The organism is Marinomonas sp. MED121, from assembly GCF_000153025.1.
Lineage (GTDB): Bacteria > Pseudomonadota > Gammaproteobacteria > Pseudomonadales > Marinomonadaceae > Marinomonas.
In genome coordinates this window covers 493789-551459 of sequence record NZ_CH672431.1, presented here as the reverse complement: position 1 = coordinate 551459, position 57671 = coordinate 493789, and the positions used below count along the sequence as shown (strand labels likewise).

The following is a 57671-nucleotide window of genomic DNA, read 5'->3' as shown; positions in this document are numbered from 1 at the left end:
ATAAAAGTTTACCGCCAGGCTTTAAGGCTAACCAAATATTGTTAACTAGTTGTTTTTGTATCTCAACTAACTCAACAATGTCGGCTGGCTTACGGTTAATTTTTATATCGGGATTACGACGGATAACACCTGTCGCAGAGCAAGGCACATCTAATAAAATTTTATCGAATGGTGTCTTATCCCACCAGGCATCGAGATCACCAGAATCAGCGCAAATGAGTTCTGCATTAAACTCAAGCCTTTCTAAGTTCTCTTCTATTTTAGCCAGACGCCATGATTCTAATTCAACCGCAGTAAGATGAATGTCTGCGCTTTCTAATAAATGGCCTGTTTTGCCTCCTGGAGCAGCACAGGCATCGAGGACTTTATCCCCTTCTTTTGGCGCTAAGATTGAGGCACTTAACTGAGCTGCTTCATCCTGCACACTCATGTCACCATCAAAAAATCCGGGTAGTGACTGTACTGATACGGCGTTTTTCAAATAGATAGCTGACTCAGAAAATTCACCCTTCTCATTTTCTATACCCAGTTGAGATAATTTTTCCATTTGTGTTTCACGTGAAACACGAGATAAATTAACTCTTAGGCACATGGGTGGACGTGCATTATTTGCTTCAACAATATGTTCAAACTCATTTGCCCAATGTTTATTAAAACGTTTTAAAAGCCACTTAGGATGGGCATGAGCAACAGAAGGCATCGCTTTCAGGATGGCTTTAATATCATCCGCTTCTCTTAAATAGCGCCTTAAAATGGCGTTAACTAATTTACCTGCCCATGGCTTGCCAATCAGTTTAGCGCTTTCTACTGCTTCATTAACGGCTGCGTGTTCAGGAGTATCCATATAATCTATCTGGTACAAGGCAACTAATATGGCAGCATACACATCGTAATCCTTTTCTTGGAAAGGCTTGTCTAGCATGTGTAAAGCAAAGCTATTTAATTTTGGATAATGTCGACTTACACCAAAACAAATCTCTTTCAATTGAGGTATATGCTCAGGTTTAACATCGGCTTGTTTGCGTGATAATTGAGTACTCAATGATCCCTTGTTGAGAAGGATGCTTTCGAGTATTCGAATGGCAACGAGTCTCACGTTACTAAATTTTTGATTCATGATTTTCACTTACAGATTATTCACTTAGCTTAAAAGTCGCTCTAGATAAGTTAGCAAATTACTCAGGCTAGCTTTATCCAGAGCAGACAAAAATTTAAGCGCTTATTTGATTACCGACTGTGAAAGCTGTCTTGAACTTTCCGTTAAGTGCATCTCGAATCGCAAGTTGTTTGCCCCCTGGGAACTGCACCTTATGTAATGCAATTGAGCCCTCTTTGGCGGCAACAATCACAGTATCTTTATTGATTTCTATCACTGTACCTGGCTCAAAAGAGCTTGCCTCTAAACTATGAAGGCTTGCTTGATGTATCTTGATATTGCCCTTTTCTGTTTCAAGGTAACTACCAGGCCAAGGTGATAAACCTCTAATTTTACGTGCTAGATCCGCGGCTGGTGTATGCCAGTCAATCAAGCCTTCTTGCTTAGTTAACTTGCTTGCATAATTCGCTAAAGCGTCATCTTGCTTCTCAGCTTGATGTTTCCCTTCTTTAATTTGCTCAAGGGTTTTTACTAAAAGCGCGCCCCCTAAAGGCGCTAACCTATCGTGTAGATTTGCTGATGTGTCTTCATCAAGAATGTCGCAGCTTACTTTGCTAAGCATATCACCTGTATCTAAACCCACATCCATCTGCATTATTGTGATGCCTGTTTCTTTATCCCCTTCAATAAGGGATCTATGAATCGGTGCAGCTCCACGCCATCTCGGTAACAAAGAGGCATGCACATTGATACAACCCAGTTTAGGTATATCCAATACAGACTTAGGAAGGATCAAACCATAGGCCGCTACAACCATGATATCCGCATCAAGGTTAGCGAGTACTTGCCTATCTTCTTCGAGTTTAAAATTAAGCGGTTGGTAAACAGGGATCTCATGTTCTAAAGCCAGTTGTTTAACGGGACTAGCCACTAATTTTTGCCCTCTTCCTGCTGGTCTATCAGGTTGACTATAAACGGCAATGACCTCATGGTTTTCATCATTGGATGACTCTATCAAGGCTTTTAAGCTAGCTGCTGCAAACTCAGGAGTGCCCGCGAATACTATTTTTAATGGTGATTTAGTTTGAGGCATATTTTCACTCTTTCAATAAAAATCAGGCCGGAGCCTGATTTAGAAATGGGTTACTACACAAGTGTGTTATTGAGACACATTAAGCTCGCATACGTTTTTGATTCTTCACTAGCTTAGTTTTAATGCGGTTACGCTTAAGTGGAGACAGATAGTCCACCATAAGTTTTCCGTCTAGGTGATCAATTTCGTGTTGGACACAAACCGCTAATAAGCCTGCAACCTTTTTCTCAAACTCGTTACCGTTTCTATCAAGTGCAATTACTTTGACTCGAGCAGCACGATAAATGTGTTCGTAGAAACCGGGTACTGATAAGCAACCTTCTTGTTCTTCATTAGCCGCGTCATCCAAAACTTCAAATCTTGGATTGATGAAGACCATAGGGTCATTTTTTTCTTCAGAGAAATCCATCACCACAAGACGTTGGTGAAAATCAACTTGTGTAGCAGCTAGGCCTAAACCGTTTTGATCGTACATTGTCTCAAGCATGTCATCTATTTTGACTTGCAAGGCGTCGTTAAAATCAGTCACAGGCTTGGCTACAGTTCGTAGACGTGGATCAGGATATTCAAGAACAGGTAGAACAGCCATTTTTAATTACCGTATTAAATTAATGTATTAAATTAGTTTCAATTTCTATGGATCGAATCTCAGGGTCTAGTATTTAGTTAGTGAGATTTGATCTATAGAAGTTAGATCAAAATATATTCTTATTATTGTACCGCAAGTGAATTAATAGAGTAGTGTTTTAACCTCGATATATAATAATTATTGATCAATATACCCATGATTTCTTCTGTTTTTTAGCAGGGAATAGACGCAAGGAATGCGCTAAATGGAAAACTTGGAAGAGCAAAGTCTGCCAACAATCTCCTGTCTTTCAAAACAGGACTGGCTGACATTAAGTTTTATTAAGGGAGTTGGGCCTGCTAGGCTCGACAGATTATTTACCTATATTCACTCCTTGGAAACAAGCCAACCTAAAATTGAGGCATCTAAGCTAAAAGAGACAATTAACTTAGAGCTACTTCTCAGACTAAAGTGGCCATTGGCAACAGCGCAAGAAGCCATAAGTTACCTACAAGATGGCCGAGTCTGTGACAGACTCTCTGAGCAACTATCAAGCACGCAAACTTGGCTTGATGTAAGTCCGCAGCATCATTTATTAATGCGAACTGAGCGTCAGTATCCAGATGAGCTTAGGCAGATTGATGTCGCCCCTATTTTTCTCTATGTAACAGGCAATCTAAAAGCATTAGAGACGAAAAAGCTGGCTATGGTAGGTGCAAGAAAGGCCTCACAATATGGGTTAGAGACAGCCTATAAACTAGCTCAACAAATAGGTTCTTTGGGTATAGGTTTGGTTAGTGGTGGTGCAATTGGTATTGATAGCGCTGCTCATCAAGGTGCTTTAGCTGCAGCCGGTAGCACTATTGTGGTCATGGGCAGTGGATTATTGCACCCCTACCCTAAAAGCAATCAGGCTTTATTTAATCGCATCTTAGAAACAAATAGTGGCTGCTTGATGAGTGAGTACCCATTACATACAAAAGTACAGGCGAGGTTATTTCCTGCCAGAAATCGTATTATCAGTGGACTTAGTTTGGGGGTCATAGTTGTTGAAGCTGGGTTTAAGAGCGGGTCTTTAATCAGTGCCAATTATGCCTTGCAGCATAACCGTGATGTTTTTGCTGTGCCTGGACGAATAACGGATAAATCGAGTGACGCCTGTTTGGATCTGATTAAACAAGGTGCCAAGCTAATTACTCAGGTTGAGGATGTTATTAATGAGTTCTCGCAATTGGAGATTATGTCTAAACTGAGTCCCCTCATCCCACATGATCTCAAAATGAAGAAGAAAATTAATGTGTACCCAAGGCTTCAAGAAGCTCAAAACAATGATGTTTCACGTGAAACACAAGTTGAAATACAAAAAATTCCAATGCTATACGATCCAAATAATATGTCTGAAAGCGCAATAATGGTATTGAACAGAATAGATGAAATGTTATTAGAACCTGATGGAAAAAATGAATTTGAACTAAATCAACTAGTAAGCATGACTGGGCTAGCGATTGATGAGGTAATGCAAACTTGTATGCAGTTAGAGCTAGAGGAATTAATTGACCCGCTTATGACAGGCTATGCAAGGCGACTGGAAAACAAGTCTAAATAAGCTTTTGAAAGTAGAGCATATTAGTTAGTGGAAGCTCGAACCAGTAAAAGGAATGTTCGTTCTAGCCGCTAGCCCCAACATTCCTTTTTTCTTTATGGCTTAAATCTTCATGCCTAGCTCGTTCCCCAATGCCTGTCTATAAAGTTGAGAATGAAACGGTATGTTTAATGGTTGCCAAAAATATCATTTTTAAGCTGCTTAATATCGCGGCGTTCTTTTTTGTTGGGTTTATGATCTGCCATAATTCGCCCTCCTAAAGACTTATGTTCTAGTGCTCGGCGCTCACGCTTTTCAATTGATTCTTCGGTTTCTTCGTATAAGAGTCTTGCTTCAGGTGCGCCACGACGTTGTTCACTGATTGCTTTGATGATGAGTGTTTTTTCATCCCAACCTAAACGTAATGTAACCTTTGCTCCGACTTCGACATTACGACTCGCTTTACCTTTTGCCCCATTGTAAGAAACCTTGCCGCCATCAATTGCATCCTTACAAATAGAGCGTGTTTTATAGAAACGTGCGGCCCAAAGCCATTTATCTAATCGAACTGCTTGTGATTTTGGTTGTTTTTCTGGTTTACTCATACAAAGATTATTCACTTTAAATTGGTTGATAACAGCTGAATTAAAATGGCTGTTTGATGTCTAGCTAAGACTAGATAATCTATTTTATGCCCAGCGTATAGGATTAGTACTTTATTTAATCCTAACGCTTTTAATGTGAGAGATACTTGAGGCCATTATGCAGGATGTGATTAATCACCCTTTTTATCAAGCGTTACAAGAAATTATACATGATGCAGCGGATGCTATTATGGAAATCTATCAGCGCTCTGATTTTAGTATCGAACAAAAATCGGATGATAGTCCTGTGACGGCGGCCGACTTAGCTGCGCATCATATTATTCTTGCAGGATTAAATAAACTGACCCCTAACATTCCTGTCTTATCTGAAGAGAATGTCATTCCTTATGAAGAACGTAAAGACTGGCCTTTATTATGGGTAGTGGACCCACTTGATGGCACCAAAGAGTTTATTAAGCGTAATGGTGAGTTCAGTATCAATATTGCCTTGGTAGAAAACCATAAAAGTATTTTAGGTATGGTGTATTTACCTGTGACCAAAGAAGGTTATTTTGGGGTGACAGGCGACTGGCAAAATATGAAAAAAGCGGCGGTAAAATGGACCCAAGATGGCACTGAGTTACTGCAAATACGAGAGCCTAAAACACCGCTTATTGCGATGACAAGCCGCAGCCATGGACCAAATCTCCCTGAATCATTAAGAAAGATATTATTAGAAGACTTTGACCATATTGAAGAAATTGCTAAAGGCAGCTCCATCAAGGCATGTCGCATTGCTGAAGGAGAAGCTGATCTGCACCTACGTAGAGGGCCGACTTGTGAATGGGATACTGCGGCATCCCAAGCAGTAGTAGAAGCTGCTGGCGGGGTTCTGATGAGCTTTAACGGGGAACCTTTTAGATACAACGCAAGAGAGTCTTTGTTAAATGGCCACTTTTTAGTTACTGGCTCACAGCTCATGCCTATCATCTTAAACTGGTATCTTGAACAAGATTTATCTGAAGACTAATTGCCTTAAGTAATAGATTAAAGGCCGTTACAATCACGGCCTTTAATCTTTGTATTTAAATTTTTGATAGTTAGTCTTGATAGCTAGGCTCTCACTTAGAAAAAGACAAACACTTGATTCTCAAACTGATAAAAGTAAGTGACTATTCACTTATAGGGCTTTTTATTTAGGCTAAAAAGCCATTTAATATAACCGCCTCATATCAGAGCTTAGGCATAATGAAGATTATTATGCCTAAGCGCGTAATCTATTTTCCTCTCCTTTTTATCCAAACGTATTCGAGTATTTAGCGTGCGAACAGCGCCGCAGCAGGGTTCGGAAAGTCCGTAATACTGCCTGTGCCAAGTTCTGCTGCTAACCCCACAGATTCATGTAAGCTTGGGTGTGCGTGAATGGTTAAAGCGATATCTTCAAGCTCAGCTCCATACTCAATCGCCAGAGTTAGCTCTCCTAATAGTTCCCCCGCGTGCTCTCCGACAATGCCAGCACCCAAAATCTTTTGAGTGTCAGCATCATAGATTAACTTGGTTTTACCATGTTTAATCTCTGCTGCGATCGCTCTCGCACTCGCCTTCCAAGGAAAGCTCGCCACTTTAAAATCTAAGCCTTCTGCTTTGGCTTCATGTTCTGTCATACCTACCCAAGCCACTTCTGGATAAGTGTAAGCTATGCCAGGAATCGCTTTAGCTTGGAAGTAACTTGCCTTACCAGCAATAACCTCAGCAGCTATATGGGCTTGATGGCTCGCTTTATGTGCCAGCATTGGGCCATAAGTAACATCGCCAATTGCAAAGATATTAGGCAGGTTGGTACGGCATTGATCATCAATTAAGATAAAACCTCTAGCATCAATTTCGACACCGATTTCTGGAATACCAGCCAATTTACCATTTGGACTACGCCCTACCGCAACTAAAACAGCATCAAAATGCTGAGTTTCAAGTTCGCCTTTGGCATTTTTATAATCAACAACCAAGTGCTCAGGCAGGCTTTCAATCTTGGTCACTTGAGTATTGGTTAGAATATCAAAGCGCCCTTTATTCGCTTGTTCAAACACCTTCACTAGATCTTTATCTGCACCTGCCATAATCTGGCTAGACATCTCCGCCACGCTCACTTGGCTACCTAATGCTTGGTAAACCGTAGCCATTTCCATACCGATAATACCGCCACCTAAGATAAGCAAGCGCTCTGGTATTTCGACAAGGTTCAATGCCGTCGTTGAGTTTAAAATGCGTTTATCTTCATAAGGGATAAAAGGTAAACGAATATTTTTTGAACCCGTTGCTAAAATAGCCTGTTGGAATGCCACCGTTAATGGACCATCAGTGCCATCTAATACCAAGGTATTAGCACTGGTTAGTTGCCCTTCACCTTGCAGTACTGTGATCTTACGTTGCTTAGCCATAAGCCCAAGGTTAGAAGTAAACTTGTTCACCGTATTGGTTTTAAATTCTCTCACCTGATCTAGATTTACCTTGGCTTCCCCTAGCTCGACACCGGATACACTGGGTTCTTGTGTACTGCGTATTTGACCTGCCACATGCAACAAAGCTTTTGAAGGGACACAGCCTACGTTCAAGCACACTCCACCAAGCGCGGCATACTTCTCGACTAATACAACATTAAGCCCTAAATCAGCTGCCCGAAAAGCGGCGTTATAACCACCTGGGCCTCCCCCTAAAACCAAAACATCATAGTTAGTATCTAGGTTAAAACTTGTCATAACACCGCCTTTAAATTGCTAAAATTATGTTTTTTGATAGGCTTACCTATCAGTAGATAGATGAAATATAACTTGTATCCTCAGATGGAGTCAATAAAATATCTATCAGTAGGTAGATAAAAATTCAAAGCGAATATTTAGCGCACTCCTCTAACAAAATAATAAGCGCACTCCTCTAACAAAATAATAAGCACACGAGTATGAAACTTTTATGAGCAAAACAGAGAAAAAAGACACCAAAAGCCTCATCATGGATTTGGCCGAAAAAGCCATGATTGAAGGCGGCTTTAATGCTTTTAGTTTTCGTGAGCTAGCCGCTCAAATTGGGATTAAGAGTGCAAGTGTTCACTATCACTTCCCCACTAAGGGAGACCTGACCGTAAGCGTGTTGAGACGTTATAAAGATAACTTTGCAAGTGAGCTTCCTTGTGTGAAAACAAGTGAGGCAAGTCCCAGTCAATTGCTTAATGGCTTTATCGATGGCTTCAAAACAAAGGTGGTTGATAACCATAATATGAGTATCTGCACCATGCTCACCACTGATGTGCGCCAATTACCGGATGAGGTTCGTGAAGAACTCGCTGACTTCTATCGAATTAAGCTAAGTTGGTTAACTTCGGTCTTCGCCCTAGAAGCAGATGAAAAGCAGGCATATATCAAAGCATGTCAAATGTTAGCTAGCCTTCATGGGGCCTCTATCTTAGTTCAAGCCACCGGAGATGTTGAAAAATACGAAGATGCAGTGAGCTACTTAAGGTAATCAATTTTTGTGAAATAAAGGCTGTTTTTTGCACAGCTTACAAAGGGAAGTAGGATATAATTATGGGGTCATTAAATAAGAAAAATAATTATGTCCTTTACTCTACGTCAATTGAGATATTTCGTTGCAGTAGCAGAAACCAACAAGCTTGCTGATGCTGCTGCCAGTGTGAATATATCCCCCTCTTCCATTACCGAAGCCATTAAAGAATTAGAGCATATCCTTGGAGCTGATTTAATTGAACGCAATAAATCTGGCGTACGACTGACCTGTGAAGGTTATCGATTCTTACAGTCTGCGCAAAAAATTCTGGCGGCAGTGGCGGAAGCTAAAAATAACTTCAGGCAAGACTCGCCAGAAACACAGGGGTATTTAACGCTAGCATCTTCAGTGACGGTTTCTGGGTATTTTCTATCTAATATTTTTGAGGCCTTTAGACGAGCTTATCCCAATATCAAGGTTGAGTTTCATGAACATAGTCGTGTGGTTATCGAGCGTAAAGTAGAAAAAGAACAGATAGATATCGGGATAGTGCTGACTTCGAATATCAAGGATACAGGTCCATTTGAAAGTACGACCTTACTTAAATCTCAACGGCATCTTTGGTTGTCTGCTAGCCATCCTTTAATCCAACAAGACTCAGTGTCCTTAGTCGACATAGCCAATGAAAACTATATCCAATTACTGATTGATGAGGCGGAAAAGACAACTAGCAACTATTGGCAAGACTATAAGTTAAAACCCGAGATTATTTTTAGAACTGAATCCGTAGAAGCCGTGAGGAATATGGTGGCTATCGGTGCAGGTGTGACCATCCTTTCAGATATGGTTTACCGTCCTTGGTCGTTAGAAGGGGATCGTATTGAAGTAAGACCCGTCGTTGAAGATATTCCTACTATGGATACGGGTTTGATTTGGCTTAAGAATAAAAGTGTTTCACGTGAAGCTAGGCTGTTTATTGATTTTTGCCGAATGAAGTACACTTCTGGCTTAAAGTCTTAATTTTCTTTCTTTGAATTTCTTGAATAGACTCTGCTGCACAAGGGCTGTCACAGGTTTGCGCTCACTTGAACGTTAAGGCGTAATATCATGTAAAAGGCCATCACGAACATTATAAATCCAACCAGCAACACCTACTCCCCTTTCCTCTTTCGCTTTTTTCACCAAGGGAATTCTGTTGATATTCTCTACCTGTTTAATAACATTCTGCTCGCAAATATAATCATGCCATTCCTCGTCATTCATGTTTGCTTGGGAATGAGTTTGTTTGTCAGAAACCAACTTAACAATATCCTGTACCCAAAAATTTACGATTTCATTTTTGTTTCCATTGATCGCTGCGGAAACACCTCCACAGGCATAGTGACCGACAACCAGAATATGTTTTACCTTAAGTTGAGTAATGGCGTATTCCAATACAGCACTAAAGCTCATATCGGTGCCATTGGCTTGATTGGCAATGTTACGGTGTACAAAGATTTCACCGGGTAATATGCCTAACATTTCATTAATTGGTACGCGGCTGTCGGAGCAACCAAGCCATAAATAATCTGGGTTGTGTTGTTTGGATGCGAGTTGGAAAAAATCTGGGTTGTCTTGCTTAACACTTTCAACCCAAGCCTTATTTTTACTGAAAAAATCTGAGTAGCTAATACACATATTAAAGCCTTAATAAATGCTAGGTTTACAAAGGCTAATATCAATTTATGGGCGATATTAGCCTCCTTAGGTTATTCGATCACAATGGCGATCATGCCAGCGTCTAAACCCTCTTCTCCCTCTTTTACATTTACTTCAACCACAGTACCGCTAATCCCTGCTTGGTGTGGAACCTCCATTTTCATGACTTCCATAATAAAAAGGTCTTGCCCCTGGGTAACGGTATCGCCCACTTTGACTAAGACTTTCCACATATTACCTGAGGTTTGTAGTTCAATTTGTTCACTCATTATCATCTCCTAAAGAATGCTGTCTTCGCTGCACAGTGTATTAATGTGTTTACGTAAGGATTGGGCTTCTTGTACGCTGACCTGTTTAAAATGCAACGTATCTCCTGGCTTAGCTTGACCTAGCTTCCAAAAACCGACTGTCGGTACTGTGTAGGGGTTGATGAAGCCTCCCATGCTGGGACCGTCATTCATCAAGATAATGGGCGTTTGGCCAGCCAGGTTAATGGCGCCTAGAGGGTAACCCTGATCTATGATGTTAGAGGGCTCTGTACCATGCTCTAAGGCCTTATCGAAGGCTTTAGGGGTAAAAGTCCAGTCTGGCCCATCTAAGCGAAAACCGGTTCTATCGCTCTTCGCTGAAAGCTTCCAACTGGCAGCTAAAAACCTTTCATGCCCAGCATCATCTATCCAATCATCATTGGGTCCACGTACGACTTCAATTTCCCATTCTTTGTTACTTGAAAACACAGGTCGAGCGTCACGTTTTACACTACGTTGCTTTTGACCTAATTGAGTTTGCTTATCACTGGGAGCATTGACGGGTAACATTTGTTTGTCTTGGATTGCATGACCTTCCATCCCGCCTACCCCGGCTTTATTAAAGGTAGAGCGAGACCCTAGCCAAGGCTCAGTCGCAAAGCCGCCGGCAATAGCAAGATAGGTTCGCGCTCCGACCCCTTTAGCAAAATTAAGGCTGAGTGTTTGTCCCTGCTTAACTTGAATATTGCACCACATAGGTATGGCTTCATCATCTAATTTAGCCTGCATATCTGCCCCCGTAATGGCGATCACAGTGTCATAATGAAACTTAAGCGTGGGGCCAAGGTACTGACATTCTAGTCCCGCATCAGACGCCTGATTGCCAACCAGAATATTGGCTAAACGAAATGACCAATTGTCCATTGGGCCAGAGCAAGGAAAGCCTTGATCACAAAAACCTAAGCGACCTGGATAATCTTGGATTGAGCTTTCTAAGCCTTTTTTAATTACTTCAATCATGATGCTCTCCTAAAACCTGATATTTTTATCAATCGATTGGGTCCACGCCTTGTAGCTTTTGACTGAAAACTTTTGATATTCAACCAAGTTGTAGACATAGGTGCCGTCTTTTACTTGTCGCTCAATGTGTTCAAACTCTTCAATGGTGCAAGGAACAAACTTCACCCTATCACCGGGCTTGAAAAGACAAATGCTGTCTTCAAATTGAGGGAAACGTTTTTGAGTGTCCCAAATCGGCACTGGAATTCTTCCAAAAATTTGGTAACCCCCAGCTAGGTGGTCTGGGTAAATAGCCGTTGAACCGCCGCCCATACCAACGGTTCCCTTTGGTGTCCAAGTCCGAGGTGGATTGTACTTTGGCGCTGTCATGGCGCATCTAGGATCAAGTGGCATCATGAAGGGCAAACCGGGCCAAAAACCCAACGAGGCAACCCAATACTCAGTGGCCGAATGTACTCGAGCAAAGTGCTCAGGACTTTCTAAGCCGTTAAGTTCGGTTACTAGCTCTGGGTCCTTTTGTTTGTCGGGGTTAATTTTTTCGATGTAATCTTCAACGCATTCATTGCTCCAAGGGTCTAAATAAACGGTTGGAAAGTAAAAAATACGACTATCTAGTACCAAATCTTCGCTAGGGCCAAGGTCTTTAATCAGTTGACTCAGTAGCGGCACTAGTTCATCGAAACCTATTACATCTGGATCATAGTGAATTAGGGTTGAAGCAAAGCAAGGCGCGCTTTCTATCAAGCCGTCGATGGCCTCTTCTTTAATTGCGGCGGCGAGGCCTTGACCCATAAAATTAAGTTCAAGGTTCATCTCATTACCAAATTCAATAAGAATGTACCTATCGCCACCTGGTAGAAATTTAGGTTCTGGGTAAATCATAGTGTCACCTCTTTTAAATCAGATAAGTTCGCTTTTATAAGCATCAATAAAGCCAGTGAATGACCTGCCTTCATTAAACTCACTGTGATTTAGGGTATTGATAAGAAAGGAAATGTTGTTTTTGATTCCCTCTAGGCTTGCCTCTTTTAGGCTCTTATCAAGGGTTTTGATTGCCACCTCTCGCTCAGCACCAAAACAAATCAATTTGGCGATCATTGGATCGTAATAGGCGGTGATCTTGTCGCCACTTCGAATCCCAGTATCCAATCGAATATCTGGGTTGTCCGTTGTGAGCTGAAATTGATTAATCACCCCAGGGCAAGGGAGAAACATCCTGCTTGGGTCTTCTGCATAAATTCTTGCTTCAATGGCATGTCCTTGCTGTGCAATGCTGTCTTGGGTGATATGAGAAAGGTCTTCACCAAAGGCCAGTTGAATTTGCATGGATACAAGATCTGTATTCGTAGTCATTTCGGTTACAGGATGCTCAACTTGGATGCGTGTGTTCATTTCTAGAAAGAAATACTCAAAGGTATCTGCATCTAAAATAAACTCGACGGTCCCCGCTCCTAAGTAATTTTGCTCTTGTGTTAACCTAACAGCTGCGGCTGCCATATCATCTCGAATTGCGGTGGGAATACCTGGCGCAGGTGCCTCTTCAATAATTTTTTGAAAGCGTCTTTGAATCGAACATTCTCTTTCATACAGGTGAATGGCGCGGCCATTACCAAAACCAAAGACTTGAATCTCTATATGGCGTGCTTTGGCGACATAGCGCTCCATAAAAATAGTGCCATCACCAAAAGACCTTGCTGCCATTTGTTGTGTTGATTCAACGGTTTGAGCGAGGTTTTGCGCTGATTCCACTAAGCGCATACCAATGCCGCCACCGCCAGCGGATGCTTTGACTAACAAGGGGAAGCCCACTACCTCAGCCGCTTCTAATAAGCCATTATGATCATCAAGGGTGAAGCGGCGACTGCCAGGTAATACATTCACCCCCGCATAAACAGCCAAGCTACGGGCTCGCTCTTTATCGCCCATATCAAGAATGGACTTGGCACTGGGGCCTATCCAAATAATGCCGTTTTGCTCTAATAATCTAGCAAACTCGGTATTCTCAGATAAAAAGCCATAGCCTGGATGCACTGCATCAACATGGGCTAGTTGGCATACCTCTAAAATTTTATGGGCCTGTAAATAACTTTCGGAAGCTTTTGCTGGACCAATATGAAAAGCCTCGTCTGCCATTTCAACATGTAACGCATTTTCATCTGCGCTGGAATACACAGCAACGGTTTTTATGCCCAGTTTCTGACAGCTTTTTATCACCCGACAAGCAATCTCTCCACGGTTTGCGATTAATATCTTTTTCATTTTTATTCTCCTAATCAGGTTAAGCCGCTGGGCGCATTAAAGGGGCGAGTTTGGCGTTGACGGCAGAGGCAACGGCTAATGCGTTTGGGGTGTCAGAGTGAATACAGATGGTTTTGGCTGACACCGCAACCTCTTTGCCATCAACACTGGTTACCAAGCCTTGAGTGACGGCTCGAAAGCATTTCTCTGCGGCTTGCTCTGGACTAACGGCATCATGTTCACGTGTGATGATGAGGCCTCCCTGATTGTCATAGTCTAGATCAGCGAAAAATTCTGGTATGAACTCAATCCCACGGGCATTAAAAACTGACTCATGTAAGGTGTTGCTTAAACCAAAAACAGGAACATTAAATACACTGGCTGCATCAGCAATAGCATGGGCCGTTTCTTCAAATTTAGCTGCCATACCATATAAAGCACCATGGGGTTTTAGGTGGTTTAATGGCACACCTGCTGCATCTAAAAAGCCTTTTAAAGCACCAATTTGATAGATGATGAGATTACGCATTTCAACGCGATCAATCTTCATTTCTCGACGCCCAAACCCTTGTAAATCTGGAAGTGAAAAGTGAGCACCCACTTTCACCTTATGTGCTTTGGCTAGATTGATCGTGTTTTGCATATGGTTAGGATCTGAGCCATGAAAACCACAGGCTACATTGGCCTCACTGATATAAGGCATGATGGCTTCATCGTCACCAAACTTATAGAGGCCAAAGCTTTCGCCCATATCGCAATTAATATTGATTTGAATAGACATAAAATCTCCTGATAAAAAACTAAACTAGTCTTGTAGGCTGGCCATAAGTTTGAGGCGTAATTGGTCGGCAATAACGGCGAAGATAAGCAGTAAGCCAATGACGACGGTTTGCAGATAAGATTCGATTCTGGCGAGGTTCATGCCATTTGTAATAAGGCCAATGAAAAGCGCTCCGAGTACCACATTGCCGATTCGACCAACACCACCGCGTAAGCTCACACCGGCAATGACACAGGCTGCGATTGACTCTAAGGGGAAACTGGCACCAATATTGGCTTCACCTGTATCCAAACGAGCGGTTAATAGGATGCCGCATACCGCAGCGACTAAGCCGCTAATCATATAAGCCAACATCAGCATTTTTTTGGTATTGATGCCGGACAATTGAGCGGCTTTTAAATTACCACCAACAGCATAAAAGTAGCGTCCTGTGCGGGTCCAATTAACCAATAACGCCAACGCCGCAAAGCATAAGAAACAAATCCAAATAGGGGCTGGAATCCCTAGTAGCTTGCCAAAGCCAAAGGTGTCAGAAAAATCCATTGGCATGCCATAAACCGGTGATCCGCCTGTTAGGTACAGAGCTGCACCAAAGCCAACAGAGGACATACCTAAGGTCATCATAAAAGGGTTAACTTTAAAGATGGCGACACCGATGCCATTAATAAGCCCTATGCTAGTACCTACAAATAAACCGACTAACGCCCCGACACTGATAGATAACCAAATCGCATCTGGGTAAAGGCTAAATAAGGTCGACATGACAATCGCTGACACGACCGATGTGATCGCCACTATGGTGCCGACTGACAGATCAAAGCCACCGGTAAGTAGTGCAAACATTTGTCCCATGGCAATGAGCATTAAATAGCTGGATTGACGAAATACATTCATCACGTTGCGGCCTGTTAAGAAGTTTTCTGACAGCAGGCTAAAAATGATAATGGCGGCCAAGAGTAAAAAAGGCAGTACTCCTAATCTGACGAACAAATACTTGGCATAAAAAGCAAAAGATTTACGCGTGCTAGGCGTGGTTGAGGTGTTTGTAAGTGTGCTCATAGGGTGCACTCCCGTTCAAAAAAGTGATTAAGCAGCATCTGCTCATTGATATTTGTACCGCTTAACTCGGCTTTGAGTTCGCCGCGATACATGACATAAGCTCGATGGCTCAAATGAATAATTTCAGGTAGATCGGATGAAATGAGAACGACAGCAGCGCCGGATTCACATAGGTTGGCAATGAGTTGGTAGATCTCAGTGCGAGTGCCTACATCGACGCCAACAGTCGGCTCGTCAAACACATAAAGACTGACATCTCGGGTAAGGCATTTGGCTAAAAGTACCTTTTGCTGGTTTCCGCCTGAAAAGTTTTCGACTTCCCTTTCAATATTAAAAGGCTGTAGTTGCAACTTTTTAGCAAGGTCTTTGCACTCTTTGAGCTCTTTAAAGCGCTTGAGAAAAAGGCCTAATGAAAATCTTTGGGTCGTTAACGATGCCAGTGTGATGTTTTCTCGACAGCTACGATTCATCGCCAAACCTTCATTTTTACGGTCGGCACTGTTATAGAAAAAACCACGGTCGAGCATTTGTTTGGGCGAAAACCCTGTGACTTCTTCTCCGTTAAAGTGAACACTCCCTGAGGCGAGGGGTTCTAACCCGAAGCAAGCACGTAATAACTCAGATTTTCCTGAACCAATTAGCCCGGCAAGACCAACTATCTCTCCCCGTTTTACTTCAATGGAAACCTTTTTAAGGCTGTTATCTTTCGTGCTTAAGTTATTGATAGATAAGGCAGTGCTGGTTGGATGAAAGGCAACCTTTGGAAACACCTTATCAATCACCCTGCCCGTCATTAGAGTGAGTAAGGCATCTTCACTGGTATCCTTAACATTGAGGGTGGAGATATATTTGCCATCACGCATAATGGTGATGCGATCACCTATGCGGCGAATCTCACTCATTCTATGGGTGATATAGATGATGCCAACCCCCTTTGCTTTGAGCTGAGACACCAACTCAAACAGGCGGTCACTTTCTTTTTCCGTAAGCGAAGCTGTTGGCTCATCAAGAATAAGTATCTTGGGCTCAGTACGAAAAGCTTTCGCTATTTCAACCATCTGTTGTTCAGCGCGACTTAAATAAGCCACTTTTTGCTCGGCATCCAGTTCGAACCCAAGCTTAGATAACAAGGCTTTCGCTGCTGTTAGGTTGGCTGTTTGATCTAATAAGCCTGCTCTTAGTGGCTCGGCGCCTAGAAAGAGATTTTCTGCAATGCTGAGTTGAGGCACTAAAGAAAACTCTTGAAAAACCGCACTGATGCCTAATTTTCTAGCTTCTTGCACTGAGTGAAGAAGGACCTTTTCGCCTGCAAAGTACATATCTCCCGAGCTTGCTTGGTGTGCTCCTGCTATGGTCGAAATTAAAGTCGACTTCCCTGCTCCGTTTTCGCCAAATAAGATATGGACCTCACCTGGCATTATGGTGAGCTGCATTTTATCTAGCGCAACAACACCTGGATAAAGTTTGCTAATTCGATCTAACTTTAATAGAGGCTGTACCTTTTCATTATTAGTATTTATATTTTGTATCCTATTTGATTGACCATGTTTCATCTGTGAAGAATGGCTGTGTGGACCTAGTTCGGTCGGACACGCTTCCAAAGCGGAAGGTGTTGATTCTTGAATAGCCATAAGTACAGCCTCCGAATACGTATTTTGTCTAACAGGGTGAAAATTTAAGCTAGGGTGCTTAGTTCACCTGAAAAACAGGTTTAAAGTTGGTCGGTGCGAGGGCGGCACTTTGGTTAAAGTCTTGGATATTAAAGGTGTCGACTACGGTGAGAATTGGGCCTACATGTTTTTCATAGGGTTTGTTCTCTAAAATACGAACCGCTTGGTCGATTGCGATTCTTCCTTGTATTACGGTCGAGTCGGTGGGGGCTGCCATTACCTGGCCATATTGAATGGCACGATGAATCGCCGGAGTGTAGTAGTAAGACATGAGCTTGATCTGATCTGTTAACTCTCTCGATCTAAGTAAAACTACAGCTGCTTCTGCTGTTACCGCTGTGCCTACGATATAGTTAATATCTGGATGAGCTTCTAAGGTATCTTCAACCAGTTTTAATTGTGTCTCCTTACCTGTATCACCGTATTTAGTTTCAACTAAGGTGACGTTGCTATTTTTAATTGCTGCTTGAAACCCTTTATTACCCGCTTCAACCCAACCGGCTCCTGGGGGGCCTGGAAACCAAGCTACCTTGACCTTTTCACTCCCAATAGGATGAAGGTCGGCTAGGTATTCACCTGCTTTAAAGCCCATCTCACCAAAGGATACGAGGGACTTAGCGGCGATATCAGATGAAGAAACACCATTAATAATATCAATCACAGGAATGCCTTTTTGCTTAGCTTCCTTAATCACATTGTTTAGGCCATCGTAAGAAATTGCTCCAACAACAAGGGCATCTGCCCCGCTTGAAATACAGTCTTCTATTTGCGAGATTTGTTTGCTTAAGTTGGTATAACCACCGGCCTCAACCAATTGCATTTGAACGCCAAGGCGTTTTGCTTCACTGACAATGCCGTAATTGACGGCAGTCCAATAGGCATCTTTCATATGAGGGAAGGAGACACAGATATCCCATTGCTTTTGGGCCTTGTCTAATCGAACATAATCTTGTTGATGACGAGGACTAGACATATCAAATGCGGGTTCCCACACTTCAACATGAAAGCTTTCGTCAGCTTGGGCTTGGCTTATCGAAGTCAAAATCAATGCCCCTGCTAGCACTGATACGTTGGGCTGTTTTAACCATTTCGTGAGGGTTGTTTTTAGCGTGCTCATGTTTAATTACCTTTTTTGTTGTTATTTAAGTAAGACATTTCAACTAGGTATTGCTTGGTCACAACAAAATTATAGGCAGGTAAAGTGGCATAAATAAATTTCTATTTATTTGCTTTAAAATTCGGAAAAATCGAATTTTATGAGGTTTTCAATTTCTTAAAAAAAGAATCTATTTAAAATTAATTTGTTACTAAAAATCGTAAAAACTAATTAAATAAAAGTTAAATTTCGCTAAAATTCAAAAAAATGAATAGTAAAATTAAACCTTAAGTGTTTGTTTTAATCTGTTTAGGTCTACTCCTTCTTTCAGAAAAACTTTTTTAGAGGGGAATTTAATTTATCTAATAAGGGGCTTTTTGCCATAAAAAAAGCCCCCTTACTGTTTAGCAAGGAGGCATAAGCTGAAAGTCGGTTTGAGAATCTACAGATTAGGGTGGGTGGCCCTAATTTTTACTTTCAGTGTTTGGCTAAAGACATAGTAAAAAAGATATTGATAAGCTTAAATTCAAGAAAACCAATCTAAAGTTAAGGTGGCACAAAACATTCCTTATCTCGCTCATTTTTATGAGGCTATTCGCTTTTTAATGATAAGAAAAACATAAAAACATGGTACTTTAAGGACATAGAATTCTATCTTTTCAGTAATGGAAAGCATTTATGTTAGAGGCAATATGAGTACTAAAAACTATTCATTAGGTCAGATTGGCGACTATGAGATTAAACAATTAAAAGTGTTTAAAACTGTAGTGGACTGTGGTGGTTTCTCAGCCGCAGAAACCGCATTAAACATTGGTCGCTCTACCATTAGTCTTCATATCTCAAACCTTGAGTCACGGTTAAACTTAAGTCTGTGTAAGCGTGGCCGTGCTGGTTTCTCTCTAACACAAGAAGGTCAGATTATTTATCAAATGACCAATGAATTACTGGATTCGTTGGAGGGCTTTCGAACCACGGTCAATAACCTCAATGCTAGCCTGACAGGTAAACTGCGAGTCGCTTTATCGGATACAGTGAGCCTTGATGAACGTAGCCAGTTCCCTGATTTGATTCGAGGGTTTAGCGCACAAGCCAGTGAAGTTATGCTACATACCAATGTGGCGCCTATGGCAGACATTGAACGTATGGTGCTCAACGATGAGGCCGATATCGGCTTTATTCCTTACCACAGACAACTAGACGGGCTGAATTACATCCCTTTGTATCAAGACACTTGTTATCTTTACTGCCATGCTTCTCACCCTTTGGTAAGCATGTCTGAAACAGAGCAAAAACAAGGGGTGAATGAGTTTCCGACTACCCATGCTGGGGTGAAACCCCATGAAGGTATTAGTGTACAGATTAATGAAATGAACCTATCTGCCGTCTCTTATTTTTACGATACGCGCTTAGCTTTAATTTTGTCGGGCCAATATATAGGCTTTTTACCTGATTTTTATGCGCAAGCCTACATTGATAAAGGTGAGCTGGTGGCAGTATTAGCAGAACAAATTAGCTATGACTTGGGGGTCGCTGTGATTAGTCGTAAAACGGCCCAGCCAAATAAGGCCCGTGAGCTTTTCATCGATATTATCAGTAACAAGTTTGCTAAATAAAATAGGCGTACTTACTTCTCTAGTTTGAAGGACACATAAAAAAAGAGCCAAAAGGCTCTTTTTTTATGTGATGAGCGAAATGAAAGCCAAACCCTTAGGTTAGCTCGGCAAAGCAAGCCTTTAGAATTTCCATACCTTCATCAAGAATGCTGAATTCTGCTGTTAATGCAGGTAAGAAACGAATCACATTTCCTCGAATACCGCAGGATAACAGGATTAGACCTTTTTCAGAGGCTTTAGACACTAACGCCTTGGTTAGCTCTGGGTTAGGCTGATTCACATCCCCATTTTTAACGAGCTCTAAGGCTATCATGGCGCCTGAGTTACGTATGTTGCCAACGAGATCTGTATGCAATTCTTTTATGTCATGAAGATGTGTCACCATATGCTCGCCTATTTGAGTCGCACGCTCACATAACTTCTCTTCTTTGATGACATCAAAGACTGCCAAGGCCGCTGCGCAACCTACAGGTGAACCACCATAGGTGCCGCCTAGGCCACCAGGAATCGGTGCATCCATAATGTCCGTTTTACCGACAACCGCAGCAATGGGGAAACCACCAGCAATACCTTTTGCTGCTGTCATCAAGTCCGCTTCTACCCCAGATTTTTCATGGGCAAACATGCTACCAGTTCGGGCAAAGCCAGTTTGGATCTCATCCATAATCAAGAGAATGCCATGTTCATCACAAATAGCACGCAGTGCTTGTAAGAGCTCAGCTGGCGCTTGATAAAAGCCCCCTTCCCCTTGTACTGGCTCGATAATGATCGCCGCCACGCGGGAAGCTTCAATATCACAGGTAAAGCGCATTTTAAGATCATTTAACGACTGTTCAACACTGACCCCATGGTATTCATTTGGATAAGGCACATGGAAGATGTCTGATGGGAAAGGACCAAAGCCAACCTTGTAAGGGGCAACTTTTCCGGTTAATCCCATGGTCATATTGGTACGGCCGTGAAAGCCCCCATTAAAGGCGATCACACCAGGACGACCTGTATAAGCTCGAGCGATTTTGACACAGTTTTCTACCGCTTCTGCGCCTGTGGTGACTAAAATACTTTTCTTAGGTGTTGGGCCAGGTGCGGCCGCGTTTAGTTTTTCTGACAGCTCAACCGCAGATTCATATGGGCTAACCATGACACAAGTATGAGTAAAGCGTTCCACCTGAGCCATTACCGCGGCTTTTACTTTTGGGTGGTTGTGGCCAGTGTTTACCACTGCGATCCCCGCACCAAAATCAATATAGCGTTTACCTTCTACGTCCCAGACTTCAGCATTTTGTGCTCTGTCCACATAAACAGCTGCCATATTGCCTTGCCCGCGAGCCATGGCGTTTTCTTTTCTTACTTGTAAGTTAGCGTTTTTCATTGTCATCTCCGGTCTTACTCGTCTTATCAGCGAACCGTCATTAGCGGTTTGTCTTAGTTATTTTTGGGACGAGATTAAGAAAAGCTTGGCTTTAACTTAATCCGCCCATGCATAAGTATTTGGTTTCAACATATTCTTCTATGCCGTATTTAGAGCCTTCACGGCCGCTGCCTGATTCTTTAATTCCGCCAAATGGGGCAACTTCACTGGAGATAATGCCTTCATTGATACCCACCATGCCGTATTCAAGGGCTTCGGATACACGCCAGATGCGACTCAAGTTTTGGGAATAGAAATAGGAAGCAAGACCAAATGGGGTATTGTTTGCCATGGCGATGGCTTCTTCTTCGGTTTTAAAGCGGAACAGTGGCGCAACTGGGCCGAAGATCTCGTTATGGAAAATATCCATATCTTGTGTCACATCCGTTAGGACAGTGGCTTGATAAAATTGGCTACCTGCTTCGCTGGCTTTATCACCACCGGTTAGGACTTTTGCCCCTTTCACCACAGCACTGTTCACTAAGGCTTCTACCTTATTGATTGCTGCTTGGTTAATAAGCGGCCCGATAGCAACCCCCGCTTCTTGGCCATCTCCTACTTTCATTTCAGCGACTTTGGCAGCAAGTTTGGCGGCAAATTCATCATAAATGCCCTCTTGAATCAGCATGCGATTGGCACAAACACAGGTTTGGCCCGCATTACGGTATTTAGAGGCAATGGCGCCTTCAACTGCCGCATCGATATCTGCATCATCAAAAACGATAAAGGGGGCGTTACCGCCAAGTTCCATTGAGGTACGTTTTACGGTTTGAGCACACTGACTTAGCAATAATTTACCGACAGGGGTAGAGCCGGTAAAACTCAGCTTGCGTATACTTGGGTGGCTGGTCAGTACGCCGCCAATATCAGCCGCATTTTTACCCACCACCACATTGATTACCCCCGCTGGAATACCTGCTTGATGGGCAAGCTCTGCTAAAGCAAGTGCACATAGAGGCGTTTCGTCAGAGGGTTTGATGACTATGGTACAACCTGCTGCTAGAGCAGGGCCTACCTTACGAGTAATCATGGCAATCGGAAAATTCCAAGGTGTCACTGCGGCCACGACACCCACAGCTTGCCTGATAGTCATGATGCGCTTGTCTTTGGCAAAGGTCGGAATAGTATCGCCGTAAATACGACGCGCTTCATCGGCAAACCAATCAATAAATGAGGCGCCGTAAGCGACTTCACCTTTTGCTTCGGCTAACGGCTTACCTTGCTCTAAGGTCATTAAGAGGGCTAAGTCGTCTTGGTTTTCAAGAATAAGCTGATTCCAACGGCGAAGTAATGTTGCACGTTCTTTTGCGGTGTGTGCTTGCCAAGGTTTAAGTGCCGCTTCTGCTGCTGTCACTGCGTCTTGTGTATCGCTAGCACCAAGGTCAGCAACCTCTGTTAAAAAAACACCATTAGCTGGGTTAGCAACAGAAAAGGTTTTACCTGACTTCGCACTCACCCACTGTCCATTGACGTAGGAGGTTTGTCTAAAAAGGCTTTGGTTGCTTAGCTTTATTGTTGTTTGTGAAGTTTGCATCGTCTACTCCAGACTCAAATATTGATTTCAAATACCTATGTCTCAATATTCAATCATAAGGTTTTGGAACATTGATAGTGACTTGCTTCGATACTAGCTAAAACTTGTCAGAAAGAAGATGTGATTAAATCGCTTTAATGTTTGATGTCTTTCAAACAATGCCTTTTTTTGATCGAAAACATCCCCGTCTATCTCAATTAAATAAGCTGAATGAAATAAAGGCTTTTAGCTAATTGAATTCATTAGGAAAAAACTAAAACCAACTTAATTTTTCTTAATATTTGAGTCATTTATTAAGGTGATCTGTTTGAACTTGACTAGGAATTAATTTAGTATCCTCAAAAAGAAAGCGCTTTCTTTTTGGTTTTATAGAATATAAATATCCATTAAGGTATTGATATTAATGGATTTAATAATAAAAATTAAAATAATAAAAGGATATTAATCATGTTGAAAAATGGCAGGGCCATAGGCTTACTTATTGGGGCATGTCTCGTGTCCAATGTAGTGACAGCAGACTATCAAACAGGTGGAACCTTAAGAGTTCCTATTATCAATACAGGTTTTGTTGAAAACTATAATCCCTACACTACCAAGGACTTACTGCACGGCGTCATGTTTGAGCCCCTGTTTATGTACAACAATATGACAGGAGAAACGGATTACCGTTTAGCAGAGACAGTAGAGTACTCGGAAGATTTAAAGCGTTTGACGATTAAACTAAAGCCCGGTTTAAAATGGTCAGACGGGAAAGCGCTTTCTGCAAAAGATGTCGCCTTTAGTTTTAACCTGGTTAAGTCAGTGCCTGCTTTTGATGTAAAAGGGATTTGGTCAAAAGGTCAGCTCAAAAAAGTGACTCAACTGGATGACAGAAGTATTGAACTTGAGTTGCATCAAGCCGATGCAAATATGATTTGGAATCTCCCTCATTATCATATCTTGCCCCAGCATACTTGGGCTGGACAAGACAACTACCCTACCTTTACCAATGCTGACAACCCTGTCGGTAATGGCCCTATGACTGAGGTGAGTTACAACAAACCCCAGCAAATGCAATTATGTCGAAATCCAAACTATTACCTAAAAGGTCTGCCTTACCTAGACTGTATCCAATATAAATCCTTCAATGATAACTCGCAAATTCAGCCTGCTTTGATGAAAGGACAAATTGATTGGGGGTCGAATTTTATTGCTGATGTAGAAAAAACCTTTGTCGCTAAAGATAAAGAGAATCACCATATCTGGTATCCACCCAATGATGCCGTGCATTTCTATATTAATACCAAGAAAAAGCCCTTTGATAATCTAGCCGTAAGACAAGCGCTGTCTATGGCGATAGATAGAGAGGCCATTGTCGATATTGCCGCTTATGGTTACCCCACAGTTAACTTTAATATGGGTGGCTTAGGTGAGCTTTATAAGGATTCAATCAGTGAGGAGGTAAGAAAAGAGTTTGGTTACCTGTCTGAATATAATCCAGAAGCCGCCAAGGCACTATTAGATCAAGCAGGTTTAATAGACAGAGATGGAGATGGCGTACGAGAAACCCCAGAAGGCCGTCCCTTAGCGTTTGATATACAAGTGGTTAATGGTTGGACTGACTGGATTCAAGTGGTGCAAATGGCGGGTGAATACTATGCCGAGATTGGGATTCAAGCTAACTTAAAAACAGTGGATTGGGGAGTCTATGATAAAGCCTTAAAGCAAGGTGACTATGAGGTGGCAATTAACTGGTCACTGGCCGCTCCGAACCCGATTAAGGTCTATGAAGAATACTTTGCTTCGTCGCGTATTGGTAAAGCCTTTCATGCGGGCCATGGTTTTCATAACCCCATGTTAGATGCCTTAATTCAAGATTTCGGTACCTTAAGAGACAGTCAAAAACAACATGATATTCTGAATAAATTACAGCGAGTAACCGCTGAAAATCTGCCTTTTATTCCTTTGTTTTCGAACCCTACTTGGTTCCAGTTTAATACTTCAAACATCGTTGGATGGCCTTCTGAGGAAGATCCCTATGTGCACCCTGTTTGGTATGACGGTGGCAAAAGAGTCGTACTGTTAAATCGATTGCACTTGAAATGATTAATGGCCTCTAGCCAAGTGCTAGAGGCCTTAAGTGAGAAGTATTATGCATTATATTGTTCGACAGCTGGGCTTTTACCTGACAGCTTTTTTAATCGCGATTTCCTTTAATTTCATGTTGCCAAGACTGATGCCGGGAGACCCTCTCGATGCTTTATTTTCAGCAACACAAGGACGCATGGATGAGACGCAAATGGCCGCTATACGTGAGATGTACGGCTTTATGGATGGTTCTATTATTGAACAATATCTGGCCTATTTGTATAGCATTATCAGCCTAGATTTAGGGCCTTCGGTGTTGATGTTTCCTGTGTCTGTGACCCAGGTAATAGGCCAAGCCTTGCCTTGGACTATCTTTTTGGCGCTGGGCTCCTTGATTGTGGCTTTGATCATAGGGATCTCAATTGGCACCTATGCTTCCTATCACAGAAGTGGTTTTTTTGGTCAGGTCGTGCCCCCTGTATTAGCTTTTATTAGTAACTTCCCTTATGTGGTGACGGCATTAATCTTGTTTTACATCTTTGGTGTGCAGCTGGATATTTTGCCGATTTCTTATACCTATGACCCAGATTTAACGCCTGGCTTTCATTGGGATTTTATCTTGAGTGTGATTAAGCACGCCATATTGCCTATGGGCTCCATGATTTTGGTCGGGGTCGCCACTTGGGTCTTCAATATGCGTAACGCCATGATTAATGTGCTCGGTGAGGACTATATCACTATGGCTGAAGCCAAAGGTTTAAGCAGCACCCGGGTGATGACACGCTACGCTGGCAGAAATGCCATCTTGCCCGTGGCAACCGCGATTGCCATGGCCATAGGTTTCTCCTTTGCCGGTTCTATTTTAACTGAGGTGGTTTTTAACTATCAGGGGCTGGGGAATGTCTTGTTAAAGGGCATAGTGGCCCGTGATTACCCATTGATTCAAGCCATTCTATTGATCCTAGTGGTCGCAGTACTCACGGCAAATTTTATTGCCGATCTGGTTTATGTCTGGTTAGACCCTAGAATTTCAAAGTGAGAAAGAGCATGAAACAAATACCAATTCATGGGGATGCGCTTGTATCACCGGATAAACCAAAAGCAAACTTAATCTACAAAAACTTGGGCTCAAAACTAAAGGCTTTTTGGTCTTTTTTCGAAGGCAATCCTCCAGCCCTTATCGGAGGATTTTTACTTACCTTGATTATGACAATGGCGGTTTTAGCGCCTGTTTTAGCGAGCCATGATCCTGATAGACGAGTCGCTCGTTCCCATGTGGAGCCCAGTGCTAAGCATTTTTTAGGCTCGACTCGAAGCGGGAGGGATGTTTATAGCCAGTTGTTATTTGGAGCACAAAAAACCCTTTCCGTTGCCCTAGCGGCGGGTGCCATTGCGGTATTCATTGCCATCGGGGTCGGGGTGACAGCAGGCTATATGGGAGGACGAGTAGACAGCTACCTCAACTTTTTGACCAATGTGTTTCTTGTCTTTCCGCAGCTCCCCTTGCTCATCGTACTGGCTGCCTTCTTAGGTCAGGTTAGTTCGTTAGTCATTACTCTCTTGCTAGGCCTTACATCTTGGCCTTGGGTTGCCAGAGTGATTCGTTCTCAGACCCTGTCTTTACGTCATAAAGAGTTTGTCATTTCGGCAGAAGTGATGGGGGAATCTAGGTGGCGGATTATTTTGGTAGAGATACTGCCTAACCTAGTTTCTATCGTATTTGGTGGCTTCTTAGGCACCACTATTTATGCCATGGGAGCGGAGGCTGGGCTAGGAATTCTCGGTCTTGGGGACTCTACAGAAGTCAGCTGGGGCTCTATGTTGTATTGGGCGCAGACCTCTTCGTCTCTTTTCACTGGGGCTTGGTGGGAAATGTTGGCGCCTGCCATGGCGTTGGCGTTAACCGGTGGCGCACTGGCCTTAATAAATATGTCTATTGATCAAATGAGCAACCCTAAGCTTAAGACAGGGAAGCACATGAAGTTATGGAAAAAGCTTAAACGTGAAGCGGATCAACGCAGGGGGCTAGTATGAGTGAAGTATTATTAGAGATTAACAACTTATGTGTTGATTATGTCTTGCCTAACGGCATCGCCCGTGCAGTCAATAATGTCTCTTTAAGTATTAAAAAAGGAGAAACCTTAGGCCTTGCAGGTGAGTCTGGTTGTGGCAAAAGTACCCTCGCCTTTTCAATTTCTAATTTACACAAGGCGCCGGCGTTAATTTCAGAAGGAGAGATTCTTTTTCAGGGGCAAGATGTGCTTAAAATGCGCCCTAAAACCCTCAAGGCTTACCGTTGGAATAATGTCTCTGTGGTGTTTCAAAGCGCCATGAACTCTTTAAACCCGGTAATCAGTATTGCAGAGCAGCTGACAGATGTCATTCGAGCGCACACCAAAGCGTCAGCAAAGGATGCCGAACTAAGAGCAATCGAGTTATTGGAAATAGTCGGGATTCATAAAGAGCGTCTACATAGCTTTCCATATCAATTAAGTGGCGGTATGCGCCAGCGTGTGGTGATCGCCATTGCCCTCGCCCTAGAACCTGAACTGATTATTATGGATGAGCCCACCACAGCGCTGGATGTGGTAGTAGAAAGAGAGATTCTCAATCAGCTTTATGAGTTGAAGCAAACCTTTGGTTTTTCAATCTTATTTATTAGTCATGATTTAAGTCTGATGGCTGAAATAGCAGATCGTATTGGTGTCATGTACGCGGGTAATTTAATTGAACTAGGTTTAGCTAAAGAGGTATTTCATCACCCTATTCACCCTTATACCAAGGGCCTTGTTAGTTCCTTCCCAAGTATTCATGGGCCGAAAGAAACTTTATATGGCATACCGGGTAGCCCGCTTAACCTGCTAGATAAACCTCAAGGCTGTGACTTTCAAGCCCGTTGTCCTGATTGTCATCATAAGTGTCAGCAAGAGGTTCCTCGTCTTAGTAGTGATACCCCAGACCGTCTAGTTGCCTGTCATAATCTATAAGGATTGAAACCATGATGAATGAACTGAATACGCCTGTGTTAAAGGCGTCGGGTCTGATTAAAGACTTTCCTATAGGGTCAGGTAATAAGGCCAGCATGCGTGCCCTCAATGATATTTCATTTGAATTGCATAAGGGGCAAGCCTTGGCCATTGTCGGAGAATCTGGCTCTGGGAAGAGTACCAGTGCCCGTATTTTGTCTCGTATTTTTGAAGAAACAGCGGGTCTCATTGAATATAAGGGCATCAAGCTAAAAGATTTTATTAAAAAATTTGGTCGACTTGAGTATGCCAGACAAGTGCAAATGGTGTTTCAAGACCCTTTTGGCTCGTTAAACCCAGTACATACTATTTACCATCATATTGCGCGCCCTCTGTTAATCCATAAGCGGACGGATAAACAGGGAGTAGAACAGGCGGTATATGATCTATTGGAGTTAGTTGGCCTATCGCCAGCCTATGAAACTTCGCTGAAATACCCTCATCAATTAAGTGGTGGTCAACGTCAAAGGGTTGCTATTGCAAGGGCGATAGCGGTTGAGCCTGAGGTTATTTTGGCCGATGAACCCATCTCCATGTTGGATGTGTCAGTGCGCCTAGGCATTTTAAACTTAATGGCGGAGTTAAAAGATAAAAGAGGCATCTCCTTCATGTATATCACCCATGATATTGCCACTGCACGCTACTTTGCTGAGAAAACCGCCGTTATGTACCTAGGGCACATGGTTGAGTGGGGAGACAGTGATGCCGTGACCCAAACGCCACAACACCCTTATACCCAGCTGCTTTTATCCGCAGTAGCTGACTCAGCACGTAAAGACACAGTCGAATTTAAAGCCAATACGGGGGAGATTCCCTTATGGGGTAAAGAGAGTAAGGGCTGCCCTTTTGTCTCCCGCTGTCACAAGGTGATCGAACCATGTCATCAAACCATGCCAGCGATTAAAGAAATCAGCAGTGGACACTTTATTCGCTGCTACCAAGTTTAATCTTTATTTAAAAGACAGCGCTTTGATTCGCGATTAAATATGCACAGCTGCGCTAAATTAATTTTTATGAGTACAGATATATGACAATTCAATATTATCAAGACTGGCCAAACTTAGCGGACTTTAATACTAAGGACGCCAGCATGGAAAAAGAGATAGAAGACCTCTTAGCTAAGATGAGTTTGGCGGAGAAAGTCGGTCAAATGATCCAACCAGAATTAAGGTCTATTACACCAGCAGAGTTCGAACAATATAAGTTTGGCTCCTTGTTAAATGGCGGTGGTGCTTGGCCAGATAATAACAAACATGCTAGCGCCCTTGCTTGGGCGAAAAAAGCGGACGAATATTGGCAAGCAACAGAAGCGGCTTATCAGGGTCGAGGCTTTCGTATCCCCTTTATTTGGGGAACCGACGCCGTGCATGGTCATAACAATGTTTTAGGGGCGACTATCTTCCCTCATAACATAGGTTTGGGGGCCATGGGTGATACGGACTTAATTGAAAAAATTGCGGCTATCACAGCCAAAGAAGTGCGTGCTACTGGGATTGAATGGACTTTTTCACCATCAGTTTCTACCCCAAGGCATTATGGTTGGGGGCGTGTTTATGAGGGCTATTCTGAGGACCCAGAAGTAGTTGAAGCCTATGCCAAAGCCATGGTGCAAGGGCTGCAAGGGGAAAATCATGCGCTAAACGCACAGCATGTCATTTCTACCGCTAAGCATTGGATTGGAGACGGAGGCACCTTTGGCGGCGTTGATAGAGGGCAAAACTTTTACAGTGAAGAAGCCCTAATGAACCTTCATGGTCAAGGTTATTTCAGTGCAATTAAGGCCGGTGTTCAAAGCATCATGGTGTCCTTTAATAGCTGGGACAACCCTAACAACTATCAGCATCAAATTGGCCAAGAAAATGCGCTTAAAAATGATCAAGAACAGACATACAACTATAAGATTCATGGTAGTCACTATCTGATCAGTGAGGTCTTAAAAGGCAAGATAGGCTTTGATGGGGTGGTTATCTCGGATTGGAATGGCCATGCAGAAGTGTCTCTTGCCAATAATGGTAATGCTAACTTTGTGGTGAATGCGGGCATGGATATCTTGATGGTGCCTGAGAAGGAAGATTGGTTAGCTGTGTATGACAACCTGCTAACAGGGGCGGAAACCGGTGAGGTGCCACTTGCGCGAATTGACGATGCGGTAAGACGCATATTACGTATGAAAAAACGGGCTCATCTTTGGTCACTCAGCTCACCAAGTAGCCGAAAATTTAGTGGCGATCAATCTCTTATTGGTCATGCTGATCATAAAGCCGTTGCTCGCGAAGCGGTTTCTAAATCACTGGTTTTATTGAAAAATAATCAAAAACTTTTGCCTTTAAATCGTACTAAGGTTGCCGTATTAGGGGCCGCTAGCGATAGCTTTGGCCCGCAACTTGGTGGTTGGAGTATGACTTGGCAAGGCAGTGAAACCAGCGCTAGCGATTTCCCTGATACCCATACTTTTTTAAGTGCCACTCAGGCTTATTTAGGCCATGAGAATGTGCTGGATCACTTAGATACTAAAGTGAAAAGGCAGGATGTTGAGCAGGTGATTATGGTTTTCGGGGAAGCGCCTTATGCTGAAATGCTAGGGGATTTGCAAGACTTTGAATCCTTAGATCAAATTGCTTTAGGTGCTCAAGGGGACTTGGCTCGGCTAAAACAATATAAGGCTTTAGGTTATCAGGTCACAACGGTTTTATATTCTGGCCGTCCTATTTATATTAATGAGATTCTCAATTATTCCGATGCCGTGATTGCTGCTTGGTTGCCTGGATCCATGATTGAAGGTGCCTTTGATGTGATCTTCAAAAATGCTGAAGGTCAGGTGAACCGTGACTTTAGCGGTAAACTCTCCTTTAGTTGGCCGAAGCAAAAGTTTGCTAAAAATGTAAATCGATCGAATCGTAAATTAGCGATCAAAGCCTTGGGTGTAACTGAAGATAGCGAAGAAAAAATTCTGTTTCCTTACGGTTATGGTTTAGATTACAGGCAAGATACGCCAGTCATGCCAGAGGTTGAGCTAGATAAGGTGAGCCCACTGGATATTGAGCAGGTAGAGGAAGTACGCTTATTTGGTGCAGACAGTTTACGAAATATGAGTTTTGAAATTGAGCAGCAAGAAAATCGTCAAGTCATCTCTCGTAACTCATTCACTCAGCTAGATAAAATCCTATTAGAGCCGATTAATTATCAACACCAGCAAGATGCCATTAAGATAGAAGCGCAGACAGGTGCAGAAGCCAGTATTGAGCTTAAGCAGCTAGCCAGTTTGAACTTATCGGATCGAGACCTTTTGATTGATGTTAAGTGTCAGACAAAGCCTAGCCAAGTGAGCTTTTATATTGGTGATGATGAGGTGTTTGGTGGGCATGATTGGCTTGAGTCCCTTGAGATTGGGGACTGGTCTCAAATCCGCTTTAGTGGCGCAAATAAACTGGGCAGTCTCTTATTATCCATGAAAATTCATGGCAAAATAAGCTTGTCGATAGGTAATATTAGAGCGGTAAAATCTGGCTTTTAAGCTCAACTTCCCTTTTTTAAACCTGTACAGAGGTTAGGTTTTACTGTGTTAATCACTCAGTAAAACCCAATGTATTTAGATGATTCTCGAACAATAGATGGATAGGAACACACCCTTGATTACGATTAAAGAAGTAGCAGAACTCGCTCAGGTATCTCAATCAACGGTGTCGAGAACATTAAATGATCATCCCACAGTAAAAGAAAAAAACCGGCAAAAAGTGTATGAGGCAATCGAAAAGCTAGGTTATAAACCTAATGCCTTTGCCCAAGCGCTGGCCTCTAGCCGTTCTAATAGTATTGGCATGGTGGTCGGCTCTCTAGATGGTCCTTTCTTTGGTCCTTTGATGCATCAGGTAGAAGATACTGTCAGGGAGAAAAACCTGCATTTGATTTTAACAAGTGGTCATCAAGATAAGGAAAAAGAGACAGATGCCATACGTTTTCTTCAATCAAAACAAGTGGATGGCTTAATTCTTAACTCAGATAAACTTGAAGATGAGGCATTAATTAAACTGGTAGAAGAGAACCCTGCCACCATAATCGTCAACCGTCATATTGAGTCGATCGCTAAACACTGTGTCTTTATTGATAATGAGTTAGGCGGTTATATTGCCACTGAGCACCTGCTTAAATCAGGCCATAGAAAAATCGCCTGTATCACAGGTCCCAAAGATAATCTGGACAGTCAAAACAGATTACTAGGCTACAAAAAAGCCTTGGCAGATTACCAGGTCAACTTTGATGAAAGTTTGATCGCTGAAGGTCGATTTGATCACCATGGTAATTATGATGTGGCTAATAACCTATTGAGCAATAACCCTGGTATTACCGCGGTTTTTTGCCAAAACGATAATATTGCCCTGTCTGTCTATGATGTGTGTGGCCTGCTTAATTTAAAAGTGGGTGAAGATATGTCTGTGGTGGGGTTTGATAATGATATCTACAGCCAATACTTAAGACCTAAGCTTACGACAGTAAACTTCCCTAATCGAGAAATGGGCCTTGAAGCCGCAAAACGGGTGATTTCTTTGTTAAACAAAACAGATCACCAAGTGGATAATGCTCTTACGCCGAGTTTGATTGAGAGACACTCGGTTAAGGTCTTCAATTAAGTTGAAAAAAGCCTAGGGAAAGGCCGATATGAAAGCAGAGAAGGATTCATCTCTGTCTTTAGCTGTTTGACATGGAAAGCCAATATGCCATCGACTCCTTCGTTTATTGTCGGGTCAAAAAATACATTTTTACTATGCCAAACAATAGGTTGGCTTTTATATATTGTCTTTATTTATCTCGCCTATGGGGTGGATTCTTCCCACTCACCCGCTAAGGTCTTACTCTATTATGCTTGTGAAATGCTATTTGGATTTGCGCTAACCTGCATATTAAAGCATCCCTTACAAAAAGCCCTACAATGCTCGCCTCCTTGGCTTATTTTAATCAGTACTAGCCTTGTTCTAATGACAGCTTATAGCTGGACCCTGTTAAAAGTGGCTGTTTTTCATCGTTTATTTGATTTATTAGCCCATCAGACTCTGCTTCAAACCACGCAAGAATGGTTGCCAAATTCTCTTTCTACCCTTGCTGCTTGGTGCGCAATTTATTTTGCTTTTCACTTTGGTAAGGCTAATGCCGCGCAAGAAAAAACCCTGTTAAAACTCGAATCTCAAGCCGTTGAAAGCAAGCTTAAAATGTTGAGGTATCAGCTTAATCCGCATTTTCTGTTTAATACCTTAGCCAGTATTCGTGCCTTAGTGGGGGAAGATAAAGCCAAGGCCCGTAAGATGATTTTAGAGCTGAGTGACTTGCTCAGATATAGCCTTTACTCGGACCCTCTGGCATTACATCCCTTAAGAGATGAGCTTGAGGTCCTTCAGTCTTATATCAATATTGAGAGGATTCGTTACCAAGATAAATTTGTTCTTGAAACCAATATTAGCAATGAGAGCCAGTCTGTACCCATTCCTAGTATGTTACTCCAACCCTTATTTGAAAATATTGTGAAGCACAGTTTGGCGCAGTCTATTGAGCCTATTAGGATCACACTGCAAGCGAAGAGAGAAGAGGCTAGATTGTGCTTATTTATTGAGAATACACTGGCTGAGAAGGCCCTGCTTGAGAAGACATTGGTTGAGACGACTCTGGTTGAGAAAACATTGGTTGAAAAGACATTGTCGTCACCGAAACTCGCCCCTCTAGACTCTTCGCAGCAAGGCATAGGACAGAGGAATACTTTGGCAAGGCTGACCTCTTTGTATGGCCAGAGATTTCGTTTTAAGGCCGGTATAAAACATCAGCATGATAAGAAAGTCTATCGAGTAGAGATTGAAATCCCTATTGATAAGGTGCAAGGAGAAGATAATGACTTTGAGAGTGATTATTGCAGATGATGAATCTCTATTACGCAAAGAGCTTAGGGAGCTTATACAGGGGTTCTCTGCTTTAGAGTTAGTCGCAGAGTGCGAAAATGGTATCACTACCTTAGAGGCTATTCATACTCTTAAACCGGATGTGGTGTTTTTAGATATCATGATGCCAGGCATAGATGGCCTTAAATTGGTGGAGCATATTCAACCTGAGGTCATGCCTAAATTGGTGTATATCACGGCGTTTAATCAGTTTGCAGTCAATGCATTCGAGGTTGAGGCGATAGATTATCTGTTAAAGCCGATTAGTGAAACACGCTTTGAAAAAACCATAGATAGGTTGTTAGCAGCTATGCCAATCAGGCCAGAAACTGTCTCTGAAAGTGTGCTTTATCAGAGTCAGGTAAGAAGCAGCGATCAGGCAATGACGACAGTCCAGACGGGTTCGCAAGCTAGCCAGATGCATCGGCAGTCAAAAACACTACCTAATCCAGTGAGCAAAACCTTAGTACTGGATCAGAAGGTGCCCAAAACGGAAGTCAAACTGGAGGATATCGCCTGGGTAGATGCCGCTGGGGATTATATGTGTATTCATGCGAATCAGAAAACCCATATTTTACACAGTACTATGAAGGCGCTATTTAAGCGTTTAGGGCAAGATCAGTTTTGTCGCATACATAGGTCAACCATAGTTAATAAATCTTATATTTCAAAAGCTTACCCTCAATCCAAGGGGGATTATCTGGTTGAGTTAGTGGATGGTACTCAATTAAGATTAAGCCGTACTTATCAGGCTGTATTGGCCGATATTCTCTAGTTAATTTTTAAGCTTTTCCCACTTATCGAATTTTTGTCCAGCTTATCGAATCTCACTTTTGAAAGCGCTTTCTTTGTGTGAGTCTGAAGTCAGTAGCAATTTTCTTACCTGCTACTGTCGCTATCTGTGATGGCTTTTACAAAGCCGCTGCAGAGAGGTTTTTACTTAGTTAAAAGTCAGGATGAAGACATGTTTAAAAATAACAAAAATATAACGCCCTTACTGGCAGGATTACCCTATTTTGCCCTGTGCATGAGCTCGGTTGCGCTAGCAGGCACAGATTATCAAGATGCCTATTGGTCGACACCAGAGGTCAACAGTGATTTTTATGACCAGTTTGATGAAGACAGTCTAGATAGGTCCAAATGGAAGGTTGAAGACGAAATTTATGTCAATGGTGAAGACATTGACTACCAAGATGTAGAGTACCCTGCCAGTGATTGGACTATCGCCTCAGGACAAGCTGATACGGATGCAAGCGATGGTAAATCATTGATTTTAAAAGCGCGATATATGGATGGTGAGATTCAAAACTATTATGGGGACGAAAATGGCAAACCTCTGTTTATCCGTTCTGGACGGATCGAATCGCAGATCACCAATGACACGACTTTCACCTATGGTAAGTTTGAAGCGCGCATTAAAGTGCCCCCTTCCCGCAATGGCGAGTTCCCAGCATGGTGGTTATTAGGTAATTATGATGACGTGGGTTGGACAGCGTGTCAGGAGCTCGACATCATGGAATTTACCGGCAATGTGCCAACTGGTGTGCCCCAAACTCACTGGACAGCACCTTATACCTCTTATGGCTCATTTCGTGCCGATTATGCTGATGTTGATGTCACAGACCCAGAAAATAACTATGTTACCTATGGGGTGATCAAGACCCCAGATTCCGTGGAATGGTATGTTAACGGCATACTGACCAAGACCTTCTCACGGGACAATCAAGCTGATGATCAGCCATGGCCCTATGTCACCCCAATGCGCATGATATTAAACCATGCTATTACCCATACAGACTGGGATGAAGTGGGCAACTATAACCTTTATTCACAAGATCCAGATGTGGAAAATGCGACAGGTTATAGTTATAGCGATGATGCTGGAGTGACCTGGTACGAGTACATAGATGTGGCTTCTATGGATGCCAACATAGGTCGTGAAGGCACAGATTTCATTATCGACTATGTGGCCCATTGGCCCTTACCTGAAACTGATGACAGTTTTCAGTATGTGGATGATTCTAAGTACAGTTTCTTTCGAGATTCGGGCAATACCACAGGGTTTTATAACCTCAAAGGTTGGCTAGCGCCGATTGCGGTAACCGGAGATGATTATCTGGATTACGGTGGTGACGATGATTTTCGTGATAATGGTATAGATAATGCCGCCGATGGCTATGTGGGCTCCAAATGGGCGACCCCGAATGATGATAATCAACACTGGGTTCAAATGGATTATGGGGAAGATAAAGCCATTGATTACCTTTGGTTAGAATGGGGTTGGAACCTACCGAGTCAGTATGATATTTATGCCAAAAAATCGAATGGCAATTGGCAGTTGCTCGAAAGTTCAAGCAATAGCAGTGCTAATTGGGCGACCCATACCTTCGACGTCAACGACACTTACCGCTATTTTAAACTGGTGACCAAGGGCAGAATCGATAAGTCTAACCCTATCTGGTTATTAGAGTTTAAGGCCTTTGAAGAGGTGGCAAACGCCTATCCACAACCGGCTAGCATCAACCAGCTAGATGAGCGTATTAATATGCTGAGCAATGGCGCATTTGATGCTAATACGTCAGGTTGGGGGCAAGAGTTTTATGATGGGGCAGACTATAGTCTTGAGGCAATCAATGGTGAACTTGCTGTAATAATGAATCAAGAAGGGGCTAATTCTGGGTCAGCGCAAACCCATACTTCTGGCTTCTCCCTTGAGCAAAACTATACCTATCATTTGAGCTTTAACGCTAGGACTGACGGGGCGCGAGACCTAATTGTTCGCCTTGCTAATAACTTTGTGAACCCGACTCAAACCTACCTAGAGGAAACCATTAGCCTAAGCGCAGGTATGCAAACTTATAGTTTTGATATCGACTTTAGCAATGACTCTAGTACAGGCCGACTTGCCTTCTTATTTGGTGATATGGGCACCACTGACTTTTATATTGATGATGTAGTGTTGCGCAAAGGCGATTACTTTGGCGAAGGCGACGTTTTGGTTGAAGCCATCGGGCCTGCGAGCTATGTGAGTGAAAGCCAAGGCTGGGAAACCGACTGGTGGGGTGTTGCGTCTCGTGCGGTAGATGGCTCTATCGATACCAAAGCCAGTGGCCAAGATGGTGAGTCTGAAGATCAGATCTTAAGTGTCTCAGTTGAAATTGATGCCTTTTATGAGGTGAAAGCCCTTAAAGTTGCGGGTGATAACTCATCTGATAGAAGTCTGGATCAATTTAGAGCCGAGTATGGTAATGGCAGTGTGTTAATGGACTGGACCACAAGTAACACGGATGGCGAATACGAAACCTTTGAGAACTTTGTCAGCCAGCCTGCCTATGGCGAGCAGAACTTCACCTTCTTCTTTAGCCCGCCAGCGGGTGAGCTTGTGGAAGTGGCTGATGTGCAGTTGATGGCGGTGGATTATATGCCCCATCGTATTTACTCCCTTTCTATGGAGACAGACTATGGCAGCGTCTCCCCTGCAGGAATTGAGCGTTATAGCAAAGAAGGCTATCAGGACCCTGTTTATCACTTTATCCCAAATGCTGGGTACCAAGTGTCGGATGTCTTGATTGATGGGGTCTCAGTGGGTGCAGTGACCCGTTATCAGTTCCATGATGTGACTCAAGATCATACTGTCACGGTAAGCTTTAAAGCGGAATAAAAACCGCGCTTAACAAGGTGAGGAAGGCTTTTCGCTTTATCGAGATTAGCCTTCTTCATCTGTCCTTTTTAACAAAGCAATCAAGCTGGTTTTAGTATTATCTAACAGGCTTTTTTGGGCATTTGGGTCGGCTATACTTCGAGCAATAGAGACGGTGCCGACTAGGCTCACCATCAATTGCTGAGCTAAGGCTCTTGCGGCTTCTATACCCTGTTTTTCTGCTTGTTCATCAGTGTGTTGGCTATTCTGATTGTCACTTTTCTGTGTGCTTTTAGCTTCCTCTCTCATTAATACTTGCTCTAATAATGCTTTGCTGAGGGTTTTAATCATGCCGTTAAACACTGCTTCGTAGCTGGCTTTAACATGCTTGTCTCTATGGGCGATATCTGTACTTAAAAAAGCTAAGGGACAAGGGGGAACCTTTTGGTTCACGTGCTCAAGGCTTAAGTATTGTCGTATTAAATTGACTATCTTAGCTAAGGTCAGATTCCCTTTTTCTTGGGTAAACATAGATTGCTCTGCCGCGCTCTTGATCGCTTCGCAATATAGCGCACCCTTGGATGAAAAATGAGCGTAAAAGGCCCCATGGGTCATTTTTGCATGCTTCATTACCTGACTGATGGAGACACTGTCATAACCCTGACGACAAAATAGATCCGCCGCCGCTTGTCGAATACGTTCACGGCTTTGCAGTTTATGGTCGGCAGAATAAGGCATCGGGTTTTCCTTTTTAGGTTTAGTTTTTAAATCTAAATATTATCTTGATCATATAAAGGCTTACTTTAGCATCACAAGGATTGAATGGATAATTGTGAGGAAAGACCATGCTTGATCGAATAGTGATTACCGGAATGGGGCTAGTATCACCACTGGGTTGTGGTGTCGACAGCGTATGGCAAAAATTAATTAAAAGTGAATCAGGCATTCGTTTATTAGATGAAAGCTTGAATCTAGATGCCAGTGTGACAACACGCATAGGTGGACAGGTTCCAATTAAGGGAAAAAACACCAAAGCGGACGAGTTTGAGAATGCGCTGAATGAAGCTGACTATATGTCGGCGAAAGAAAGAAGGCGGATCGATCTCTTTACCTTATTTGCATTAGTCGCTGCCGATGAAGCTTTAACTCAGGCTAACTGGCAACCAACGAACCCTGAAGATCAAGACGCCACGGCGACCCTGATTGCCACGGGGATTGGTGGTTTGCCCACAATTACCCATGCCAAAGACGTGTTAGAAAAGTCTGGAGCGAGAAAGATCTCAGCCTTTACTGTACCGGCCTTTTTAGCCAATTTAGCGGCGGGTAATGTCTCCATCAAATATGGTTTTAAAGGGCCGATAGGTACACCTGTGACAGCATGCGCAGCTGGGATACAGGCTATCGGAGATGGCATGCGACTGATTCGCAGTGGCGAAGCCAAAGTCGCCCTTGTAGGTGGCGCAGAAGCCTGCATTGATTCTCTCTCCTTCGCTGGTTTTGGGGCCCTTAAAGCCCTGTCGACTAACAATGAAAACCCGCAAGCGGCGTCACGGCCCTTTGATGAAAACCGCGAAGGCTTTGTGATGGGTGAAGGGGCGGGTTTATTAGTGATAGAAACTCTAGAGCACGCTCTCGCTCGTGGCGCGACACCTTTGGCTGAAATAGTCGGTTATGGCACCAGTGCCGATGCTTATCATCTGACCTCAGGCCCAGAGAGTGGTGAAGGTGCTGCCAGAGCCATGAAAGCGGCTATGAAGATGGCCGCACTGACGCCGAATGATATCGGTTATGTGAATGCCCATGCGACCTCCACCCCAGTGGGTGATCGAGGTGAGATCAATGCTTTAAGAAGCGTCTTTAGCGAGAACGTGCGTGATGGTGGTGTTCAAAATTTGCCTATCTCAGCCACTAAATCAGCAACAGGTCACTTATTAGGTGCAGCAGGAGGCATAGAGTCTATCTTCAGCGCTATGGCCCTTCGCACAGCAGTACTACCGCCGACCTTGAATCTTAAATATGTCGACCCGACAATGGCTGACCTAGATTTGATCCCTAATCTAGCCCGAGAAAAGCAAGTGGAACATGTGCTTTGTAACGGCTTTGGTTTTGGTGGCGTGAATGCGGCTTTGATCCTGAAACGCTATCAGGCTTAGTATGTTTATCGTACTGACTAAGGGGAATAAATAACGGCTTTAACGTGATTACTTTATAGGGGCTAAACTTTGACTGATGCGGTTAACAGGTGCTATAAACAGGTCTTTATAAGCAGGGAATTTAATAGGAGGCGCTATGCAAACTAAATTTTCAGAAGATGTTGTTCCGCTTTCAGATCTCAAAGTGAATCCAGGCAAAGTTGTTAACCATGCGAAAGACTCTCACCGCCCGGTTCTGTTAACGAGCCGAGGCCGTGGTGTGGCGGTTGTGCAAGGGCTGGAGGATTATGAAAAACTCAAAGAAGAACTGGCTTTTGTAAAAGCGGTTTCTCAAGGATTAATGGAAATTAAAGAAGGTGACGTCACCGATATTAGTGACGTTAAAAAGCAATTGGGGCTTTAACGGGTGAAGATTGCTTTTTCCAAGTCTGCAATTGACGACCTTAAAGGTATCAAGGCGTACTATTTAGATCAGGGTGTGCCTCAAGTGGCGCAAGATTATATTGTGGCTATCATGGCTCATATTGAAACCCTGACAGATCATCCTGATATTGGCCGGCTTGTCCCTGAGTTTAATGACAGTTCAATTCGTGAATTCATCCACGCTCCCTTTCGTATTGTCTACCTTCGTGATGCCAAGAATATCAATATCATCAGAATATGGCGAAGCGAGCGGCAATTGATCTTGCCTGAGATTTGAGCTGATATGACTCGGATTCCTCCTTCTTATGGGACATGGCTAAATGGTGCGACAATCATATTGAAACGTTATCAGGATTAGATAGCTTCTCGAGTGATGTAAAAAAGGCCTCAGATTAGGTGTTTATTAGAAAGTAGTTAATATATTTGAATTGATTTAAGCTACTTTAAGGATTGTATTGTTGATGAACAAATTTTTTCAAAGTCGTCTGGAAGAGTTATTTTTAAACTAATATTGGCTTCTAGCTCAGAATTATTAATCGTTAATAGTCTTTCGAGTTCTGTCTGTATTTTTTTGAATTCTTCTAACCAGAATACACTCCAACCTTTTGTTACATCGATAAATTTATTAAACCTGCTTGGTAAGATTGTATATTGAATATCTCTTTCCCATTCTATGATTTCATTACACCCGTGTATAAAAAGATTAATAGATTCTAAAATTTTAGCTGGGTCAGAATCGATATTTGTTGTTTTAACATGAATTAAAATTTCACTTTCAATAGCACTTTTATAAAATTGTATTAAATTGCTTATATCGTAAATTTTTCTTTGTATCCACTCTTTTAGGTCGCTCTCGGATAAGGAACTGCTTGGTTTATACTCAAGCCCACTACTAAGTCTATTACATCTAATAGAAAGCTTTTCAAACTTATTTCTTAAAAGCTCGATTATTAAGAAATATTCCCAGTCCAATCCTTTTGTAAATGAAATTATTAAGGCTTGTTGAGATTCATTTTTAAACAGTTGCTTTAAAGCTTCAAATTCATCTATTTCAGTAAACTTGTTGTTTGTACGTAATATTTTCTCTTCATGGTACAACTTCCAAGACTGAAGCTTTTCTACAGTGTATTTATTAGGATCTTTATCAATCAAATCATGACAGTTGCCACACAACCAAATTCCATTTGATATGTCTTTTCTTTCTGCAGGAGTCATGTTTTTCTCATACCTTGCAGAGCCTACATTCGCCCCTTTTATGTGGCACGCTTTACCTAAATTGAGGGCTTTATAGGGATCACTACTTGGTTGAGCTGTTATAAAACTGCAGTTTGGAGATGAGCAAATGTTTGCTGCTCTTTTTTCTAATATTCTTTTTGTATCAGATGAAAATCTATTTTCATTTTCATTATTTTTTTGATTTACTTTCATGTTTTTACGTTGTTGCCAACATCCTTATTAACTAAAACTTATCTAATTGTAAAAAATGACGCCAACTCGGTTTATGTGTTCTTTTAGTTCTGCGTTATCGATATCTTCAAAAATTGAAAGGTCAATTTCATAAGGTAGTAGCAAGTCATCTAATGCCTCGCTGATCTGGTTGAGTGCTGTTAGATCAAGCATAGAGCCTTTATTAAGGATCAAGGTTAAATCGATATCAGATCCTGAATGGTAACGGCCTAATGCTCTAGAGCCGTAAAGAATAGCTTGCTTAACTTGAGGGAAACTCGCAAACACTTCACGTATCTGTTGCCTGTCTTTATCTGTTAAACCATCTGTATGCGTGTAGTCCACTAATAATCTTCCTTAAGAGACTCAAGGCGAGTATTAAGTTGGCAGAATTGGCTGTGATATTGATTGATAACAAGATCAACAATGGCATCGGCGGTGGCCTTGTTATAGGTGTGGGATGTTCTATTACGACTGGCGATCATATCCATCCAAATTGCGCCTTCTTGAATAAGTTTTACTGAAATTGCTTTACGGGTAGCGTCACGAGAACCAAATATTTCTTGCTCACCTTGATATTGAAGGAAGTCTTTTAAACAGTTCCAAGCGAGCTCATGGGTATATTCGAATGCTTGAATTAGGCCTTGTTGTTCAAGGTCAGAAAGCTCCCTTGTTCGACTTAACTCCACTGCAGACGTTAAGTTATTTAGGGCTTTCATATAATTGGCGTGTCTTTGTTGCCAGCGAATGTCTTGTGTCATGTACTTAAATCCATAGAAGACAAATATCTATGAATAATATCATATGAAAGTTAATAGGGGGCTAGCAACTCGTGAACATCGATTGGCTTTGCAAACTCTGAAATGATAAATGTCTGTTATCTTGCTCTCTTGGCTTTTCTATCTGCTGTGCTAATACCCTGCTCCTTCATTGAGTGTTAGACTAGCTGCCATTATTTTTAGGTCTGCTTCATTATTATTTGAGACCTTTAATTCGCTATTTTTTTTGCTATTTATTTCTATTTATTAGTTAAGTTTTTAAACATTAGAGCCGGAGTCTTCACCTTGTCAGCTGCAAACACACCATCAAGTGAGAAACACCCAGGGCAAACCGCGATTGGTGCCAAAGAGATCGCCGAGGTAAAAGCCTTTTTAATGGATTTACAGGACCGTATTTGTGCCTCGTTAGAAATGTTTGAGCCGCAAACTCGTTTTCAGGAGGATGCCTGGGAGCGTGAGAATGGTGGCGGTGGTCGTACTCGTGTGATCGCGGACGGTGAAGTGATTGAAAAAGGTGGGGTGAACTTCTCCCATGTGATGGGAAGTCAGCTACCGCCTTCTGCGACGGCAGCAAGACCAGAACTTGCTGGTGGTAGTTTTGAAGCCATGGGAGTGTCTCTGGTTATTCACCCTAAAAACCCCTATGCGCCTACGTCTCACGCTAATGTGCGTTTGTTTGTGGTACATAAAGAAGGCATGGACCCAGTGTGGTGGTTCGGTGGTGGTTTTGATCTGACTCCTTATTATGGATTTGACGAAGACTGTACCCAATGGCACCAAAGTGCATTAGAAGCCTGCGAACCTTTTGGCGAACACTACTATGACAAGTTTAAAGACTGGTGTGATGAGTATTTCTATTTGAAACACAGGGGCGAGCCACGTGGTATTGGTGGTTTGTTCTTCGATGACTTCTCTGAACTGGGTTTTGAGCAAAGCTTTGGTTTAATGCGTTCTGTGGGTGACTCTTTTATGAAGGCATACCACCCTATTTTGGCAAAACGTTTAGACACACCTTATGGCGAACGTGAACGTGATTTCCAACTACACAGACGCGGTCGTTATGTCGAATTTAACTTGGTATTTGACCGTGGCACCCATTTTGGTTTGCAAAGTGGCGCAGGGCGTACCGAGTCTATCTTGATGTCCTTGCCGCCTGAAGTGAAATGGAGCTATGGCTATGAAGCGCAAGCTGGCAGTGATGAAGCCAAACTGACGGATTATTACCTAACGGGTCGTAACTGGCTTAACCGTCCGGCTGGCAATAAAAGCCAAGGTGATAGTGCAGAAGGAGAGGCTTAATGGATAAATATTTAGTTGTAGGTAACCCTATTGCCCACAGTAAATCGCCTGATATTCACGCAGAGTTTGCCCGTTTAACCCAGCAAGATATCTCCTATGAGCGTTTTCTGGGTGATTTAGAGAGCTTTGAAGCTCAGATAAAGGACTTTTTCGAACAAGGGGGCAAGGGCTTTAATGTCACTGTGCCCTTTAAAGAAAGAGCCTTTGCCTTATGTGATGTGCTAAGTAGTAGAGCGAAAACAGCGGGCGCAGTAAATACGCTATTACAGAATCAAAATGGCGAAATTTATGGTGACAATACCGATGGTATTGGCATGGTAAGGGACATCACGGTCAATAATAGCCAATCCATGGAAGGCAAACGTATTTTGGTATTAGGCGCAGGTGGCGCAGTGCGCGGCATTCTAGAGCCGGTACTGTCGCAAAAACCCAGCGAGTTAGTGATTGCTAACCGTACTCTGTCTAAAGCCCAAACCCTAATCGATATTTTTGGCCCAGACGACTTCCCTGAAACTAAGCGTGTCGCTATGGGTTTTGCTGAGGTAGAAGGCGAGTTTGATATGATTATCAATGGTACCTCAGCGAGCTTATCCGGTGATTTACCACCCATTCCAGAGATGGTTATTGGTAACACGACTTGGTGCTATGACATGATGTACGCCAAGGAGCCAACGGTCTTTTTGAGTTGGGCACAGACTCTTGGCGCACAAGGTTGTGATGGTTTAGGTATGCTGGTGGAGCAAGCGGCAGAAGCTTTTACTTTATGGCGTAATAAGCGTCCAGATACTCAAGCATTAATTAAAAAAATGCATGCAGCCCTATAGGTGCATTGCTTAGATTTAAGGCGAAAGGCGAGTCATGAAAGCACAATGGTTTAATCAAGTTTCTCAAATTGGTGAAGCCAGATGGCAGCAGGCTATTGGTGACATGTCTTATCCTTTTGCCCAATATGGTTTTTTTCATGCGTTAGAAATGAGCCAAAGTGTCGGAGAGGAAAGCGGCTGGTATCCAGAATATTTGCTGTTAATGGAAGATGACGATACGCCCATTGCGATCGCCCCCACCTTTTTAAAGACCCATTCCCAAGGGGAATTTGTGTTTGATTGGAGCTGGGCAGAAGCCTATCAAAGACATGGATTAGACTATTTTCCTAAGCGCATTTGGGCGGTTCCCTTCTCGCCTGTTACTGGTCCTCGGCTTTTCTCTGGACTAGATTCAACGACTCAATCCGAACAATTAGATCATTTACACTTGATGGTAGCGCAAGTACTTACTGACCGTACAAGCGAGCAAAAGCTATCAAGTTGGCACCTTCTCTTTAATCAAAGCGAGCGTCTTGAAGGCTTAAAAAGCGAATATCTATTACATAGAACTGCTTGCCAGTTCCACTGGTTTAATCGAGATTATCAAGATATGGATGATTACCTGTCTTACTTCTCTAGTCGCAAGCGTAAGGTGGCCAGAAAAGAGCGTAAGAAGGTACTGGATCAAGGTATAAGCTTAGAGCGCAAACTGGGTAAAGACCTTAGTAAAGAAGAAATAGACTTCTTCTATATTTGCTATCAATCAACCTATGCCAAACGGGGTCAGCAGGGTTATCTAACTCGCGACTTTTTTCAAAACCTGATTAGCAGCATGGGAGATCAAATTCTTCTGGTTTTGGCATCAAGGGGTGATGATTGGATCGCTGCGTCTTGGTGCTTCTTCGATGATCATTCTTTGTACGGTCGTTATTGGGGCTGCGTGGAAGAGTTTGACTGCTTGCACTTTGAGGTTTGTTATTACCAAGGTATCGAATTCTGTCTAGAGCAAGGCTTGAAGCACTTTGACCCTGGTACCCAAGGTGAACATAAAATTGCCCGTGGTTTTGAGCCGGTTTACTCCCATAGTCTGCATTATATTGCCCATCCTGGCTTTCGTGATGCCATTGCTCAGTTTTGCGTTGAAGAAGGCAAAGCGGTGGATCAATACAAGGCTGAGATTGAGCAACAATTGCCCTTTAAAAAAGCGGATTGTTAATTTATGACAGAGAACTTTTGACAGAGAGCTTTTGACAGAGAACTTTTGACAGAGAACTTTTGACAGAGAACTTTGAGCGCTTTATTGGGTGCTCAAAGTATCAAGATCATAAGCACCTGCTTCAAAGCGATCAAAGTAGGTTTGATAGCGGCCATCTTCGCGATATTTAGCTAATACTCGATTAAAGTCTTTGATGATCTGAGGACTGTCTTTCAAGGCTTTAGATACCAGCAAAAAACTGTGATTTTCTAATAATCTTTTTGGATGAAAGGTGATAAGTGCTTGCTGCTTCGGGGTGAGTTTATCTCTTATGCTAGCAAGGCCAACACTCTTTTCCAGTGGTAGTGCATCTACTCGACCAGCCAACAACTTTAACAGAGCAACCTGGCTATTCGGAGCTAAATCTAGCGTTAAAGTATCTTGTGTAACTGCATCATCAAATGCCTTGCCATAACTTGAGCTCAATATGCCGCCTAGTTTGTATTGACTCAGGTCGGGGATGTCAGACCACTCAAAGCTTGCTCCTTTTAAATGGAAGAAAACAAACTCTTCGTTAAGCACTGGCTCGCTGTAGTGAAAGTCTTGCTCGCGCTCGGCTTTGTGCATCCAGACCGCTGTGGCATTGGCACGCCCCAGGGCTGCTGTTTTGTATGCGCGGGTCCAAGGGTAAAAGGCAAAAGTAGGCGCATAGCCAGCTTCACTTAAGACATCATGAATAAGATGAGTAATAAAGCCATTATGCTGTTGATACTCAGAGATAAAGGGCGGCCACTCGCCCAAGGTAATCTGGATAGGCTTAGGGGCTGAGTGAGCGAGCATTGCCATAAAAATACTGAGTAAAAGAATTAACCGGATGAACACAAAGATGTCTCTTTCATTGTCGTTTTTATTAGATTAGTTCAATCTGAACTAGGATGAAATTTTATGATGAATAGTCGTTATCGTTTAAATCAAACTCTATATATCAATTCTTGCGGGAACTGATATTATCGCGCTTTTCATAATAGAGATAGATGACGTTTAAATGCGTCTTTCTCTAATATTTATAGATGGATACAAGGTGAATTTATGGGCATTAAAAGTGCATTTTACTTACTCCTATTAGCGGCAATCTGGGGTAGCTCTTTTTTGTTTATGCGAGTCAGTGCCCCCGTTTTTGGCCCTGTTTGGATGATCGCCTTGCGCATTGGGTTTGCGGCTCTATTTTTAGGTGTCGTTGCTTATTCTTTTAAAAAACATCTGTACCTAGCCAAGCACTGGCGTCACTACTGTATTTTAGGCCTCTTAAGCGCAGCGTTGCCCTTCTTATGTTATGGCTTTGCCGCAGGAGATCTAACCGCATCGTTAATGTCTATTATTAATGCCACTACCCCAGTGTTTGGTACTGTGATCAGTGCTATTTATTTTAAACAAAAGCTCGCCCGTGAAACGATATTAGGTTTATTGTTAGGTATTATTGGGGTGTCTGTGATTGTGGGCTTTGATGCAGAACTCTTTAAAACGGATGCTTGGGTTTCGGTATTAATCGTTTTAGGAGCGCCTATTTGTTATGGCTTAGCGAGTACATTTACTCAAGTTTCTAAGGGTGTTGAGCCTTTGCCGAATGCCTATGGCACCATGTTGATGGGGACTCTCTTCTTGTTACCCATGCTACTTTTTTATCGCCCTTTGGCTGAACCGACGATTGAGATATCTCTCGCTGTTATCTTGTTAGGTGTCGTTTGCACTGGGGTTGCTTATCTCATCTTCTTTAAATTGCTGAATGAAATTGGCACTTCTTCTACCCTAACGGTAACTTTTTTGGTGCCGGTTTTTGGGGTGATGTGGGGCGTGCTATTTTTAGATGAATCCGTTGGCTGGCATACCTTAGTCGGAACGCTGCTGGTCATCGCTGGCACGGTTAAGACAACAGGATTTAGTTTTAAAAAAGCGGCTAGTTAACTTTTCTTACCTTCTTTGAATAAATAGCAGATGCTGGGCATCTGCTATTTCTCTCTTCTTTCTTGGATTAAAAGTCTTGGTGCGGCCCAAAGACTTCATAATGAATACGATCAGAGTCTACGCCTAAATTAAGCAGCTGCTGCTTGGCAAATTGCATGAAACCGACAGGGCCACAGAGATAGAAGTCACCTTCTTCTAATGGCAAGGTGGTAATCGTACTGAGGTCCATTAAGCCATGATGTACGCTCTCTTCTGGATCATGGTCTTGGTTGTACCAAGTGTGATGAGTCAGATTAAGTTTGCTGGCTAGTTGCTTCACCCGCTTTTTGAAGGAGTGTTGCTCATGGTTTTCACAAGCATGCAAATAATGTATTTCAGCTTCACTTCTTTGCTCAGCTAGGCTCTCTAGTATTGCCTGCATAGGGGTTAGGCCCACTCCCGCAGAGATGGCAACCACAGGTTTACCTTTGTTTTTAAAAACAAAATCACCCGCCGGCGCAAACAGTTCTACCTCATCTCCAAGACGTAAACCATCATGTAAGAAGTTAGAGACTAAACCCGGCACCCCCATGGCTTCTCGCTTGACTGAGATACGATAGCTTTCCCCATTGGCTTGATCAGACAGGGAATATTGGCGCATTTCAAGGTTTTCGGAGGTGATAGGTTTCACTTTGATACCTAGGTATTGCCCGGGTTGATAAGTAATGACAGCTTTTCTATCAACGGGCTCAAATACCAAGCTTTTAACTAATTCAGACTCGATACGCTTCTCTACTAGCTTAAATTTTCTTGGCCCTTGCCAACCACCCTCTTGGGCTTGGTTCGATTCATACAAGCCGTTTTCAACTGAAATAAAGACTTGTGCAAGCTGGCCATAAGCGGCAACCCAAGCATCTTCAATTTCAGCCGTGAATACATCACCAGCAAGCTCTCTAAGTGTTTCTATAAGATGTAAACCTACAATGTCATAGTGGGCAGGTCTGATATCCAAGCTTGTATGCTTATGGGCGATACGCTGTACTGCTGAAGTCAGCATTGGCAAGTTGTCTATGTACTTTGCGTAAGCTGCAATGGCGTTAAAAAGCGCTAAAGACTGGGTCCCTTCGGCCTGATGAGCCATATTAAAGACATCTTTCAGCTCAGGGTTATGTTCAAACATACGCTTATAAAAATGCTGAGTAAGCGAAGGCCCGACGCTTTCAAGTAAAGGAATGGTGCTTTTAACTGTGCTTATTTGTTGATCTGATAACATTTTGTATCCTTGATGGTTTAACGCTCTAAATGAGAGATGTATTGAGATTGAGTTGATAAAAAGTGCGCTATAAACGCTGGCGAATTAAGATGCTGCTGTAATGCAGAATAAAGAGAGCAAAGGCACCTACCCAAAGGGCTGCACTGAGCTGCCATGCTTCTATAACAAGACCTAAAGCAGGTAAAAAAGCACGTGTTAAGGCTGCTCCAAGCATCATGGCAAAGGCCAATGACATAAGCGGAGCCGATTGAATTAAGCGCCCCGTATGACCTAAAGACACCCGAGACATCATGGCGAGTATCATGCCGCCAATGGCTCCGATCGCAATCAAGTGGAGTGCGTCAGCAAAGCGGATCAGCTCAGTAAAAAAGCTAGCTCCTAGGCAAATAAAGCCTAATCCAAGAGCGCCATAGGTGAGGTGCAAGGACCATAACAGTGGGGCTTGTAAGCTGGCCCTTGGATGCCAATGATAAAGCTGGATAAGCTGCAGGCTACCTAAGAAAATCATGATGACACCAGGTACAAGTGCCAGCTCAAAAAAGGGGTAGATAAAGGCGTATAGGTTATTGATTAACGCCGTTGCTATCAGTAACTTGGTGAGTCTTGGGGTTGCTATCACCTTCGCAGCAAGAGGCAGAGCTTTAGTGCCATTGCAAGTAAACATAGGAATAAGACGCCCCCCTAAAATACCGGCTAAAAGCGCAAATAAGAGCACACCCGTGCGGCCAAAGTGTAAGGCGAGAGCGGTATCACCAGCTAAATCAGCCACTATGATGCCCATATTAATTAGCATCATGATGCTTAATAGTGGTAACAGCATGAGGTTGCGGTTTTTGGCGCGATATAAAAGTTGAGCCAAGAACCCTATGCCGATTAGCCACCAGATAAGCTGCAAGCCAAAGGCTAAGTACTGAAGCGACAGGTTCTCTTGCCATAATAATATGCGTACAGAAGCCCAAATGAGGCACCATAGAAAGAGTGGCTTACCATTTAAGCTACGAAGTTGAGTCCATGTTTGTGATGCTGTGAGCAAAAAGGACAAGGCCACAAAAGCCGCAAAGCCAAAGACCATCTCATGGAAATGCCAAATGACACTTGATAGGCCTTGTTTAGGTAAGCTGAGTTGCCCGTTTAAAACCAGCAACCACAAACTTAAAGCAAGCAAGGAAAAAACACTGGCACCTAAAAAGCCGGGGCGAAAAGCAAGATTAAATAAATCAAAACCAGGTTGTTTTTGGTCACTAGGTTTTATCTGTTCAGGGCGAATATGACTCATCATAAGGTGTTAAGCCTTAGACCGTTTTGGCCAATGAGACGCATGACATAACCAATTTTTAAAAAAGCCGCGAATACCACCATGGCAATATGGCTAACAATTTGAGTACGCATACTGAATTGATCTGGCTGTAAATAACCTATAAAAGTGGTTGCCAAGATAATGATTAAAGAGGCTAGCATCAGGCTATTCCCTGCAAGCAGTATGCTTTTAAAATTCTCTTCAAGCTCATAAGCTGTGAGCTTTTGTTGGCTCATTACTGGCATTAGTTTAAATTGGTGGCCAAACATGTTTGTCTCCTTCAATGCTCTATCAGCATTTGTGTCTAATTTATTTCTTCTCTACGCTTAATATTGCAGTTCTAATGCCAACCTTTAAAAAGTTATATTTATCAATGGTTTGAATTTTTATTTCAATTTTATTGAGTCAAAATGACTTATATCTTTAAGAGTTAAAAAAACCTTTTAGAGTCAAAATGACATATACTCTTAGCTGAGACCTAAGTGATGGGGAATGGGATAGTGATTACATCGAATGACTTGCTTGAACTGGCGATTGATATGGCGCAAAACGTGACAACCAAAGACAGGTTTGATCGATTATTAAAAACCATACGCCATATCATTCCCTGTGATGCGGTGGTGTTACTAAAAAGGCAGGGTCAGGAGCTCAAACCCCTTGCTCAGACTGGGGTTAGTTCTGAGCTGTTAGGTAGGCGTTTTGACATCCTCTCTCAGCCAAGATTCGAAGCCATTAGTCAAAGCCAAACGCCTGTTCGCTTTGCCAGTGATTGTGATTTACCTGACCCTTATGACGGTATGCTTGAAGCTGTTCATGGAGACCTGCCCGTCCATGCATGTATGGGGTTTCCCTTGTATGCCGATGAGCAGCTGATTGGCATATTAACCTTAGATAGTCTGACACCTGGGGTATTTGATGAGATTCCTGTAAAAACCTTAGAAGTGATTGCAGCCGTCTCTGCGGCCAGTTTAAAAACCGCTATTCTTTTCAAAAAATTAGAGTCCCATAGCGAACATTATCAAAACCTGGTTTCTGAACTGACCCAAGAAGCCTTGATTAAAGATGGTGGCGAGCTGATTGGACAAAGCTTACCTATGCAAAAGATGCAGCAAGAAATAGGTTTAGTGGCCCCTTCTGACTTTGCTGTACTGATTGAAGGCGAGACGGGTGTGGGTAAAGAACTTGTCGCGCGTATATTGCATCGAAAGTCCACTCGAGCAAAAGGCCCTTTAGTGTATGTGAACTGTGCTGCCTTACCTGAAAACTTAATTGAAAGTGAGTTGTTTGGTCATGTTAAAGGGGCGTTTACTGGGGCTGATAAAGACAGAGCAGGTAAGTTTAGTCTAGCCAATGGCGGCACCCTCTTTTTAGATGAAATAGGAGAATTACCACTTCTTGCTCAAAGTAAACTGCTGCGGGCCCTGCAAAGCCAAGAAATACAAGTCGTTGGTAAGGATCAGGTAGAGCTGGTGGATGTACGTGTGATTGCTGCCACCAATCGAGTGCTGAAACAAGAAGTAGAAGCCAATCGCTTCCGATCAGATCTGTATCATAGATTAAGTGTATTCCCTATTTGTATCCCTCCACTAAGAGAACGGCTGGGTGATATCACTTTATTAGCGGGTTATTTTATTGAACAATCTCGGCGCAAATTAGGTATGTCTCAGCTCTTGATTGATGATGATGCTATCGCCAGTTTAGACGCTTATGATTGGCCTGGAAATGTACGCGAACTGGAGCATGTGATGAACCGAGCCGCTCTGATGGCAAGGTCTGATCAAACGCATCAAACAGGTATGGCGCGGATTAAACCCTATCATTTAGGCCAGCTTCAAGGCCATCAGACTAACGCATCATTGTCGGACTCAAAGGCAGGGTCGCTTGTGACAACTACAGCGAATGATAAAGCCTTTACTGTCTCTAATTTGAAAGCAGCAACCGCGGCTTTTCAAGCTCAAAGCATTCAGCAAGCACTGGTATTCGCTGAATATAATTGGTCTCAAGCGGCAAGAAGCCTAGAGATGGATAGAGCAAACTTGGTGCGCTTGGCAAAAAGGTTAGGTATAGAAGTGACGAAGCAGCTAAATTAGCACGCCTACTAGGTCGGCGTGCAATGAGAGTGTTATGACTAATACTTTATGATGACTCTTGCGCTTGCCTTGCTTGGCTAACTTGTCTGATACGCTCTGCAGGCACGGCAAGTTGAATCAGTAAGTATTCTTTTAAGTCTGCGTCTAAGCCCTGACTATCCATCGCCATTGCCATGCAATCTAACCAAGCCTGTTTATCTTCATCTATGACATCTAGGTGCATATGGGCCCTAGGCAATTGGATAGAGCCATATTTTTGGCTATAGAGCTTATCGCTGCCCATCCAGCCTGTTAAAAAGCGATAAAGCTTGTCGATAGATAACTCAGTATCGGCTGGGTGCATATCATAAAGGCGCTTGAATTGAGGTTCTGTCCCCATAAAGTGAAAGAAGTCTGATACAAGAGCATGCAGCCCTTCTTTACCTCCTACGGCTTGAAAAGTGCTGTCGCCTTCACCATAGGTTGGTTTTTGCTCAGTCATTTTTTGGCTCTTTGTTGGCGTCTGTGTCGGCATTTTTTAAATCATCACTGGCTGATGCTGGTACCGCGTTTTTCGCTTTTTTCTCGGCATCCATTTTAATGGAATTTCTAAAACCACCTATGGCTGCTAACACACCGATAATAGCGCTCATGTAATGAGGGATTTGAAACAGCATGGTGATACTGACAAACACAATACCAACGGCTAGACCTTCCAATAAAGGCTTCATGTACTTTTTCATAGCGAAACTCCAAAATTTGATTATGTGGCTGAGCCATCATTTTGCGCTATTTTAATCAAAACTGAGTGTGAATGCTCGTCTTCCTTGGGCATGAAGTGAATGGAGCTCGATTTGTGGATAACCTAAACTGAATGCCAGTAAAAAAATATGTGGATAAATAACATACTAATTCACATTATATCTGGTATATCGAGAATAAAGGCTCAAATCGATGAACAAACTTGTGAGTAATTGAATGTTTTATCCACAATGAAAACGAAACTTCTAGCCAAAATAGGGGTTTTTTAAGTATAAATAGCCCTCTTTTAGCAAGATACTCTTACTTTTTCCAAGGCCTTGATTGAAATATGTCCTTCTTCCTTACGCTTTTGCCCACCTTTAAAAAAGAAAAAAAACTTAATAAACGTATATGGCATATGGCATGGCCACCTATGTTATCCAATATTACGACGCCCTTATTAGGTTTGGTGGATACGGCTGTGGTTGGACACCTTGCCAATGAAAGCCATCTTGGTGCTGTGGCAATTGGCGCAAGTATCTTTAGTTTGGTGTTTTGGGCCTTTGGTTTTTTGCGCATGGGCTCGACTGGGTTAACCGCCCAAGCGCTTGGTCGTAAGGATGAGCAAAGGGTTCTAGAGCTGTTATTACAGTCAGTTTTGTTAGGGATCTTGATAGGCTTACTGCTTATTTTATTTAAGGAACCCATCATTGATGTCATGTTATGGATGATGTCTCCCAGTGCACAAGTAGAACCTTGGGCAAGGTTGTATTGCGAAGTGCGTATTTTAAGTGCTCCTGCGGTCTTGGCAGGTTATGCCGTGGTTGGCTGGTTTTATGGAGTGCAAAATGCCCGTGGACCACTGTGGATCATGTTATTAATTAATGTGGTTAATATGGTGCTGGATTATTACGCTGTTTATCATTTAGATATGGCCAGCGATGGTGTGGCCTGGGCGACCGTTATTTCGCAATATACAGGTTTAGCTTTGGCCTTGTATTTAGCCAGTAAGCAATTGAAAAAGCTGAATATTAATCTCTCCGCTCAGGTTGCAAAAAGCCTATTAAAATTCTCTGAATACATTGCTCTAATTCAGGTAAATCGCTATTTATTTGTACGAACCATCTTGTTATTAACCGTGGGTATTTTCTTTACTGCCCAAGGCTCAGCTCAAGGGGATAATATTCTCGCTGCCAATGCGGTATTACTGACCTTCTTAATGATCATCTCTAATGCTTTAGACGGTTTTGCTTTTTCTGTCGAAGCCTTATGTGGCGAGGCGATCGGTCAAAAAGACAGAACACAGTTTGAAAAGGTAGTGCTCTTATCCAGTGTGTGGGCACTGATTGCAGCGGTAGGATTAGTTCTTATTTTCTGGCTCTTTGGCAACCAGATAGTGTCTTTATTAACCAGTATCGAGTCGGTTAAAAGCATCGCGGCGATATATTTACCTTGGTTGGTTATCTTCCCGCTGCTGGGTATTTGGTCCTTCATGCTAGATGGCGTGTTTATTGGTGCGACTGAAGTAAAGCAGATGCAAGATGCCATGATAGTGTCAGTCGTGCTTGTCTTCTTCCCTTGTTGGTATATCACGCAGCAATTAGGCATGGGTAACCATGGTCTCTGGTTTAGTCAGGCCGCTTTATTCGTCGCCCGTGGCATCAGTATGTACTGGCTATATCGTCGCAATTTGGCACAAGGTAAGTGGTTTTCGAAAGTGAATTAAGTAAATTCTGACTTCTTTTTATATAATTTGTTATTGGCCTGATTAACAGGCCTGAATTTTTATATATGGGAAGCAGAATGCCTAACCTTAAGCGCGAGAAAATGGCTGAAAATAATGGCACTAAGTTTAGAAAGCTGAAATCCATGAGAAGTATCTTATCTAAGCCCTTCCTTACTATGGGCTTCTTCTCTTTGCTTTTTCACGCAAATATAATGGCTCAGCCCATATCATATGACATAGGTTTGCCAGAATTTATTTTAAAAAATAGCCCTGCTCTCATTTTTCAAATTAAGCATCAATCAGGGGTAGGGCTGGACAGCCTTAAAATTCAACTCGCCTCTTTAGGCTGTGATGAGGCTTTATTAGCAGATAAGGCTTTGCTTGAGCAACAAGATAATTATGCTTTTTTCCTTTATTTAATGGGGAAAATTAATGCTTGTGAGCAGCAAGGTGAAGCTCAAAACAAGCCAGAAATTGAAACGCTATTAGAAGATAAAACGCCCTATTTATTAGTTGCTGAAACTAACCTAGATGCTCCTATGTCTTATTTTGGCCATTCATTACTACTCTTCTTAGATGAAGATGATTTTTACTTCTCTCCGGTTTTGTCTGTGCTTGCGCCGTTAGAAAGCAAACAGTTATTCTCACAGACAATAAAAGGCGGCTTTGGGAGCATTAATGCTGAAATCAATCTCACCCCTTTGCACCAGGTCATCTCTTTTTATAATCACTATGAATCACGCTCATTACGTTTTATTAAGCTGTCGAAAGAGCAGTTTGAAAACCAAAAGTTGATTCAATACTTTGCGCAAAAACTGCTAGAAGCTAAGACTAAACCCTTGTCCTATAACTTCTTTTTAAATAATTGTGCGACTTATATTTATCACTCGTTAGATTATGCTTGTGATTGTCTTGATGAGGATAAAACGATTATCTCGCCTGCCTTGATAGAGGCTCAAGTTTATCAAGCTGCCCCAAAAAGTCAGGTATTTGAACTCAGCTCTTTATTGACCCAATTTAATCGTAAGTACCAAGTATTGAATGATTTTGAGCAACTAGCGGTTCGCCAAATGGTGCAAAAACAAGGGTTTCAATATCAAGGAATACATCAAGATTTAGGGGATGTTGCTGTGCTTGCTAGTCGCTTAGGGGTTGAAACTTATAAGAATACTTATCCTTCATATTCGGGCTTAATCGATACTTATGGTAATCAAACAAACTTGTTAAAGAGCTTCCCAAAAGCTGTCCCAGTGATTGATGAAGACAAAGATAAGCTGAATCTTTCATCCGTTGGACTCAGTTTCAATCAAGATGAATCAGGATTACATCTGGCCTTAGTGGACTACCGTAAATTTTATCAAAGAGAAACATTCTTTAATGCTGAATACCTTAAAGCAGCCAGTATAGAGATTATCGAACGAGAGGGTTCTTATCGACTTGAGGATTTGAGCCTAATCGATATTGGCCGGCTACAACCTATTAATTTTATTACAAAAAAAACTTCATGGGCTTTAAAAATAGGCACGGAGCGTAATCAAGATGATGAGCTTAGAGGTGTTTTTCGGCTTGGCTTAGGCGCTAGTGTGTCTTTATTTGAAGCAAAATTTTATCTGCTGCCATCCTTAGAAATAACTGACTCGACTCGGGTGCCTGTCTATTCTGGTTTTGAAGCCAATATGGGTTTTGCCTCGTTAGCTTATGAGAATAAAGACCTTATTGATCATGAGTTAAGCCTTTATAAAAGGCTCAATTCTGCTTTCGCTCTTGAGTATCAGGCGGTGAAACAGGAAAGCGAAGAAACAAGTCACACTGCTTCCGTGTTTTACTACTTTTAAAGCCTTTCTTAAAGCAATAAAAAACGAGCTCTAACATGAGGTTAGCGCTCGTTTTTTTATGCTAAGTGCTTTTATCGACTTTTTTGACGACTTTTTTATCGATACTGCTTCTAGGTGATTTTTAGGCGATTTTTAGGCAATAAAGTTCATGTATAAGCCGACAATACAGATGATCAAAAGGGCATAACCTAGGACTCTAAAAAAGACTTTACTGTCCTTTGCTTGGATATGATTATGAAACTTCTGTCCTAATAAATGACCAATAAAGGCACAGGGTAATAGCCAAATTTGATGGATTAACTGTAGGTCGATACCAGCGATTAAAAAGGAAACCATTTTAATCATGACTAGGATAAACCAGAGGACAAATAAGGTATCTCTCAATTGATGGCGGGCCACATGCGTGCCATACACAGCCACAATTAAGGGGGCGCCGATTAAGGACGTACCACTGACATAGCCTCCCAACATGAGAAAAATGTTATCCAGCCATTTATTATTACTTTTGAAGGGCTTATCTAAAATATAAGTAATAGCAAACAAGGTCACTATGGCAAAGATGATGCCGGTAATGAGATTAGATGGCAGAGTTAATAGGCCAAATACACCAATTAACTTAGGGACTATCATAATACCGAGTGACTTTTTAAGATAAGCCCAATCGATATTACTTTGTCCTTGCTCACTGCTTGCTTGTTTTTTGCTTTGCAGGTGGCCTTTGATTGCTATCCAGCTAGAAAAAATAAGTAGATGAATCGCGATAATTGGCAAATAGACTAAAGGGTCATTGTGGATTAAGAGGAGGAAAGGTAAAGCAAGAACGGCGCCGCCAAACCCTAGACCGCTTCGAACAAATCCGCTCCAGATAAAAACTAGACCTATGGCAAGGTATTGCCAAATTAATAAATCCATCATGAAAAGCTGCCCTGTTAGTAAAGCTTGATAACCTTGAATAAAGACTCTGAAGAAATAGAGGCGCATCTTAACATAGCTTTTAAAAGAGTCAGGGCCAGAGGCGCTAAGATGTGAATAAAATTCATTTAATCAGCCTGATGGCTGATTAAATGATGTGTTGAAGGTGATAAAAGCCAGCCTTAAAACGCGTTAGGTCGTTTAGGTTCTTTATAAGAGGTGTTTTGCTCAGGGTCTTGGATGCCTCCACGCCATTGTTTGTTTAGTGGGATTAATCCTGCCCAAACGGGCCATTCACTGTCTGCTTCATCATCCACAGGTCCCTCTGCTCTAATT

53 protein-coding genes (2 of these 53 only partly in view) are annotated in these 57671 nt (G+C 42.5%); 25 read left to right on the top strand and 28 right to left on the bottom strand.

Translation table 11 applies throughout. The features are described 5' to 3' along the window. From rsmB to def, 3 genes are all read right to left on the bottom strand, one after another. On the bottom strand, nucleotides 1-1117 hold the 5' portion of the coding sequence (gene rsmB, locus MED121_RS14090) for a 16S rRNA (cytosine(967)-C(5))-methyltransferase RsmB (protein ID WP_036180520.1). It extends 197 nt beyond the left edge of the window; the window shows 1117 of its 1314 coding nt (coding positions 1-1117); its start codon is at nucleotides 1115-1117; its stop codon lies off the left edge, out of view. Between the two features lie 94 nt (nucleotides 1118-1211). Continuing rightward, nucleotides 1212-2189 (bottom strand): methionyl-tRNA formyltransferase, encoded by a 978-nt coding sequence (gene fmt / locus MED121_RS14085; protein ID WP_009834388.1) that lies wholly within the window; start codon nucleotides 2187-2189, stop codon nucleotides 1212-1214. Nucleotides 2190-2268: 79 nt separating this feature from the next. Next, nucleotides 2269-2778, bottom strand: a complete 510-nt coding sequence (def, locus tag MED121_RS14080; RefSeq protein ID WP_009834387.1) for a peptide deformylase — start codon at nucleotides 2776-2778, stop codon at nucleotides 2269-2271. Between the two features lie 244 nt (nucleotides 2779-3022). Here def and dprA point away from each other — a divergent pair, with 244 nt between their 5' ends. After that, the gene (gene dprA, locus MED121_RS14075) at nucleotides 3023-4363 is read left to right on the top strand and encodes a DNA-processing protein DprA (RefSeq protein WP_009834386.1); all 1341 of its coding nucleotides are present in this window, start codon (nucleotides 3023-3025) and stop codon (nucleotides 4361-4363) included. A 164-nt stretch (nucleotides 4364-4527) separates the two neighbouring features. On the opposite strand, the gene hslR is transcribed toward dprA, so the two are convergent. Beyond that, nucleotides 4528-4944 carry a ribosome-associated heat shock protein Hsp15 gene (gene hslR / locus MED121_RS14070; RefSeq protein WP_009834385.1) on the bottom strand — a complete coding sequence of 139 codons (417 nt, stop codon included), beginning with the start codon at nucleotides 4942-4944 and terminating at the stop codon, nucleotides 4528-4530. Between the two features lie 157 nt (nucleotides 4945-5101). On the opposite strand from hslR, the gene cysQ reads away from it, so the two are divergent. Then, nucleotides 5102-5953, top strand: a complete 852-nt coding sequence (gene cysQ / locus MED121_RS14065) for a 3'(2'),5'-bisphosphate nucleotidase CysQ (RefSeq protein ID WP_009834384.1) — start codon at nucleotides 5102-5104, stop codon at nucleotides 5951-5953. 286 nt (nucleotides 5954-6239) lie between these two features. Here cysQ and lpdA read toward each other — a convergent pair whose 3' ends face one another. After that, nucleotides 6240-7679, bottom strand: a complete 1440-nt coding sequence (lpdA, locus tag MED121_RS14060) for a dihydrolipoyl dehydrogenase (RefSeq protein WP_009834383.1) — start codon at nucleotides 7677-7679, stop codon at nucleotides 6240-6242. Between the two features lie 211 nt (nucleotides 7680-7890). On the opposite strand from lpdA, the gene MED121_RS14055 reads away from it, so the two are divergent. Together MED121_RS14055 and MED121_RS14050 are read left to right on the top strand one after the other, a co-directional pair. Further along, the gene (locus tag MED121_RS14055; protein WP_009834382.1) at nucleotides 7891-8439 is read left to right on the top strand and encodes a TetR/AcrR family transcriptional regulator; all 549 of its coding nucleotides are present in this window, start codon (nucleotides 7891-7893) and stop codon (nucleotides 8437-8439) included. A gap of 90 nt (nucleotides 8440-8529) precedes the next feature. After that, nucleotides 8530-9441 (top strand): LysR family transcriptional regulator, encoded by a 912-nt coding sequence (locus tag MED121_RS14050; protein WP_009834381.1) that lies wholly within the window; start codon nucleotides 8530-8532, stop codon nucleotides 9439-9441. 72 nt (nucleotides 9442-9513) lie between these two features. Here the strand turns inward: MED121_RS14050 and MED121_RS14045 are convergent, their stop codons facing one another. The 9 genes from MED121_RS14045 to torT all read right to left on the bottom strand — a co-directional run bounded on the left by MED121_RS14045 (nucleotide 9514) and on the right by torT (nucleotide 18252). Further along, a complete protein-coding gene (locus MED121_RS14045; RefSeq protein WP_009834380.1) occupies nucleotides 9514-10098 on the bottom strand; it encodes a carbonic anhydrase in 585 nt (194 codons plus the stop codon). A gap of 71 nt (nucleotides 10099-10169) precedes the next feature. Continuing rightward, on the bottom strand, nucleotides 10170-10388 hold the full coding sequence (locus MED121_RS14040; protein WP_009834379.1) for an acetyl-CoA carboxylase biotin carboxyl carrier protein subunit: 219 nt from the start codon (nucleotides 10386-10388) through the stop codon (nucleotides 10170-10172). Nucleotides 10389-10397: 9 nt separating this feature from the next. Next, the gene (locus MED121_RS14035) at nucleotides 10398-11387 is read right to left on the bottom strand and encodes a biotin-dependent carboxyltransferase family protein (protein WP_009834378.1); all 990 of its coding nucleotides are present in this window, start codon (nucleotides 11385-11387) and stop codon (nucleotides 10398-10400) included. Between the two features lie 9 nt (nucleotides 11388-11396). Beyond that, nucleotides 11397-12269, bottom strand: coding sequence for an allophanate hydrolase subunit 1 (locus MED121_RS14030; protein WP_009834377.1), 873 nt, complete (start codon nucleotides 12267-12269; stop codon nucleotides 11397-11399). Nucleotides 12270-12287: 18 nt separating this feature from the next. Further along, nucleotides 12288-13646: a biotin carboxylase N-terminal domain-containing protein gene (locus MED121_RS14025; protein WP_009834376.1), complete on the bottom strand. Its 1359-nt coding sequence runs from the start codon at nucleotides 13644-13646 to the stop codon at nucleotides 12288-12290. Nucleotides 13647-13665: 19 nt separating this feature from the next. Further along, entirely contained in the window at nucleotides 13666-14406 is a 741-nt protein-coding gene (locus tag MED121_RS14020; protein ID WP_009834375.1) for a LamB/YcsF family protein, read from the bottom strand. Nucleotides 14407-14430: 24 nt separating this feature from the next. Further along, on the bottom strand, nucleotides 14431-15465 hold the full coding sequence (locus MED121_RS14015; protein ID WP_009834374.1) for an ABC transporter permease: 1035 nt from the start codon (nucleotides 15463-15465) through the stop codon (nucleotides 14431-14433). Continuing rightward, on the bottom strand, nucleotides 15462-17096 hold the full coding sequence (locus tag MED121_RS14010; protein WP_009834373.1) for a sugar ABC transporter ATP-binding protein: 1635 nt from the start codon (nucleotides 17094-17096) through the stop codon (nucleotides 15462-15464). Before MED121_RS14010 ends, MED121_RS14015 begins: the two co-directional genes overlap by 4 nt. Before the next feature lie 58 nt (nucleotides 17097-17154). Continuing rightward, the gene (gene torT / locus MED121_RS14005) at nucleotides 17155-18252 is read right to left on the bottom strand and encodes a TMAO reductase system periplasmic protein TorT (RefSeq protein ID WP_009834372.1); all 1098 of its coding nucleotides are present in this window, start codon (nucleotides 18250-18252) and stop codon (nucleotides 17155-17157) included. 671 nt (nucleotides 18253-18923) lie between these two features. Here torT and MED121_RS14000 point away from each other — a divergent pair. Then, entirely contained in the window at nucleotides 18924-19844 is a 921-nt protein-coding gene (locus MED121_RS14000) for a LysR family transcriptional regulator (protein WP_036180801.1), read from the top strand. 94 nt (nucleotides 19845-19938) lie between these two features. Here the strand turns inward: MED121_RS14000 and gabT are convergent, their stop codons facing one another. Both gabT and MED121_RS13990 read right to left on the bottom strand, forming a co-directional pair. Continuing rightward, nucleotides 19939-21216 (bottom strand): 4-aminobutyrate--2-oxoglutarate transaminase, encoded by a 1278-nt coding sequence (gene gabT / locus MED121_RS13995; protein ID WP_009834370.1) that lies wholly within the window; start codon nucleotides 21214-21216, stop codon nucleotides 19939-19941. 91 nt (nucleotides 21217-21307) lie between these two features. Then, nucleotides 21308-22789, bottom strand: coding sequence for an NAD-dependent succinate-semialdehyde dehydrogenase (locus MED121_RS13990; protein ID WP_009834369.1), 1482 nt, complete (start codon nucleotides 22787-22789; stop codon nucleotides 21308-21310). Nucleotides 22790-23236: 447 nt separating this feature from the next. Between MED121_RS13990 and MED121_RS13985 the strand changes: the two genes are divergently transcribed. The 10 genes from MED121_RS13985 (at nucleotide 23237) to MED121_RS13940 (ending at nucleotide 37464) form a co-directional block, all read left to right on the top strand. Beyond that, complete coding sequence (locus MED121_RS13985; protein ID WP_009834368.1) at nucleotides 23237-24874, top strand: ABC transporter substrate-binding protein; 1638 nt, start codon at nucleotides 23237-23239, stop codon at nucleotides 24872-24874. 46 nt (nucleotides 24875-24920) lie between these two features. Continuing rightward, nucleotides 24921-25895: an ABC transporter permease gene (locus MED121_RS13980; RefSeq protein ID WP_009834367.1), complete on the top strand. Its 975-nt coding sequence runs from the start codon at nucleotides 24921-24923 to the stop codon at nucleotides 25893-25895. A gap of 8 nt (nucleotides 25896-25903) precedes the next feature. Beyond that, entirely contained in the window at nucleotides 25904-26890 is a 987-nt protein-coding gene (locus tag MED121_RS13975) for an ABC transporter permease (RefSeq protein ID WP_009834366.1), read from the top strand. Next, a complete protein-coding gene (locus MED121_RS13970) occupies nucleotides 26887-27843 on the top strand; it encodes an ABC transporter ATP-binding protein (protein ID WP_009834365.1) in 957 nt (318 codons plus the stop codon). Before MED121_RS13975 ends, MED121_RS13970 begins: the two co-directional genes overlap by 4 nt. An 11-nt stretch (nucleotides 27844-27854) precedes the next feature. Beyond that, nucleotides 27855-28829, top strand: a complete 975-nt coding sequence (locus tag MED121_RS13965; RefSeq protein ID WP_009834364.1) for an ABC transporter ATP-binding protein — start codon at nucleotides 27855-27857, stop codon at nucleotides 28827-28829. Between the two features lie 80 nt (nucleotides 28830-28909). Further along, complete coding sequence (locus MED121_RS13960) at nucleotides 28910-31396, top strand: glycoside hydrolase family 3 protein (RefSeq protein ID WP_009834363.1); 2487 nt, start codon at nucleotides 28910-28912, stop codon at nucleotides 31394-31396. Between the two features lie 115 nt (nucleotides 31397-31511). Continuing rightward, a complete protein-coding gene (locus tag MED121_RS13955) occupies nucleotides 31512-32510 on the top strand; it encodes a LacI family DNA-binding transcriptional regulator (protein ID WP_036180516.1) in 999 nt (332 codons plus the stop codon). An 84-nt stretch (nucleotides 32511-32594) separates the two neighbouring features. Then, nucleotides 32595-33785, top strand: a complete 1191-nt coding sequence (locus MED121_RS23780; RefSeq protein WP_009834361.1) for a histidine kinase — start codon at nucleotides 32595-32597, stop codon at nucleotides 33783-33785. Continuing rightward, nucleotides 33757-34578, top strand: a complete 822-nt coding sequence (locus tag MED121_RS13945; protein ID WP_009834360.1) for a LytTR family DNA-binding domain-containing protein — start codon at nucleotides 33757-33759, stop codon at nucleotides 34576-34578. Before MED121_RS23780 ends, MED121_RS13945 begins: the two co-directional genes overlap by 29 nt. 189 nt (nucleotides 34579-34767) lie before the next feature. Beyond that, a complete protein-coding gene (locus MED121_RS13940) occupies nucleotides 34768-37464 on the top strand; it encodes a family 16 glycosylhydrolase (protein ID WP_116371632.1) in 2697 nt (898 codons plus the stop codon). Between the two features lie 45 nt (nucleotides 37465-37509). Here MED121_RS13940 and MED121_RS23775 read toward each other — a convergent pair whose 3' ends face one another. Then, nucleotides 37510-38181, bottom strand: a complete 672-nt coding sequence (locus MED121_RS23775; RefSeq protein WP_009834358.1) for a TetR/AcrR family transcriptional regulator — start codon at nucleotides 38179-38181, stop codon at nucleotides 37510-37512. Between the two features lie 107 nt (nucleotides 38182-38288). Between MED121_RS23775 and fabF the strand changes: the two genes are divergently transcribed. The 3 genes from fabF (at nucleotide 38289) to MED121_RS13920 (ending at nucleotide 40296) form a co-directional block, all read left to right on the top strand. Further along, nucleotides 38289-39596 (top strand): beta-ketoacyl-ACP synthase II, encoded by a 1308-nt coding sequence (fabF, locus tag MED121_RS13930; RefSeq protein WP_036180513.1) that lies wholly within the window; start codon nucleotides 38289-38291, stop codon nucleotides 39594-39596. A 136-nt stretch (nucleotides 39597-39732) separates the two neighbouring features. Beyond that, complete coding sequence (locus MED121_RS13925) at nucleotides 39733-39999, top strand: type II toxin-antitoxin system Phd/YefM family antitoxin (protein ID WP_009834356.1); 267 nt, start codon at nucleotides 39733-39735, stop codon at nucleotides 39997-39999. Nucleotides 40000-40002: 3 nt separating this feature from the next. Continuing rightward, nucleotides 40003-40296: a type II toxin-antitoxin system RelE/ParE family toxin gene (locus MED121_RS13920; RefSeq protein WP_009834355.1), complete on the top strand. Its 294-nt coding sequence runs from the start codon at nucleotides 40003-40005 to the stop codon at nucleotides 40294-40296. Nucleotides 40297-40457: 161 nt separating this feature from the next. On the opposite strand, the gene MED121_RS23770 is transcribed toward MED121_RS13920, so the two are convergent. Genes MED121_RS23770 through MED121_RS13905 form a run of 3 tightly spaced genes read right to left on the bottom strand, consistent with a single transcriptional unit; the run spans nucleotide 40458 to nucleotide 42226 of the window. Then, on the bottom strand, nucleotides 40458-41447 hold the full coding sequence (locus tag MED121_RS23770) for a hypothetical protein (protein ID WP_009834354.1): 990 nt from the start codon (nucleotides 41445-41447) through the stop codon (nucleotides 40458-40460). A 42-nt stretch (nucleotides 41448-41489) separates the two neighbouring features. After that, nucleotides 41490-41810, bottom strand: a complete 321-nt coding sequence (locus tag MED121_RS13910; protein WP_009834353.1) for a nucleotidyltransferase domain-containing protein — start codon at nucleotides 41808-41810, stop codon at nucleotides 41490-41492. After that, complete coding sequence (locus MED121_RS13905; RefSeq protein WP_009834352.1) at nucleotides 41810-42226, bottom strand: nucleotidyltransferase substrate binding protein; 417 nt, start codon at nucleotides 42224-42226, stop codon at nucleotides 41810-41812. Before MED121_RS13905 ends, MED121_RS13910 begins: the two co-directional genes overlap by 1 nt. A gap of 354 nt (nucleotides 42227-42580) precedes the next feature. On the opposite strand from MED121_RS13905, the gene hemF reads away from it, so the two are divergent. From hemF to MED121_RS13890, 3 genes are read left to right on the top strand one after another with little or no spacing between them, the layout of a single operon-like run. Beyond that, the gene (hemF, locus tag MED121_RS13900; RefSeq protein ID WP_050764599.1) at nucleotides 42581-43543 is read left to right on the top strand and encodes an oxygen-dependent coproporphyrinogen oxidase; all 963 of its coding nucleotides are present in this window, start codon (nucleotides 42581-42583) and stop codon (nucleotides 43541-43543) included. Further along, nucleotides 43543-44367 (top strand): shikimate dehydrogenase, encoded by an 825-nt coding sequence (gene aroE, locus MED121_RS13895; protein ID WP_009834350.1) that lies wholly within the window; start codon nucleotides 43543-43545, stop codon nucleotides 44365-44367. The genes hemF and aroE overlap by 1 nt, the downstream gene beginning before the upstream one ends. A gap of 34 nt (nucleotides 44368-44401) precedes the next feature. Continuing rightward, nucleotides 44402-45562: a GNAT family N-acetyltransferase gene (locus MED121_RS13890; RefSeq protein ID WP_009834349.1), complete on the top strand. Its 1161-nt coding sequence runs from the start codon at nucleotides 44402-44404 to the stop codon at nucleotides 45560-45562. Between the two features lie 81 nt (nucleotides 45563-45643). On the opposite strand, the gene MED121_RS13885 is transcribed toward MED121_RS13890, so the two are convergent. Next, complete coding sequence (locus MED121_RS13885; protein WP_050764590.1) at nucleotides 45644-46423, bottom strand: transporter substrate-binding domain-containing protein; 780 nt, start codon at nucleotides 46421-46423, stop codon at nucleotides 45644-45646. 207 nt (nucleotides 46424-46630) lie between these two features. Between MED121_RS13885 and MED121_RS13880 the strand changes: the two genes are divergently transcribed. After that, nucleotides 46631-47503: a DMT family transporter gene (locus MED121_RS13880; protein WP_009834347.1), complete on the top strand. Its 873-nt coding sequence runs from the start codon at nucleotides 46631-46633 to the stop codon at nucleotides 47501-47503. Between the two features lie 67 nt (nucleotides 47504-47570). Here MED121_RS13880 and hmpA read toward each other — a convergent pair whose 3' ends face one another. The 3 genes from hmpA to MED121_RS13865 all read right to left on the bottom strand — a co-directional run bounded on the left by hmpA (nucleotide 47571) and on the right by MED121_RS13865 (nucleotide 50321). Beyond that, nucleotides 47571-48755 (bottom strand): NO-inducible flavohemoprotein, encoded by a 1185-nt coding sequence (gene hmpA, locus MED121_RS13875; RefSeq protein ID WP_009834346.1) that lies wholly within the window; start codon nucleotides 48753-48755, stop codon nucleotides 47571-47573. 67 nt (nucleotides 48756-48822) lie between these two features. Further along, a complete protein-coding gene (locus tag MED121_RS13870) occupies nucleotides 48823-50034 on the bottom strand; it encodes an NnrS family protein (protein WP_009834345.1) in 1212 nt (403 codons plus the stop codon). Further along, nucleotides 50031-50321: a hypothetical protein gene (locus MED121_RS13865; RefSeq protein ID WP_009834344.1), complete on the bottom strand. Its 291-nt coding sequence runs from the start codon at nucleotides 50319-50321 to the stop codon at nucleotides 50031-50033. The genes MED121_RS13870 and MED121_RS13865 overlap by 4 nt, the downstream gene beginning before the upstream one ends. Before the next feature lie 231 nt (nucleotides 50322-50552). Here MED121_RS13865 and norR point away from each other — a divergent pair, with 231 nt between their 5' ends. Then, a complete protein-coding gene (gene norR, locus MED121_RS13860) occupies nucleotides 50553-52142 on the top strand; it encodes a nitric oxide reductase transcriptional regulator NorR (RefSeq protein ID WP_242603208.1) in 1590 nt (529 codons plus the stop codon). Between the two features lie 46 nt (nucleotides 52143-52188). Here norR and MED121_RS13855 read toward each other — a convergent pair whose 3' ends face one another. Together MED121_RS13855 and MED121_RS13850 are read right to left on the bottom strand one after the other, a co-directional pair. After that, complete coding sequence (locus tag MED121_RS13855) at nucleotides 52189-52623, bottom strand: group II truncated hemoglobin (RefSeq protein ID WP_009834342.1); 435 nt, start codon at nucleotides 52621-52623, stop codon at nucleotides 52189-52191. Beyond that, nucleotides 52616-52864: a hypothetical protein gene (locus tag MED121_RS13850; RefSeq protein ID WP_050764589.1), complete on the bottom strand. Its 249-nt coding sequence runs from the start codon at nucleotides 52862-52864 to the stop codon at nucleotides 52616-52618. Before MED121_RS13850 ends, MED121_RS13855 begins: the two co-directional genes overlap by 8 nt. Before the next feature lie 431 nt (nucleotides 52865-53295). Here MED121_RS13850 and MED121_RS13845 point away from each other — a divergent pair, with 431 nt between their 5' ends. Next, on the top strand, nucleotides 53296-54588 hold the full coding sequence (locus tag MED121_RS13845) for an MATE family efflux transporter (protein ID WP_242603207.1): 1293 nt from the start codon (nucleotides 53296-53298) through the stop codon (nucleotides 54586-54588). A 77-nt stretch (nucleotides 54589-54665) separates the two neighbouring features. After that, on the top strand, nucleotides 54666-56423 hold the full coding sequence (locus tag MED121_RS13840) for a DUF4105 domain-containing protein (protein WP_009834339.1): 1758 nt from the start codon (nucleotides 54666-54668) through the stop codon (nucleotides 56421-56423). 132 nt (nucleotides 56424-56555) lie between these two features. Here the strand turns inward: MED121_RS13840 and MED121_RS13835 are convergent, their stop codons facing one another. Together MED121_RS13835 and MED121_RS13830 are read right to left on the bottom strand one after the other, a co-directional pair. Next, nucleotides 56556-57338 carry a sulfite exporter TauE/SafE family protein gene (locus tag MED121_RS13835; RefSeq protein WP_036180768.1) on the bottom strand — a complete coding sequence of 261 codons (783 nt, stop codon included), beginning with the start codon at nucleotides 57336-57338 and terminating at the stop codon, nucleotides 56556-56558. 179 nt (nucleotides 57339-57517) lie between these two features. Further along, nucleotides 57518-57671: the end of a pyridoxamine 5'-phosphate oxidase family protein gene (locus tag MED121_RS13830; RefSeq protein WP_009834337.1), read on the bottom strand. Its footprint extends 536 nt past the window's final position; 154 of the gene's 690 nt are visible here — the last part of the coding sequence; its start codon lies off the right edge, out of view; its stop codon occupies nucleotides 57518-57520.

Excerpts from the sequence above, each read along its gene's own strand:
- fabF (WP_036180513.1), top strand. The coding sequence starts at position 38,289 with ATGCTTGATCGAATAGTGATTACCGGAATGGGGCTAGTATCACCACTG.
- MED121_RS14025 (WP_009834376.1), bottom strand. The coding sequence starts at position 13,646 with ATGAAAAAGATATTAATCGCAAACCGTGGAGAGATTGCTTGTCGGGTG.
- MED121_RS13970 (WP_009834365.1), top strand. The coding sequence starts at position 26,887 with ATGAGTGAAGTATTATTAGAGATTAACAACTTATGTGTTGATTATGTC.
- MED121_RS13960 (WP_009834363.1), top strand. The coding sequence starts at position 28,910 with ATGACAATTCAATATTATCAAGACTGGCCAAACTTAGCGGACTTTAAT.
- MED121_RS14000 (WP_036180801.1), top strand. The coding sequence starts at position 18,924 with ATGAGTACTAAAAACTATTCATTAGGTCAGATTGGCGACTATGAGATT.
- lpdA (WP_009834383.1), bottom strand. The coding sequence starts at position 7,679 with ATGACAAGTTTTAACCTAGATACTAACTATGATGTTTTGGTTTTAGGG.
- MED121_RS13840 (WP_009834339.1), top strand. The coding sequence starts at position 54,666 with ATGCCTAACCTTAAGCGCGAGAAAATGGCTGAAAATAATGGCACTAAG.
- dprA (WP_009834386.1), top strand. The coding sequence starts at position 3,023 with ATGGAAAACTTGGAAGAGCAAAGTCTGCCAACAATCTCCTGTCTTTCA.
- MED121_RS14050 (WP_009834381.1), top strand. The coding sequence starts at position 8,530 with ATGTCCTTTACTCTACGTCAATTGAGATATTTCGTTGCAGTAGCAGAA.
- hslR (WP_009834385.1), bottom strand. The coding sequence starts at position 4,944 with ATGAGTAAACCAGAAAAACAACCAAAATCACAAGCAGTTCGATTAGAT.
- MED121_RS13990 (WP_009834369.1), bottom strand. The coding sequence starts at position 22,789 with ATGCAAACTTCACAAACAACAATAAAGCTAAGCAACCAAAGCCTTTTT.
- MED121_RS13945 (WP_009834360.1), top strand. The coding sequence starts at position 33,757 with ATGACTTTGAGAGTGATTATTGCAGATGATGAATCTCTATTACGCAAA.
- aroE (WP_009834350.1), top strand. The coding sequence starts at position 43,543 with ATGGATAAATATTTAGTTGTAGGTAACCCTATTGCCCACAGTAAATCG.
- hmpA (WP_009834346.1), bottom strand. The coding sequence starts at position 48,755 with ATGTTATCAGATCAACAAATAAGCACAGTTAAAAGCACCATTCCTTTA.
- MED121_RS13985 (WP_009834368.1), top strand. The coding sequence starts at position 23,237 with ATGTTGAAAAATGGCAGGGCCATAGGCTTACTTATTGGGGCATGTCTC.
- MED121_RS13850 (WP_050764589.1), bottom strand. The coding sequence starts at position 52,864 with ATGAAAAAGTACATGAAGCCTTTATTGGAAGGTCTAGCCGTTGGTATT.
- MED121_RS13845 (WP_242603207.1), top strand. The coding sequence starts at position 53,296 with ATGTTATCCAATATTACGACGCCCTTATTAGGTTTGGTGGATACGGCT.
- MED121_RS14045 (WP_009834380.1), bottom strand. The coding sequence starts at position 10,098 with ATGTGTATTAGCTACTCAGATTTTTTCAGTAAAAATAAGGCTTGGGTT.
- MED121_RS13905 (WP_009834352.1), bottom strand. The coding sequence starts at position 42,226 with ATGACACAAGACATTCGCTGGCAACAAAGACACGCCAATTATATGAAA.
- MED121_RS13865 (WP_009834344.1), bottom strand. The coding sequence starts at position 50,321 with ATGTTTGGCCACCAATTTAAACTAATGCCAGTAATGAGCCAACAAAAG.
- MED121_RS23770 (WP_009834354.1), bottom strand. The coding sequence starts at position 41,447 with ATGAAAGTAAATCAAAAAAATAATGAAAATGAAAATAGATTTTCATCT.
- MED121_RS14015 (WP_009834374.1), bottom strand. The coding sequence starts at position 15,465 with ATGAGCACACTTACAAACACCTCAACCACGCCTAGCACGCGTAAATCT.
- gabT (WP_009834370.1), bottom strand. The coding sequence starts at position 21,216 with ATGAAAAACGCTAACTTACAAGTAAGAAAAGAAAACGCCATGGCTCGC.
- cysQ (WP_009834384.1), top strand. The coding sequence starts at position 5,102 with ATGCAGGATGTGATTAATCACCCTTTTTATCAAGCGTTACAAGAAATT.
- MED121_RS13880 (WP_009834347.1), top strand. The coding sequence starts at position 46,631 with ATGGGCATTAAAAGTGCATTTTACTTACTCCTATTAGCGGCAATCTGG.
- MED121_RS23775 (WP_009834358.1), bottom strand. The coding sequence starts at position 38,181 with ATGCCTTATTCTGCCGACCATAAACTGCAAAGCCGTGAACGTATTCGA.
- MED121_RS13835 (WP_036180768.1), bottom strand. The coding sequence starts at position 57,338 with ATGATGGATTTATTAATTTGGCAATACCTTGCCATAGGTCTAGTTTTT.
- MED121_RS13890 (WP_009834349.1), top strand. The coding sequence starts at position 44,402 with ATGAAAGCACAATGGTTTAATCAAGTTTCTCAAATTGGTGAAGCCAGA.
- MED121_RS13870 (WP_009834345.1), bottom strand. The coding sequence starts at position 50,034 with ATGATGAGTCATATTCGCCCTGAACAGATAAAACCTAGTGACCAAAAA.
- MED121_RS13975 (WP_009834366.1), top strand. The coding sequence starts at position 25,904 with ATGAAACAAATACCAATTCATGGGGATGCGCTTGTATCACCGGATAAA.
- MED121_RS14020 (WP_009834375.1), bottom strand. The coding sequence starts at position 14,406 with ATGTCTATTCAAATCAATATTAATTGCGATATGGGCGAAAGCTTTGGC.
- MED121_RS14055 (WP_009834382.1), top strand. The coding sequence starts at position 7,891 with ATGAGCAAAACAGAGAAAAAAGACACCAAAAGCCTCATCATGGATTTG.
- MED121_RS13940 (WP_116371632.1), top strand. The coding sequence starts at position 34,768 with ATGTTTAAAAATAACAAAAATATAACGCCCTTACTGGCAGGATTACCC.
- MED121_RS13855 (WP_009834342.1), bottom strand. The coding sequence starts at position 52,623 with ATGACTGAGCAAAAACCAACCTATGGTGAAGGCGACAGCACTTTTCAA.
- MED121_RS23780 (WP_009834361.1), top strand. The coding sequence starts at position 32,595 with ATGCCATCGACTCCTTCGTTTATTGTCGGGTCAAAAAATACATTTTTA.
- MED121_RS14040 (WP_009834379.1), bottom strand. The coding sequence starts at position 10,388 with ATGAGTGAACAAATTGAACTACAAACCTCAGGTAATATGTGGAAAGTC.
- fmt (WP_009834388.1), bottom strand. The coding sequence starts at position 2,189 with ATGCCTCAAACTAAATCACCATTAAAAATAGTATTCGCGGGCACTCCT.
- torT (WP_009834372.1), bottom strand. The coding sequence starts at position 18,252 with ATGAGCACGCTAAAAACAACCCTCACGAAATGGTTAAAACAGCCCAAC.
- MED121_RS13925 (WP_009834356.1), top strand. The coding sequence starts at position 39,733 with ATGCAAACTAAATTTTCAGAAGATGTTGTTCCGCTTTCAGATCTCAAA.
- MED121_RS14030 (WP_009834377.1), bottom strand. The coding sequence starts at position 12,269 with ATGATTTACCCAGAACCTAAATTTCTACCAGGTGGCGATAGGTACATT.
- MED121_RS14010 (WP_009834373.1), bottom strand. The coding sequence starts at position 17,096 with ATGGCTATTCAAGAATCAACACCTTCCGCTTTGGAAGCGTGTCCGACC.
- MED121_RS13980 (WP_009834367.1), top strand. The coding sequence starts at position 24,921 with ATGCATTATATTGTTCGACAGCTGGGCTTTTACCTGACAGCTTTTTTA.
- MED121_RS14035 (WP_009834378.1), bottom strand. The coding sequence starts at position 11,387 with ATGATTGAAGTAATTAAAAAAGGCTTAGAAAGCTCAATCCAAGATTAT.
- def (WP_009834387.1), bottom strand. The coding sequence starts at position 2,778 with ATGGCTGTTCTACCTGTTCTTGAATATCCTGATCCACGTCTACGAACT.
- MED121_RS13965 (WP_009834364.1), top strand. The coding sequence starts at position 27,855 with ATGATGAATGAACTGAATACGCCTGTGTTAAAGGCGTCGGGTCTGATT.